The organism is Nocardia pseudobrasiliensis NBRC 108224 (assembly GCF_001613105.1).
Classification (GTDB): domain Bacteria; phylum Actinomycetota; class Actinomycetes; order Mycobacteriales; family Mycobacteriaceae; genus Nocardia; species Nocardia pseudobrasiliensis.
This window is the reverse complement of the sequence record NZ_BDBS01000010.1, coordinates 1-56856: the sequence shown is the minus strand read 5'-3', so window position 1 is coordinate 56856 and position 56856 is coordinate 1. Positions and strand designations below refer to the sequence as shown.

The following is a 56856-nucleotide window of genomic DNA, read 5'->3' as shown; positions in this document are numbered from 1 at the left end:
GACCGCGACGCCATTCGCGCCGGGCAGATCCTGTCGGCGCTGCCCGCGACGGTCCGCTTCCGCGGCATTCGGATCAAGGGGCTCACCAGCGCGGAATGGGAACGGGCCGTGCGCACGCTCGAGCGCGTCCTCGACGGCGCGGGCGGGGTGCCCGACGGTTTCGTGTTCACCGTTCCGAAGATCCGTTCGGCCGAACAGGCCGCGGTCGCCGTGCGACTGTGCGAAGAGATCGAATCCGCGCACGGATTACCCTCGGGCGCACTGCGTTTCGAGCTTCAGATCGAGAGCCCGCAGGCGGTGATCGGGGCCGACGGCAGTGCGACGGTGGCCCGCGCCATCCATCGCTCGGCCGGACGCTGCAGCGGATTGCATTACGGCACCTACGATTACAGCGCGGCCTGCGGCATCTCCCCGCAGTTCCAGTCGCTCGAACATCCGGTCGCCGATCACGCCAAGGCCGTCATGCAGGCCGCCGCCGCGCAGACCGGCGTATGGGTGTGCGACGGATCCACCCAGGTCATGCCGGTCGGCGCCGACGATGCGGTGGCCGCGGCGGTCGCCCGGCACTTCCGTCTGGTCACCCGTTCGCTCGAGCGCGGCTACTACCAGGGCTGGGATATGCATCCGGGCCATCTGGTGACACGCTGGGCGGCCACCTTCGCATTCTTCCGGGGCGCGCTCGCCGCGGCCGCGCCGCGCATCGATCGGTATCTGCGGCGCCAGGGCGGCGCGGTGGTCGACGAACCGGCCACCGCGCAGGCGCTCGCAACGGTCGTACTGCGCGGATTGGACTGCGGCGCATACGGATCCGAGGACGTCACGGCGCTGGCACCGGCCGCCACGGTCGCGGTGCTCAATCAGTTGCGAGAAAGGAAACTGCCCATCCTATGAGCGGCGAAGGCACCGAATTCACCCTGCTGCCCGATCTGGCCGTACGCACCCTCGGCGGTGCGGTCGTATGGGCCGACGACGAATCCTTCGCGGAGAAGGAGAATCTCATCCGGCCCGAGGCCGCGACCTTCACCGCCGCGACCTTCGGCCACAAGGGCCAGGTCTACGACGGCTGGGAGACCCGGCGGCGACGGCGTTCCCACGGCGCGGCCCCCGACTCCGATGATGCCGACCGGGCCATCGTGCGGCTCGGCGTACCCGGCGTGATCCGCGGCGTGGTGGTGGACACCGCGTGGTTCAAGGGCAATTATCCGCCCGAGATCGCGGTGGAAGGTCTACTGGCACAGGGGTATCCATCGGCGGACGAGCTCGCCGCCCGCACCGACTGGATTACCCTGGTGCCGCGCTCGAAGGTGAACGGCGACGCCGAGAACCCATTCGTCGTCGAATCCGAACGGCAGTTCACCCATGTGCGGCTGAGCATGTTCCCCGACGGCGGCGTGGCGCGACTGCGCGTGCACGGGTTGGCGAAACCCGACCCGCGCTGGCTGGATTCGGGCCCGTTCGATCTGGCGGCGCTGGAGAACGGCGGACTGGTGACCGACTGCTCCAACCGCTTCTACTCCCATCCACAGAATCTGCTGATGCCCGGGCGGGCCCGGGTCATGGGCGACGGCTGGGAGACCGCGCGGCGTCGCGACGGCGGCAACGACTGGGTGCGGGTGCGGCTGACCGGCGAGGGTGTACTGCGCACCGCCGAGATCGACACCTCCTACTTCCTGTTCAACTCCCCCGGCGCGGCGCGGCTGACCGGAATTCGTTCCGACGGAACCGAAGTCGAACTGCTGCCGCGGGTCGATCTGCAGCCCGACACCCGGCACCGCTTCGCCATCGAGGTGGCCGAGCCGGTCACCGAGGCGCGGCTGGACGTGTACCCCGACGGCGGATTCGCGCGACTTCGCCTCTACGGCACGCTGACCGAGGCCGCCCGGGAGCGGCTGCGCGCCGAACCCGCCCTCGGCGCACTGGCCGACGCGGCGCTGGAAGGTCTTCGCGGAGAACAGGAGTGAGCGTGACCCAACCCCGCGATATGGTGGGCTACGGGCCCACCCCACCGCATCCGCACTGGCCCGGCGAGGCGAATATCGCCGTGCAGTTCGTCCTCAACTACGAGGAGGGCGGGGAGAACAGCGTCCTGGACGGCGATCCGGGCTCGGAGACCTTCCTGTCGGATATCGTTCCGGCCCAGGCGTTTCCGAATCGGCACATGAGTATGGAGTCGCTGTACGAATACGGATCGCGGGCCGGGCTGTGGCGGGTGTTGCGGGCCTTCGAATCGCGCGGCATCCCGCTGACGGTGTTCGCCGTCGCGCGGGCGCTCGAGCGCAATCCCGAAGCGGTCGCGGCATTTCGGCGCAATGGGTACGAGATCGCCAGCCACGGATTGCGGTGGATCTCGTATCAGATGACCGATGCCGAGACCGAGCGCAAGCATATGGCCGAGGCGGTGCGGATCATCACCGAGCTGTTCGGCGAACCGCCGCGCGGCTGGTACACCGGCCGCGATTCGCCGCAGACCCGCGAACTGGTGGTCGAGCACGGCGGCTTCGCCTACGACGCGGACTCCTACGCCGACGATCTGCCCTACTGGGTGCGCGTACACGACACCGATCATCTGGTGGTGCCGTACACGCTGGAGGCCAACGATATGCGGTTCTCCTCGCCCGCGGGTTTCGCCAACGGCGACGAGTTCTTCGCCTATCTGCGCGACGCCTTCGACACCCTCTACGCCGAGGGCGCGGCGGGCGCGCCGAAGATGTTGTCCGTCGGCCTGCACTGCCGCCTCGCCGGGCGCCCGGCACGGGCGGCGGCGCTCAACCGTTTCCTGGACTACGTGCGGTCCCACGACAAGGTGTGGTTGGCCCGCCGCATCGATATCGCCGAGCACTGGGCGAAGGTACATCCGCCGCGCTAGCTACATCCCGTTGCATTCGAGGATCGGCGCGGGGTAGTCCGCCGCGAGTATCCCCGCGCGCCACGGCCGATGCACACTCGCCCCGTCCAGCTGTCGCAGCTCCGGAATCCAGCGGCGAACGTATTCGCCGTCCGGGTCGAAGCGGTCGGCCTGGCGCAGCGGGTTGAGGACGCGGTTGGGGCGGGTATCGGTGCCGGTGCCCGCGGTCCACTGCCAATTGAGTTGGTTGTTGGCCACATCCGCGTCCACCAGCCAGCGCCGGAAATGCTCCGCGCCGATCCGCCAATCCACGCGCAGCGATTTGGTGAGGAAGCTGGCGGTGATCAGGCGGGCGCGGCCGGGCATCCAGCCCTCCTCGCGCAGTTGCCGCATGCCGGCGTCCACGATCGGGAAGCCGGTGCGGCCGTCCTGCCAGGCGCGGACCGCGTGCGGATCCTCGCGCCAGCGAATCGGCCTGGGCCGGTAATCTTTCCAACCCACCTCCGGTCGCGCGGCGAGGACCTGATGATGGAAGTCACGCCAGGCCAGCTGGCGCGCGAAGGCCTCGCCGCTGGGTGAGTCCAGATCGATCCGATGCAGGACCTCGATCGGCGACAGGCAGCCGAAATGCAGATACGGCGACAGCCGGGAGGTGACGTCGGCGGCCAGATCGTCGGACGCGGTGGCGTATTCGTCGGCGGGTCCGGACAGCCAGCGGCGCAGGGCTTTTCGGGCGGTGATCGCGCCGCCCACGACCAGACCCGGCGAACTGCCGTCCCGGCTGTCGTCGAATCGGGGCAGCGCTTCGCCGCGCACCGGCGGAATGACCAGATCGCGGGGCGCGGCGAGCGGGCGGCGGCGCGGATGTTCCAGCCAGCGGCGGTAATACGGGGTGAATACGGCGAAATGATCGCGCCCGGTGGCCGGGGTCAGCTCGGCGGGATCGGTGGTGGTCACCGAGGCGGCATGGGTGTGGACCAGACAGTCGCGCGGTGCCAGCCGCTTGCGCAGCGCCTCCTCCCGCGCGCGGCTGTACCAGCTCACATCGGCGGCCAGATGCAGGCTGTCGGCATGCACCTCGCGCACGACATCGGCCACGACATCGACGACATCGCCGTAGCGCACCACCAGATGCCCACCGAGGCCGCGTAATTCGTCGTCCAGCTCGGCCAGCGCCGCGGCCAGGAAGCGGGCGCGATTGGGTGAACTGCGCCGCCCGGCGACGATCCGCTCGTCCACCACGAACAGCGGCACCACCGCCGCGCCCTCGCGATGCGCGGCCACCAGCGCCGGATTGTCCCGCACCCGCAGATCCCGCGTGAACAGCACCACGGTGACGGTCATCGGTTCGGCTCCAAGGGGTTTCGGGTACGGGGATGAGGCGACGCCCACGAGGGCCGCGCCGACCGACGCGGCGGCTCAGACCCGCCGGCGGCGCGACCCTCGCGGGCGTCGCGTCGTGGAAAGCCGCTCAGGCGCACAGCGGCGCAGCCGCTCAGACACACAGCGGCCAGCCGCTCAGACACACAGCGGCGCGATGGCGTCGGTTCCGCCCGAGGTGGGTGAGGTCAGATACAGGCAGGGGTTCTCACCGGCCGCGGCGATCGCGTCGCGCACGGCCCGCCATTCGGTCGCGGCCAATTGCGGCGTGCGGGACAGGACGAAGCCGGAGATCCGGCCCGGATCGGTGACCAGGGCCCACGAATAGTCCGGGCCGAGCGCGGTCACGATGTAGTTGGTCGGGCCGCTCAGCGCCTCCTGCGTGGGTACGCCCGGGAAGCTGACGTGCAGTTGCGCGCCGGTGGCCGTGTCGTTGACCGTGGCCGTGCCGCGAATCTCGTTGGGCGTCCCCGCCCACGTGGTGCAGGTGTTGTGCACCGAGACATTGCCCTGGGCGTCGAGCGCGTATTCGGCGCGGGTGTCGCGGGCGCAGACCAGATTGAAATACTGCGGCACGGCCGCCAGCTGATGCCAGACACCGAGATAGCGGGCGAGATCCAGCTGCGGGACCGGTGCGGGTGGCGCGGCCGTCGCGGTGGCCGCCGCCAGCGCGGGCGCGGCCACGAGCAGCGTCGCCGCGGCGAGGATGCGGGAGATACGAGTCGAGCGAAGCGAGAGCACTGGAACTCCTTCGTTGTCGATACTCCCCCATCTTACGCACATCGATGCATAATCGATGCAACTCCCAGGAAACGTCGACTCGCTGGGTGCCGAACCCAGTCGATAACGGCGTGTCGAAACAGGCAGAATGAGCCCATGTCCGCCGGTCCGGTTTCCGATGTCGTCGCGGGATACACCGTGCGCGCGGTCGCGGACCGGCTCGGTATCCCGACGGCCACGCTGCGCAGTTGGAATCAGCGCTATCGAATCGGGCCGTCCCAGCATCGCCGGGGCAAGCATCGGCTCTACACCGAGGCCGATATCGCCACGCTCGAACGCATGCTGGCCCTCATTCGCGCCGGATCCAGCCCCGCGGGTGCGGCCGAGGCCGTGCGCGGACCGCTGGTCGCCTTCGGCGATCGCGCGGCGCTGCTGCGCGCGGCCTTCGCCCTGGACACCTCGACGGTTACGAGCCTGCTGTACAAGCATTTCGGCGAATTCGGGGTGGCCGACACCTGGAACGATCTGTGCCGCCCCGCCTTTGCCGAACTCGTGGCCGAACAGGACAGCGGCGTCGGCTGTGTCGATGTGGAGCACCTGCTGTCCTGGTGCATCACCGCGGTGCTGCAACGCGTCGCGCCGCCGCCGGTGTCGACGGAACCGCCGTCGGCCGTGCTGGCCTGCACCAGCGGCGAACATCACGCACTACCCCTCGAGGTACTGCGCGCGGCCCTGGCCGAACGCGACACACCCGCCCTGATGCTCGGCGCCGACGTGCCCGCGACCGCCCTCACCGACACCCTGTCCCGGCACAATGCGCGGCCCGCGATCCTGCTGTGGTCCAATCACGAATCCACCGCCCTGGCCACGACGGTATCGGCCTGTCTCGCGGCGGGCGCGCGGGTGCTGGTCGGCGGTCCGGGCTGGTCGACGACGCTGCTGCCCGGTGAGGTGCGCCACATCGCCAGTCTCGAAGCCGCGGTCGACGCGTTGAGCTGAACGATGCGCAGTCGATGCGCATCACTATCCGCCGGTCCGGCCGAGTACATGCCGCAGCGCCGACTCCAGATCCGCGTCGCGGAAGTGGTGTCCGGCAGCGGCCAGCCGTGCGGGCGCGACCCGCTGACTCGCGGCGGCGAGTTCGTCGACGCCCTCACCGCCCAGGATGAGCGCGGGACCGAATTTCGGCACCGGCAGCAGTGCGGGCCGATGCAGCACCCGGGCTAGGACCCGGGTGTATTCGCTGTTGCGAACCGGCTGCGGCGCAACGGCATTCACAGGTCCGGACAACTCTGCGTCCCACAGCGCGCGATGGTGGATGTCGATCAGGTCGTCGATCCCGATCCATGACTGCCACTGCCGCCCGTCGCCGATGCGGCCGCCGAGTCCGGCGGCGAACAGCGGCCGCAGCAGCCGCAGGGTGCCGCCGCTCGGCGATTGCACCAGGCCGGTGCGCACCCGCACCACCCGCACCCCACCCGCCTCGGCCGGGGCGCATGCCGCCTCCCAGTCGGTGACCACGTCGGCGAGGAAACCCGTACCGCGCGAGGCGCTTTCATCGAGCACCTCATCCCCACGATCAGCACCGTAATAGCCGATCGCGGAGGCGGAGACGAAGGTGGCGACGCCCGCGGCGGCGGCGCGCTCGGCCAGGGCGCGGGTGGGCCCGATCCGGCTGTCGGCGATGGCGCGCTTGTGCGCATCGGTGAATCGCCCGGCGATCGACGCGCCCGCCAGATGGATCACCGCGTCGACGCCGTCCAGCAGATCCGGTGCCGGATCGTCCGGATTCCATTGCCGCTCATCGGATTTCGCCGGCGCGTGACGGACCAGGCGGATCACCGTATGGCCGCCGGTGCCGAGGAAGGCGGTCAGCGCCGACCCGACGAGGCCCGAGGCCCCGGTGACGGCGATCGTGGCGGGCCCGAATCCACGGGCCGCGGCGCGCGCGTGCGCGGCCAGGTCGTCGGCGAGCTGGCGGTAGCGATAGTCGAACATCGGGCGCAGGGCAGCCGCCGGGATCGGCGTGTCGACCCGATCGATCACCCGGGTGTGCCCGTCGTCGACCGCCTCGAATTCGTGGGTGTGCCGCCATCGCATCAACCGCCCGATCGGCACGGAGGCCAGGCCGTCCACGGCGATCCGGTCGACGAAGCGATGCGGCGGGTCGTAGGCCTCGGCGTCGTGGCGGGCCACCCATTTCAGCCCGCCCGGCAGCCGCAGCACCGCGCGCCCGTCGGCGAGCGATTCGGACTCGGCGGCGATATCGACCGGCTGCCACGGCGGGGCCAATCGTCGAAACGCCCCGGGTCGGGCGAACCAGTCGAACACCTCGGCCCGAGGTGCCGCGACGACGCTCGAACATTCGATGCTCATTGTCCGACTGTAGCCAAGGACGACGGATCGAAACGTCGGCGCGCTAGCTGCGCCGGGCGTCGCGTTCCGCGCGTTCCAGCTCGACCGCGCGACGCATGGTTTCGCGCGCCCGGCCGCGATCGCCCGCGTAGTCGTAGGCCCGGGCGGCGCGATAATTGGTGCGCCAGTTGTCCGGGTCGGCTTCCCATTCCTTTTTGACCTGCTCGAAAAGGGCGTCGGCGGCGGGCTTTTCGAGGCGGCCCGAGGGTCGGCGCGGGAGGTCGGCGGTATCGAGCTCCAGACCCTCGTCGTGAATGCGGCGGGCCAGGCGCTGATGCGACAGGGCCGCGCGAATGCTGGTGGCCACGACCCACAGCCCGACCACGGGCAGGATCAGCACGCCGATGCCCATGGCCAGGGCAGCGGGTTTGCCGGTCCCGATGAGTTCCACCGCGATCCGACCCAACAGCAGGAAGTAGAACGCCAGCGCCAGCACCAGGAAGGCGAGCAGGCCGACGGTTTTGAGGATCTGCCGATCGGGGGCGTTCACAGGTCCAGCAGCGGATCGAGACCGACGGTCAGACCGGGACGGGCGCCGATCTGCCGCACGCCCAGCAGCACACCGGGGGCGAAGGAGCTGCGATCGATCGAGTCGTGGCGGATGGTGAGGGTCTCGCCCTGGGTGCCGAACAGCACCTCCTGATGGGCGACGAGTCCGGCCAGACGTACCGAATGCACCCGCACGCCGTCGACGCTCGCGCCGCGGGCCCCGTCGAGTTCGGTGGTGGTCGCGTCCGGGCTCGGACCGACGCCCGCCTGCTTGCGCGCCTCGGCGATGATTCCGGCCGTGCGGTAGGCGGTACCCGAGGGCGCGTCGGCCTTGTTCGGGTGGTGCAGTTCGATGACCTCGACCGAATCGAACCAGCGCGCGGCCTGTTCGGCGAAGCGCATCGACAGCACCGCGCCGATCGCGAAATTCGGCGCGATCAGCACGCCGACCTCGGGCCGCTCGGCCAGCCAGCCGCGCACCTCGGCCAACCGCGCGGCGTCGAAGCCGGTGGTGCCGACCACGGCGTGGATGCCGTTTTCGACGAGCCAGTGCAGGTTCGGCATCACCACGTCGGGATGGGTGAAATCGACCACGACCTGGGTCTGATGGGCCGTGAAGACGTCCAGCGCGTCGTCCTTGTCGACCGCGGCGACCAGTTCCAGGTCCGCGGCCGCATCGACGGCCGCGCAGACGGCCTGCCCGACCTTGCCGCGCGCACCGAGCACACCCACCCGGATCGGGTTCGTGGTCACCGTCAACTCCTCACCTGCCGAACGAACTGTCGGCTGCGAGCCTATCGCCCGCACTTCAGTCGAAGACGATCACCTGCCGCAGCCCGTGCCCGGCCGCGAGCTCGTCCATGGCGTGATTGATCTCGTCGAGCCCGATCCGCGCCGATACCAGTCGCTCCACCGGCAGCCGCCCGGACCGCCACATCCGCACGTACTCGGGAATGTCGCGCGCGGGGACCGCCGAGCCGAGATAGCTGCCCACGATCGAACGTCCGCCCGCTACCAGCGCCAGCGGCGAAATACTCGCCCGCGCTTCGGGATTCGGCAGTCCGACGGTCACCGTGGTGCCGCCCGCCGCGGTCGCGGCCGCCGCGGTCTCGAAGGCGCGCACATTGCCCGCGGCCTCGACGACGGCCTCGGCCACGATTCCCCGCTCGGCCACCTCCGCGGGCGTGTACACCTGGGTCGCGCCGAGTTCGGTTGCCAGCGTCAGCTTTTCGGGCAGGGTGTCGACGGCGATGACCTCGCTGCCGAGTTCCGCGCGCAGCGACGCGGCCGCCAGCACCGCGGCCATACCCACCCCGCCGAGCCCGACCACCATGATCCGATCCCCCGGCCCCGGCTTCGCCGAATTCAGCAGCGCCCCACCGCCGGTCAGCACCGCGCAGCCGAGCACAGCCGCCACCTCCGGCGGCACATCGTCGTCGACCGGCACCACCGAGCGCCGATCGACCACGGCATGGGTCGCGAAACCCGATACACCGAGGTGGTGATGTACGGCCTGGCCGTCCCGGCTCAGCCGCCGCCCGCCGCCGAGCAGTTCGCCCGCGTTGTTGGCCACGCTGCCCGGCACACAGGGCGTCTTCCCGTCGGTGGCACAGCCCTCGCACGCACCGCAGCGCGGCAGGAAGGTCATCACCACCCGCTGCCCGACCGCCAGATCGCTACCGCCGGGCCCGATCCGCTCCACCCGACCCGCGGCCTCGTGTCCGAGCAGCATCGGCACCGGTCGCACCCGATTGCCGTCCACCACCGACAGATCCGAATGACACAGCCCCGCCGCCTCGATGCGGACCAGCAGCTCCCCCGGTCGCGGCTCGCCGAGTTCCAGCTCATCGATCACGATCGGCTCGGAATCAGCGAACGGCGCCGGATCACCGATCCGCTCCAACACGGCCCCACGAATCCTCATGCCCGCGACGCTACCTCGCGCGATCGGGCCGGTCACCCACTACGAGGAACGCGCGGTCAGCCCGGCCGTGGTGGTGACCTCGGTGGACGCGATGAGGGCGTAGGCGCGGGCCAGCTCGGCCAACGCACCGGCGGCATTGCCGGGCTGTAGGTCCGCGACCGCCCCGGCCTCCTGGGCGATGGCCTCGAACAGGCTCGCTCGGGCCGAGATCGCCGCGGGCTCGTCGCGGACGAGGACGAGCGGTGGTTCTTCGGTCGTCACGCCGGGAAGGCTAGCGCGCCGGGGCGCGACCACGCCGGAAGGCGGATACCTCGGCGAGGCAACACATTCTAATGTCCGATTTGTCCGGAACCCTTGTACTACCGACTGTAGTAAGCAATACTGAAGGCGTGGCCCTGTGTAGTAGCTCCACTACACATCGTCACAAGTTCACTACGGGAGGGTAGATGACGGTCAACGGAGACCGCCGTCCCATCATGGCCGCCGCGGCGGGAATCCTGATTCTCGCGATCGCCGGGCTGGTGGATCGGCTCCTATCGGGTGTATTCCTTTGCACTGGAATGGGATTGGGCTGGCTCAACGCCTGGCTCACCGAGGTCGCGGCGGCGCGGATCGCCGGAAATATCGAATCGGGCAGGCAACTGCTGGCCGCGAGCGCGGGGCTGCGGCTGCTCGGGATCACCGTGCTCGCACTGATCGTCGCCGTAGCGGCGCGCCCCGACGGATTCGCGATCCTGTTCGGACTGGCGGCCTTTCAGCTGCTGGCCGCGCTGCGGGTCGCGATACCGGTCCTGCGCGGTGCGCGATGACGAAAGTCGAAGTGGGACACCATGAGACGGCGCGAATATTCGGCTACAGCGTGCATGTCGACACCGTTCTCGCCACCGCGATCGCGGCCGGTGCGGTGCTCGGGCTCGCGTTCTGGCTGCGCGTCAAGCTCACCACCGGGGTCCCGAACGGCGTCCAACTGTTCTTCGAGACCGTGACGGTGCAGTTGCGCGGTCAGGTGGAAAACGCGGTGGGACTGCGACTCTCGCCGTTCGTGCTGCCCCTGGCGGTGACGCTGTTCGTATTCGTCCTTGTGTCGAACTGGTTGTCGGTGCTGCCGGTGCAATACGGCGACGGTGAACTGTTCGGACCGCCCGCCGCGGACGTCAACTTCACCTATGCGCTCGCCCTGTTCGTATTCCTCTGCTACCAGGCCGCGGGCATCGCGCGGCGCGGCCCGATCGGACATGTGAAACAGGTCCTGAAGGGGCATATGGGCTGGGGACCGATGGTGATCATCAATGTGATCGAGGAACTGGCGAAACCGCTGTCGCTGGCCCTGCGGTTGTTCGGCAACATGTTCGCGGGCGGGGTGATGATCTCGGTGATCGCGATGCTCCCGGCCTGGATCAGCTGGGGTCCCAATGCCGCCTGGAAGATATTCGACCTGTTCGTCGGCCTCATCCAGGCCTTCATCTTCGCGCTGCTGACCATCCTCTACTTCGGTCAGGCCACCGCGCGCGAAAGCCACTGAAAGGAAACAGATCATGACCGACGTAACCCATGCCACGATCGTCCAGGCGGCGGCCCTGCTCGCGGGCGGACTGATGATGGTCGGCGGCGCGATCGGCGCGGGCTATGGCAACGGGATGGCCGGTGCGGCGCTGATCAACGGCGTGTCCCGTCAGCCGGAGGCCGAGGGCAAGCTGCGCGGCAACTATCTGATGGCCGTCAGCCTGGTCGACGCCGTGTACTTCATCAATCTGACATTCATGGCGCTGTTCGCCTTCGCCACACCGGGCAAGTGACGCCATGGAGCAGAACTTCCTGATTCCCGACGCCACCTTTTTCGTCGAATTATCGATCTTCCTGTTCACGCTGGCGGTCATCCGACTGTTCGTGGTGCCGCCGATCCGGGCGGTGCTGACCGAACGCGAAGCGCGCGTGGCGAAGACAGCCGCCGACGCGGACCGGGCCAGGCAGATCTTCGCCGCGGCCGAGGACCGATATCGGTCCTCGGTCACCGAGGCCCGCGCCGAGGCGGCGCGGCTGCGCGATCGGGCCCGGACCGAGGGCCGGGCGATTCTGCTGGCCGCGCGTGAGCAGGCCCGGGAGCGATCCGACAAGATGGTGGCCGAGGCCGGGATCGAACTGCGCACGCACGCCGACCGCACCGCGGCGCGGCTGCGCGACCGGATCGACCCCTTGGCCCGCGCATTGGCGGATCGAGTGATCGGAGGCAGCGGCAGGTGAACGAGCGCGACGGTATCTACGACATCGCCTGGAACTGGCCGGTATTCCTGAGTCAGCTCATCGGCTTCGCCGTCATCGTCGGCGCACTCGTCAAATGGGTGATGCCGCCGCTGCGGGCGACGATGACACGGGCACAGCGCACGATTCACGGGCAGTTGACCGAGAGCGCGCAGGCATCGGATCGACTGGCCGCCGCCGAGCGGGCCTTCGCCGAGGCGGCCGCCACCGCCCGCGCCGAGGTGGCCGATATCCACCGCGAGGCGCGCGCGGATGCCGAACGCATCGTGGCGCAGGTCCGCGAAACCGCGGCCGCCGAGGTCGATCGGGTGCGCAGGCACGGTATGGCCCGGGTCGCGCAATTGCGGCGGCAGGTGCGCGAGGACCTCGGGCACGACCTCACCGCCGCGGTACTCGATCGGGCCGAGGCCGTGGTGCGCGACCGCCTCGACTCGCCGAAGGCCAAGTCCGACAGTATCGATCGCTTCCTGGCGGAATTGGCGGCGGCGACGCGCTAGATCGTCAATCCTGTTCCGCGCCCTCGTCCGCCTCGGCGGGCGGGGGCGCGGCCGGTACGGGGGGCCAGGGATCCGGTTTGACGTTGGCCGGTTTGAGCCGGGGATCCGGATCCCAGAAGAAGCTGGCGCCCACCCACGCCTGCGGCTTGGCGAAGTCGATCTCACCGGCGGTGAATTTGGTGCGGCGGAAGGAGATCTCGCCGAAGAAGTCGGCCCCACCGAAGGTCACCGCCCGCCCACCCAGAACGGCGTCGTCGAAGGAGACCGTGTTGTGGAATTCGGCATCGGTGAAGGCCGTCTGCACGGGCGGACCCTGACGCCAGCGATAACGCGTACCGAAGCGCGCGTTGTCGAAGCGGGTGACCCCCGCCTCGAATCGGGTGCCGATGAATTCATTGGCCGCACCGGCGAATTCGGCGTCGTTGAACAGCACCCGCGGTCCGTCGAAGGTGGTCTTCAGAAATGAGGTCCGCGCGCCGTGGAACCTGGCCGCGGTGAAGGAGGTGAGTTCGGAGAAGGTGGCCGCGTAGAAGTCGTTGGACTCGGTGAGCAGTCGTGCCTCGTCGAAGGAGGCCATGGCCTCGAAACTCGCGCCGCGGAAACTGAGCTGTGGGCCGCGGAAGACGGTTCGGGTGAATGCGACATTCGACCGGAACCGTGCCCCCTCGAATTGCACCCCGCTGCCTCGCCGCTCGGACTGCGCGGCCTCCTTCGCCGCGAATTCGGCCTGTGAGAACAGGGTCCGATCGCCCCGGAACTCCGCATAGCGGAACGAGATGTAGCGCCCGATGAACCGCGCGTACTCGAAGGTGGTCGCGCGCGATCCGGTGAACACCGCCCGCGCGAAATACGTTCGCTCCCCGGCGAATACGGCATATCGGAAGTCGGCGTCCTCCAACATCGCCCCCGCGAAGTCGAAATCCAGATCCGACCACGAGATCTCGGCCGAGGGCCGCACATGCGCCACGATGACGTCGACGATCGCCCGCCGCACCTCCCGGTCGTTCTGCCGGAATTGGTAGCGCAGTTCGACCTTCGCCTCACCCTCGCGCGTCTCGGTTCGGCTGACCAGATGATTCGCACCGGCCTCCGGTTCATAGGGCAGTCGCAGATATCCGCACAGCACGTCGATGCACTGCTGTCGCCGACTCCCGGCCTCGAATTCGTCGGCGACCCCCGCCATGGCGTAGACACCCGCGATCCGCACCGCCACATCCGGATCGCCCAATTGCTTTGCCGCCGCGCCGAACAGCTCGGCGAAGCGGCTGCGCTCGGAATCGCGTTGCCGACGATAGGCCACCACGAGGGCGACCGCGCCGCCGACCCCGGCGGCCACCGACAGCGCGATCTTGGTGAGATCCAGCTGATTCGGCGTCTCGGCCTTGGCGCCGAGCAACCACCACAGCAACCACCAGGCGAGTGCCGCGATCGCCAGACCGACGACCACCGCGAACACCACCGACACCAGCAGCGCCGAGCGCCGCACCCTCCGGCTCAGCCGGGCGCCGAACCTCCCCCGCAACCACATAGCGGCATCGTAGCCAGCATGATAGCCGGTCCGCAGTCCGACCAGCAGTTGCGTTGCCCGCCAAGATCGTTCACGCGCGGCTGCCGCGCACCCCGATACCCGCCGCGGCCAGGCACGCCAGCGCGACCACCACGACGAACCACGGGAACACCGTCCCCATCCCCCAGGTGGTGGCCGCCCAGCCCGCGAGTACGGTCGGCAGCGCCATCGCAGAATAGGCCAGCAGGTAGTAGGCCGACATGGTCTCCCCGCGCTTGTGCTGCGGCACGACATTGGAAAGATGCCGCAGCGAACCGCCGAAGCCCAGACCGAAGGTGCCGCCGAGCAGCAGACCCGCCGCGAGTACGACGATCCAATTGTGGGTCGCCAGTGCGGGAATCGTCAGTAGCAGCGCGATCGCCATACCGGTGTCACCGGCGATGGCGGCCCGGCGCGCCGGAATTCCGGTCGCGAACAGCTGGGCCAACGCCCCCGCGGTGGCGGTCGAGGCGACCACCGCGCCGCCGAACACCAGATTGTGCACCCCGGTCTTCTCCGCCGCCAGCGACGGATACAGCGACAGTAGGACGCCCAGCACCGACCAGGCCGCCATCACACCCAGCGCCGAGAACCAGAAATCGGCCCGAATCTCCTGCGGCACTGACGGTTTCGCGATCCGGATCGGTCCGGCCACCCGCGCGGTGTGCGTCTCCTCCATCGCGATGACGCCCGCGGCGATCGCCAGGCACAGCACCGTGATCACCACATAGGGCGTGCGCAGCGGATGCGGTACGTACTGCGCCAGCAGGGCCGAACCCAGAATCGCCACGGCCATACCGACATTGAAGGCCACCCCGGTCAGCTGCCCGGACCGCGCGCCGCCCTTGGGCCGCAGATCCAACAGCGCCGCCGCGCCCGCGACCACCGTCGCGCCGACCGCGATCCCGTGTAGCGCCCGCGCGAGCAGCAGCATCGCCACATTGTCGGCCAGCAGGAACACCACCAGCCCGAGCACCATGGTGGCGAATGCGCCCAGCAGCACCGGTTTGCGGCCCACCGCGTCGGAGATCCGGCCCGACACCAGGACCGCGGCCAGCGCCGCGATGGCATATACGGCGAAGACGAGCGTGGTGGTCAGCGGCGTGAAATTCCACTGCTTCTGGTAGATGCCGTACAGCGGGGCGGGCACGCCGGATACACCGAGTGCCACTCCGCTGGCGACGAGGATCAGTGCGTAAGCCCAGGGTTTGGTCGCCCGCTCGGCGGGGGCAACCGCCACAGTCGCTGTCATCGATCCCTCTCCATCAGGTAAGTTTGATTCTGATCGAACTCAACACTCCCGATTCCGGTTCGATTCCCATCAAACCGGTAGTGAGGTAGATCATGACGGATACGCACGTGATCGTCGAATCGTTTCCGGTCGGCTCGGTGCAGACGGTCCTGAGCGCACTGCAGGATCCGGTGCGCCTGGAAATGGTGCGCCGGCTCAGCAATGCCGGGGAGCCGATGCGCTGCGGGTTGCTCTACGACACCATCAACAAGTCGACCGCGACCCATCACCTCAAGACCCTGCGCGAGGCGGGCATCACCGAACGCATCGTCGCCGACGGCCACACCTACGCGCGCTTACGCACCGAAGAGGTCGACAGGGAGATTCCCGGACTGCTGGACGCGATCGTGGGCGCGGCGAACCGCGCCCACGACGGCGACTAATCCACCAGTTTGCGCACCGTGGCGGGCAGGTCCCGGGTGCGGCGATACGGTCCGGCGACCGAGACGGCGAACGGGCGCGCCAGCAGCGTGCGCGCCACCGCCGACACCTCGTCGGTGGTGACCGAGTCGATCCGGGTCAGCGTCTCGGAGATGCTGCGATGGTTGCCGTAGCTGAGTTCGCTGCGGCCGATCCGGTTCATTCGCGAACCCGAATCCTCCAGTCCCAGAACCAGTCCACCGCGCAGTGAACCCTTGGCCCGCGCGCATTCGGCGTCGGTGATGCCGTTGGCGGCCACCTCCTCGAGCACGCCGCGGGCCAGACCCACCACCTGCCCGAGGTTTTCGGGCTGGCAGCCCAGATACACCGAGAACGCGCCCGTATCGGCGAAGGTGTCGACGCCGGAGTACACCGAGTACGCCAGGCCGCGCTCCTCGCGAATGCGTTGGAACAGCCGCGAACTCAACCCGCCGCCGAGCACGGTGTTGAGCACCGACAGCGGCCAGCGCCGCTCACCCTCGTGCCGCCCGAACGCGCGCACCCCGAACACCATGTGCGCCTGTTCGCTGTCGCGACGCATCCAGTGCAGCTGCGGTGGCGTACGCATACGGAAGCGACCCTCCCGCCGGGGCGCGGGCTCCAGGGCCGTCTCCAGATGACGGGCGAAGGCGCGATACACCAATTCGACGGTGTGCTCGTGTTCGATATTGCCCGCCACCGCGACCACCATGCGATCGGGTCGATACCGTCGCACGTGGAAGCCGCGCAGTTGCGCCGCGGTCATGGATTCGATGGATTCGATGGTCCCGATCACCGGCCGTCCGACCGGATGATCGCCGAACAGCGCGGTGAGGAACGAATCCCCGACGGTGTCCTCGGGATCGTCGTCGCGCATCGAGATCTCCTCGAGTACAACCTGACGTTCCACCGCCACATCCTCGGCGCGGCACAGACCGTTGAGCACCACATCGGAGACCAGATCCACCGCCAGCGGCAGATCCTCGTCCAGCACATGGGCGTAGTAGCAGGTCTGCTCCTTGGCGGTGAACGCGTTCAGCTCACCGCCGACCGCGTCGACCGACTGCGCGATATCCAGCGCCGAGCGGGTCGGAGTCGCCTTGAACAGCAGGTGTTCCAGGAAGTGCGCGGCACCGGCCACACTCGGATGCTCGTCTCTCGAACCGACTCCCACCCATATGCCGATGGACGCGGATCGCACCCCGGGCACATGTTCGGTGACCACCCGCAGGCCGCCCGGTAGCACCGTGCGGCGCACACCGGCATCGGCCAGCGGGGCATCTGTCGCGCTCATTCGGAGAGAAGAACCCCCCTGCTCGGTGGCGACGAGCAAGGGGGCGGCTGACTTCTTCTTCGTCACACCGAGCTTTTTACTCCGCACCGGCCTCCGCCGCAGCAGTGTTGTCGGCGGATTCGCCTTCCTCTTCGACCGGGACGAGCGAGATCTTGCCGCGGTTGTCGATATCGGCGATCTCGACGCGGATCTTGTCGCCCACGTTCACCACGTCCTCGACCTTGCCGACCCGCTTGCCGTTGCCCAGCTTCGAGATGTGCACCAGGCCATCGCGTCCCGGCAGCAGTGACACAAATGCGCCGAAGGCAGTGGTCTTGACGACCGTGCCGAGGAAGCGCTCCCCGACCTTCGGCAGCTGCGGGTTGGCGATCGCGTTGATCGCATCGATCGCGGCCTGCGCGGACGGGCCGTCGGTCGCGCCCACGAAGACCGTGCCGTCGTCCTCGATGGAGATGTTGGCGCCGGTGTCCTCGGTGATCTGGTTGATGACCTTGCCCTTGGGTCCGATCACCTCGCCGATCTTGTCGACCGGGATCTTGATCGCGGTGACGCGCGGGGCGTAGGGGCTCATCTCGTCCGGGGTGGCGATGGCCTCGGCCATCACGTCCAGGATGGTCAGACGCGCGTCGCGGGCCTGGTTCAGCGCACCGGCCAGCACCTTCGACGGAATGCCGTCGAGTTTGGTGTCCAGCTGCAGCGCGGTGACGAACTCGCGGGTGCCGGCGACCTTGAAGTCCATATCGCCGAAGGCGTCCTCGGCGCCGAGGATGTCGGTCAGCGCGACGTAGCGGGTCTCTTCCTCACCCTGGTCGTTCTTGACCGCATCGGACACCAGACCCATCGCGATACCGGCGACGGGGGCCTTCAGCGGCACACCGGCGTTCAGCAGCGACAGGGTCGAGGCGCAGACCGAACCCATCGAGGTGGAACCGTTGGAGCCCAATGCCTCCGAGACCTGACGGATCGCGTAGGGGAACTCCTCCTGCGAGGGCAGCACCGGCATCAGGGCGCGCTCGGCGAGCGCGCCGTGGCCGATCTCGCGCCGCTTGGGCGAACCCACGCGGCCGGTCTCGCCGGTGGAGAACGGCGGGAAGTTGTAGTGGTGCATGTAGCGCTTGGAGGTCTCCGGGCCGAGCGAGTCGACCTGCTGGGCCATCTTCACCATGTCGAGGGTGGTGACGCCCAGGATCTGGGTCTCACCGCGCTCGAACAGCGCCGAACCGTGCGCCCGCGGCACGACCGCGACCTCGGCCGACAGCGCGCGGATATCCGCCAGGCCGCGACCGTCGATGCGGAAGCCGTCGGACAGGATGCGCTGGCGCACAAGCTTCTTGGTGACCGAGCGGAACGCCGCGCCGATCTCCTTCTCGCGGCCCTCGAAATCCTCGGCGAGGCTGGACAGCACCTCGAGCTTGATCTGGTCGATCCGCTCCTCGCGCGCCTGCTTGTCCGCGATGGACAGCGCCTCGTTCAGCGGGGCCTTCGCGGTGCCCTCGACGGCGACGTAGACGTCGTCCTCGTAGGGCAGGAAGACCGGGAACTCGCCGGTCGGCTTCGCCGCCAGCGCGGCCAGGTCCTGCTGGGCCTTGCACAGCCGCGCGATGAACGGCTTGGCGGCCTCGAGGCCCTCGGCCACAACGGTTTCCGTCGGCGCCTGCGCGCCGCCCTCGATCAGCGCGAGCACCTTGTCGGTGGCCTCGGCCTCGACCATCATGATCGCGACGTCGCCGGAGTCGACCACGCGGCCCGCGACGACCATGTCGAAGACCGCGCCCTCGAGCTGCTCGACGGTCGGGAACGCGACCCACTGGCCCTCGATCAGCGCGACGCGGACTCCGCCGACCGGACCGGAGAACGGCAGGCCCGCGATCTGGGTGGACGCCGAGGCGGCGTTGATCGCGACGACGTCGTAGAGGTCCTTCGGATCCAGGCTCATCACCGTGACGACGACCTGGATCTCGTTGCGCAGGCCGTCGACGAACGACGGGCGCAGCGGACGGTCGATCAGACGGCAGGTCAGGATCGCGTCGGTGGAGGGGCGGCCCTCGCGACGGAAGAACGAGCCGGGGATGCGACCCGCGGCGTACATGCGCTCCTCGACGTCGACCGTAAGCGGGAAGAAGTCGAACTGGTCCTTGGGCTGCTTGCCCGCGGTGGTGGCCGACAGCAGCATGGTCTCGTCGTCGAGGTAGGCCACGACCGAACCGGCGGCCTGCTTGGCCAGGCGTCCGGTCTCGAACCGGACGGTGCGGGTGCCGTAGCTCCCGTTATCGATCAGCGCGACCGATTCGAACACACCCGGCTCGACCTCGATCGCGGAGCTGGTCACTGTGTCTGACATATTTCTGTTCTCAACCTCTCGTCTCGCCGGATCCGAGCGCCATGTGGCGCGATCCGGCATTCGTCAGCCGTACCCGGCTCGGGCGCGCGGCAGCCCTCCTGGCTGTTACGCGCACACCCGACCGTTTCCCCTTGGAATCGGCGACGCGGAGGCGGTCATCGATCGAAGCCCTCCGGCGGAACACCTCTTGGCGCCGAAAGACCACTACCGAAGACCGACGCCACGAATTCGGGTGCGTACGGCCGTGTCGTCTCGTCACATGCGAACCGAAGGGGTCCGGACATGCGACCAGCCGACGGGGAGATTCTAAGCCTCCCCGCCGGCTGTCTTGCGAACTGCCCTCGGCAGCTCGTGAGTCGCGTAGCTCAGCGACGCAGTCCGAGCCGCTCGATCAGGGTGCGGTAACGCTCGATGTCCTTGGCCTGCAGGTACTTCGAGAGCCGGCGGCGACGACCGATCAGGCCCAGCAGACCGTGCCGGGTGTGGTGGTCGTGCTTGTGCACCTTGAGGTGCTCGGTCAGGTCGGCGATGCGCTTGGACAGCAGCGCGATCTGGGCCTCCGGCGAACCGGTGTCCTTCTCGTGCAGGCCGTACTCCTTGAGGATGGCCGACTTCTGTTCGGTGGTCAGAGCCACGAATGCACTCCTGTTGTTTCAGTCCGCGCTCGGAAGGCCGGAAGGTTCCGGGTGGGCGCCACCGCGGACCGCAGCAAACCCGACGAACCAGCTTACCGGAGTCCCGGCAACCCTCCGAATCGACCCCGTGCCCGTGGTCTGGATCACTCGAGGAACGGTCAGCTTTACCTGTCGCGTAATCGTCTCCGTCGCGCCGAGCTGCGAATGTTGTTGTCAGCAAGGCACTTCAGGAAAGCGAGAACGACATGCCGTACTTCCGGACCACCGACGGAACCACCCTGGCCTACGAGGAGTACGGGACCGGCCCGGCACTGGTATTCCTGGCCGGATGGTCGCTGAACACCGAGATGTGGGATCCGCAGGTCCCGTTCTTCGTCGAACAGGGCTACCGCTGCGTCCTGCTGGACCGGCGCGGCCACGGCCGCTCGGATCGCCCGGCGACCGGCTACGACCTGGACACCCGGGCCGACGACGTGGCCGCGCTGCTGGCCCACCTGGGCCTCACCGACGCGACCGTGATCGCGCATTCCGGCGGCGGCTCCGAGGCCGTGCGCTACCTGTCGCGGCACGGCCAGGACCGAGTGAGCCGACTGGTGCTGCTGGCCGCGGCGGTGCCCAAACTGCTGCAGTCCGACGATCATCCGATGGGTGTGCCGCAGTTCGCGGTGGACGCCTCGATCGCGGCGCTGCGGGCCGACCGCTCGAAGTGGATGCACGACCGCGCCCAGGGCTACTTCGCCACCCACCTCGGCAACGACGTCTCCGCGGCCCTGATCGACACCGAGATCCGACGCTGCCTGTCGACCACGCACTACGCCGCGGTGGAGATCCAGAAGAACATCGCCTACACCGATCTGCGCGCCGAACTGCCCGGAATCACCATCCCGGTCCTGCTCATCCACGGCCACCACGATCAGTCCATCCCGATCGAGCCGACCAGCCGCGTCGCGGTGAACCTGTTCCCCAACGCGACGCTGAAGGAACTGCCCACCGCGGGCCACGGGCTGTATGTGACCCACGCGGCGGAGATCAATCAGGACATCCTGGAGTTCACGAAGAACTGAGCACCTTGCGGGTGTACTCGACATCGCGATTCATCGCCTTGATCAGGTCGTCGACGGATGCGAACTTGCGCTGACCGCGCACATGCTCGACGAAGTCGACGGCCACGTACTGCCCGTACAGGTCGATGTCGGCATCGAGGACGTACGCCTCGACGGTGCGTGAGCGACCGGAGAAGGTCGGATTGGTACCCACCGACACCGCGGCCATCGCCCGCTTGCCGGGCATGGTCGTGCCGACGGTCGCGCCCGGGCTGAGCACGGTGAACCAGCAGGCGTACACCCCATCGGCCGGAATCGCCGCATGCATGGGCGGTGCGATGTTCGCGGTGGGAAAGCCCAGTTCACGACCCCGCTTATCGCCGTGCACCACGACACCCTCGACCCGGTGCGGGCGGCCCAGGGCATCGGCGGCCGCGGCCATGTCACCGGCGTCGACGCAGGCCCGAATGTAGGTGGAGGAGAACGTGACCGCGTGCTCGCCGACCAGCTTCACCCCGTCGACCTCGAAACCGAAGCGGGATCCCAGTTCCCGCATGGTCTCCACGGTGCCCGCGGCCTTCTTGCCGAAGGTGAAGTTGTCGCCGATCACGACCTCGGTCACATGCAACTTCTCCACCAGCAGATCGTGGACGTACCGGCCGGGGGTCAGCTTCATGAAGTCATGAGTGAAGGGCATGACGCAGAACACGTCGATGCCGAGCTCCTCCACCAGCTCCGCGCGCCGGGTCAGGGTGCTCAGCTGCGCGGGATGCGAACCGGGCCGGACCACCTCCATCGGGTGCGGATCGAATGTCATCAGAACCGAGGGAACCCCGCGCACCGCAGCGGATTTCACGGCGCGGCTGATGAGCTGGGCGTGTCCGCGGTGCACGCCGTCGAACACCCCGATCGTCAGCACGCACCGGCCCCAGTCCGGGGGCATCTCCTCGAGACTTCGCCATCTCTGCACACCCGGAAGCCTACGCAAAGCGGGTCACGGACAGCATTCGGCGGTGCCGATGTTCACAGCACGGTAGGGACGGGATTCGCGGTTGGTCATATCCACGTCACCCCGGTGGGGGCCGCGCGCGCCGATGTGGGAAAGCGACGCAGGTATGCCTAAGCTCGTGACGTGCCCGGAAAACGAGACATCGCCACCCGACGCGAGTTGGTCGACCCCTCCGCGCCACACGAATCCAACGGCACGACCGTCGCCCCGGTGCTGTCGTCCGTCGCGCAGGACTACCTGAAAGTGATCTGGACCGCGCAGGAGTGGTCGCAGGAGAAGGTGTCCACCAAACTGCTCGCCGAACGCATCGGCGTCTCGGCGTCGACGGTGTCGGAGGCCGTGCGCAAGCTGGCCGACCAGGGTCTGGTCCAGCACGCCCGCTACGGATCGATCACGCTGACCGAGAACGGCCGCCGCGCCGCGATCGCGATGGTCCGCAGGCACCGGCTGATCGAGACGTTCCTGGTCAACGAGCTCGGCTACGGCTGGGACGAGGTGCACGACGAGGCCGAGGTGCTCGAGCACGCGGTCTCGGAAACCCTGATGGATCGCATCGACGCCAAACTCGGCCACCCCGACCGCGATCCGCACGGCGACCCCATCCCGTCGGTCGACGGCGCGGTTCCGGCCCCCTCGGCCCGCCAGCTCAGCGGCTTCGAAGCGGGCGAATCCGGCCGCGTGGCCCGCATCGCCGACTTCGATCCGGCCATGCTGCGCTACTTCGATTCGGTGGGCATCGCGCTCGATACGCCCATCACGGTGGTGGAGCGCCGGGACTTCGCCGGAACCATCGCGATTCGCATCGGTGACCGCACGATCGACCTGGGAAGCCCTGCGGCGGAAGCCATCTGGCTCACGCACTGATCAGCGACGGGGCAGGAAGACTGCGGCGAGAAAGACCGCCAGCGGTATCGCCAGCACGACGACCAATCCAACAGGCCAGTCCAAGACGCTCACGACGCCACTGCATCCGGCTCGTCGCTCAGCCTCTCGGCCAGCTCGGCCCGGGCATACAACTCCAGATACACACCGGGGCCATCATCGGGGTCGTCGCCATAGTCGTAGACCTCCAACACCCCGCCGTCGAACTCGAAAAGCCTTGTCGGCCAACGCCTGTCCATCCCGGGCCCCTACTCGATTGTCGGTGGGCAATCGAACACCCTTGGCTCGCCTCACGCTAGAGACCGCTTCTCGGCCTGCGCTATGAGATTTCTCGAAATTTCTCAAGGTCGTTCGATCCATTGACCAGCGGCGCTGTCGTCCCGCAGCATTGATATGCGAGAAACAAGGCGAAACATATCGAGCTGGGAGGCCGCGATGCGCTTGGAGTTCCTCGGCAAGAACACGAACGAAGGTCAGTCACCCACCTTGTACGCCTCGGACAGGCAGACGTACGTAGTCCAAGGCTGGAAGACGGACCGAGACGGCCAGATCGAAATACCGCACCGGCTGCTTGAATTTTTGGAGCCGGGTACCTGTCTCGGGACCATCCTGCACGATAGTGGGCATGGCACGTTCACCCTGTCGGGTGAACTGGTCACCGACCCGGAAGCACTGGAACAGATGGGACTTCCCGCACACGAGGCGGGCGTGGAAGTTCCAGTAGGACAGGAGATTCGACCGGATGCAGCTCCACTACGGTGAAGATATGGCACGACTGTTTCGTGCCGACTGGCGTGTGGCCGTCCACCTGGAACTTCAGGACACCTACACGACGCCGAAGGAGGACGAACCGTTCCGCAAGTTCCTGGCTGGAGAACCTGACGATTTTGCGTGGTTCTCCAACTGGTCGCATCTGATCCGAGATCTCACCGGCAGTGGCCGAGTGATGCGGCGCGTCCGTGTCGTGACCGTGCCCCACACCGACTACGCCCGGTGGGCATTGACCGTCGCGGCCCGTAATGTAGAGGCCGGAGAGGACGTTCGATATCTGCCACGGCACATGATCGACCCGGGATTGTTGTCCGGGGATGATTGGTGGATCTTCGATGAAGATCTCGTCGCCTTCAGCGTGTTCACCCCGACAGGCGCGGGGGCAGGATTGGCGACCACAACCGACCCGGTCATCGCGGCGCATATCCGCGCGGTCCGGGATCGAGTGTGGTCGGTGGCGATTCCGTACGCCGACTACGTTGCGGTTCCTGCGGACCGGTGACCCACGCCGTACAACAAGCTCGGGAGGCTCTTGGTGGCCGTCTCCGGGACATACGCAAAGATGCCGGACTGACCGCCCGGGCTATTGCCCGCGCGGTCGGCTGGGTACCGTCCAAAGTCTCGAAACTCGAGCGAGGGCAACAAACTCCCACCGACAGCGATATTCGGATCTGGTGCCGGGAGTGCGGTGCTGACGATCAGGTGGTCGATCTGGTCGCGTCGCTGCGGAACATCGAAGCTGCATACCTCGAATGGCGACAAATGAGCCTACCTCATCGACAACGCCAGTCGATTACTTGGGAGGCCGATACCAAGCTGATGCGCTGGTATGAGCCGTTTGTCGTGCCTGGATTGCTTCAAACACCCGAATACGCTGAAGCGATCCTCGGTCGGATGCAAGACTTCTACCGCGGCTCCCGTGACGACCTTGCGGCGGGATTGGCCGCCCGCATCGAACGACAACAGGTTTTGTACCGGGGCGACCACCGGTTTCATTTCGTCCTTGCCGAGCAGGTCCTGCACACCACTGTTGGTGACCACAACGTCATGGTCGGGCAGTTGGACCGGCTCCTCATCGCGATGAGCCTGCCTCGCGTCGTGATCGGCATCATCCCTGCACACACGGAATACACTGTGCCCCTGTCGAACTTCTGCATGTTCGACCAGAAAAGAGTACTGGTGGAGACGATTACCGCTGAATTGACGATTACTCAGCCCCGCGAACTCGTGCTGTACGAGAAGACGTTTCAGGCCCTCGCAAAACAGGCCGCGAAGGGTGATGCGGCGCGAAGGTTGATCCGTGGGGCTCTCGACACAAGGGCGGAACAGCTCAATCGCTGATCAGGTCAGCAGTTGCACACCGCCAAAGAGGAGACGAGACCATGTGTTTGCGACTTCTGGGCAAGGGTGGGTCGGGTACGGATGACTGTCCTGCCGTATACGCCACCGACGACGGCGGATACCTACTCGTCGGCTGGCGGACGGATCGGGTCGATACCATCGAGATCCCCCATCTCCTATTGGGATTCGTGGAGTCTCGAATGTTCGTCGGCGCACCGATGACGGATACCGGCCGAGGTACGTTCACCCTGTCCGGTCGACCGGTCACCGACGCCGAAACCCTCGCCGAGCTGAAGATGGAAGACTATGAGGCAGCGGTCGCGGTTCCGAAGATCGAAAGGACGCATTTCGGTGGAGTTCCGGCAGACTCGAGAAATCTTGCGGCAGTGTCGAACTGATGCCTTTCGCCTCGAGGTTCGAGACTCCTATGGGGTTCCTGCCGAACAGGAACCACTACAGCGGTTTCTGAAAAACGAGCCATTCGATACCCGAGGATGGTTTCAGGATTGGTACGATTTCGTGCGGGAATTGACGTCCCGGGGCGTGGCTATGAGCCGCATCCGCGTGGTCACCGTGCCGCATACCGACTATCAACGCTGGGTGCTTACCGTGACGGCGTTGAACGTCGAGGCCGGTGAAGATATTCGGTACCTACCACGAAATCTCGCTGGCGACATACCGTCAGACGATTGGTGGCTCATCGACAACGAACGAGTTGCATACACGCTCTCCGATCACGAAGGCAGAGCCATCGGCGGTGTAGGGGTTACCACTGATCCGAACATCCTCTCCTACTGTCGAAGTGAACGCGAACGACTCTGGTCTTCGGGAGAACCGTACAGCGAATACGCGTACAGCCGGTGAGTAGTTCGGCTCGAGAAGGGCGGGAGGCTCTCGGCAAGCGTCTGCGCGAAATTCGGCGACGAGCTGGGATAACGGGCCGGGAGCTTTCCCGTCGTGAGGGTTGGCACGAGTCCAAGGTCTCCAAGATCGAGTATGGGAGGCTTCGTGCGTCAGACGCGGAAGTCCGAGCCTACTGCCGACACGCCGGAGCCGAAGATCAGCTCGCGGACTTGCTGGCGACAGTGCACAGTATCGACAGCGCATACATCGAATGGCGCAGGCATCTCAGCCCTGATCGGAGAACAAGCGCTCTACACCACAGTAGGAAACGACGAGATCATGATCGGCCAGCTCGACCGATTGTTGTCGGCCGGAAGCCTGCCTCGGGTGGCTTTTGGGGTGATCCCCGCGACTGCGGCAGCGCGGGTGTTGTTCAACAATTTTGTCATGTACGACAACCGACTGGTCACCGAAGAAGGTAGCACTGCGAAACTGACGATTACGCAACCACGAGAGATCGCGTTGTACGGCCGCGCATTCGATACGCTGGCCGGACAGTCGGTAACCGGCGATTCAGCACGCAGACTTATCCGCAAGGCACTCGCGATACGGACTGGTTAGTCAGCCGCCCATGATGTCGGCAGCCCGCTTGGCGATCGCCGTGCCGACCTCCGTCGTGGCGCTCGTGCCGCCGAGATCCGGGGTGCGGATCACACCTTCGGCGAGTACCTCGCACACCGCCCGATCCACTGCGGCTGCGGCCGTACGCTCCCCCAGATGCTCCAACAACATCGCGCCCGCCAGGATTTGGGCGGCCGGGTTGGCGATGCCCTGCCCCGCGATATCCGGTGCGCTGCCGTGCACCGCCTCGAACATCGAGGGTGCGTCGCGGTTCGGATTGATATTGCCCGAGGGCGCGAGGCCCAGTCCGCCCGTGACCGCCGCCGCCAGATCGGAGAGGATGTCGCCGAACAGATTCGAGCCGACGATCACATCGAGCCGATCGGGATGCAGGACAATCTCTGCGGCCAAAGCGTCGACATGCATCTGGCGTGTGGTCACGTCCGGATACTCGGCGGCAATGCGCTCGAAAACGCTGTCCCAGTACGGCATCGAGTGAATGAGCCCGTTCGATTTCGTCGCCGAGCACAGCCTGCCGTCGCGCTCTCGGGCCCGCTCGAAGGCGTAGCGGATGATGCGCTCGCAGCCGACGCGGGTGAACACCGATTCCTGCAGCACGAATTCCTCGGGGCGGCCGGGATTGTGGATACCGCCGATCTCGGAGTACTCGCCCTCGGAATTCTCCCGCACGATCAGAATGTCCAGATCCTCGGCGGTGCGGTCGCTCAGCGCCGAACGGGTGCCGGGCAGCAGCCGCACCGGCCGCAGATTCACATACTGACCGAAGGCGCGCCGCAGCGGAATCAGCAAGCCCCACAGCGAGATATGGTCCGCAACGCCGGGAAAGCCCACCGCCCCCAGCAGGATCGCGTCGAATCCGGCCAGTCGCCGCGCGCCGTCCGGCGGCATCATCGCGCCGGTACGCAGATACTGCTCACAGGACCAGTCGAATTCGGTCCAGGCGATATCCGGCAGTACCGCGTCGAGCACCTTGACCGCCTCCGCGGTCACATCCACCCCGATACCGTCGCCGGGAATCGTCGCGATCGAATAGGTCACAGTGCTACTCCGATGTACTTTAGCTCCAGGAATTCATCAATACCGACCAATCCGCCCTCACGACCGAGTCCGGACTCCTTCACCCCGCCGAACGGCGCGGCCGGATTGGACACCACGCCCTGATTCAGTCCGACCATGCCGGATTCGAGCGCCTCGCACACCCGCAGGCCGCGCCGCAGCCCCTCGGTGTACACATAACCGACCAGGCCGTAAGGGGTGTCGTTGGCGCGGGTGACGACCTCGTCCTCGGTATCGAACGGCGTCAGCGCCGCCACGGGACCGAAGATCTCGGTGTGGCACATCCGGGCGGAATCGGGCACATCCACCAGAACCGTTGCGGGATAGAAGTTTCCGGGGCCGTCGACGGATTCGCCACCGGTCAGCACCCGCGCCCCGCGCTCCCGCGCGTCGGCCACCAGTTCGGTCACCTTCGCCACCGCGTCGCCGTCGATCAGCGGGCCGACCACCACATCGGCCTCGGTGCCGCGCCCCATCGGCAGCGCCGCCATCCGCTCGGCCAGCCGCCGGGCGAATTCGTCGATCACCGCGCGCTGCACGAAGATTCGATTCGCCGCGGTACACGCCTGCCCGATATTGCGCATCTTCGCCGCCAGCGCCCCCTCGATCGCCGCGTCCAGATCCGCGTCGTCGAACACGATGAACGGGGCGTTGCCGCCGAGTTCCATCGAGGTCCGCATGACGGTGCGCGCGCACTGTTCCAGCAGCTTCTTACCCACCGCCGTGGATCCGGTGAACGACAGCTTGCGCGAACGCTCGTCGAGAATCATCGGCGTCATCAGCGCGCCCGGATCGGAGGTGGTGACGACGTTCACCACACCCGCGGGCACCCCGGATTCGTGCAGGATCCGCGCGAGCGCGAGGGTGCACAGCGGCGTCTGCTCGGCGGGTTTGACCACGCAGGTGCAGCCCGCGGCCAGCGCCGGGCCGATCTTGCGGGTGGCCATGGCCATCGGGAAGTTCCAGGGCGTGATGAGCAGGCTCGGCCCCACCGGCTGCCGGGCCACCAGGAAGCGCGAATTACCGCCGGGCGCGGGCATATAGCCGCCGTCCAGCCGCACCGCCTCCTCGGCGAACCAGCGAAAGAACTCTGCGGCATAGGCGATCTCACCGCGCGCCTCGGCCAGCGGCTTACCCATCTCGAGGGTCGCGATCAGCGCCAGCCGGTCCACATCCTCGAGCAGCGCGCGATGGGCGCGCATGAGGATGTCGCCGCGTTCGCGCGGCGAGGTGCGGGCCCAGTCGCGCTGCGCGTCCGCCGCGGCGGCGAGTGCGGCGAGACCGTCGGCGGGCCCGGCGTCGGCGACCCGGCACAGCACCTGTCCGGTCGCCGGATCCAGGACCGGCATGGTCGTCGCGGTCTCGCGCCACTCGCCGCCGATGTACAACCCGGCCGGCACACTGTCGATGGCGGTCTGTTCGAGCCGATTCAGGCTCGTGTCGGTCTGCGTCACCGCGCGCTCCTCACCATTGCTGCGACCCTGCTCGCCATGTTATGCATATTGTCGACAATCCGACAATAGACAATCCTCGGGTGCCCGGGAGGCGGTACACCATGACGGCACTTTCCCCCGTTCTCAAGCAGGCCACTCCGATCACCGTCGAGTACGGCGAGGGCTGCTATCTCCACGCCACCGACGGTCGTCGATATCTCGACTTCACCGCCGGTATCGGCGTCACCAGCACCGGTCACTGCCATCCGAAGGTGGTCGAGGCGGCGCGCGCCCAGGTAGGCAGCCTGATTCACGGTCAGTACACGACCGTCATGCACAAACCGATGCTCGAACTCGTCGAACGCCTCGGCACGGTCCTGCCCGCGGGGCTGGATTCGCTGTTCTTCGCCAACTCCGGCAGCGAGGCGGTGGAGGCCGCGCTGCGACTGGTGCGCCAGGCCACCGGACGGCCGAATGTCGTGGTGTTCCACGGTGGTTTCCACGGCCGCACGGTCGCGGCGGCGACCATGACGACCTCGGGTACCCGATTCTCGGCCGGGTTCAGCCCGCTGATGGCCGGTGTGCACGTCGCACCCTTCCCGACCGCCTACCGCTACGGCTGGAGCGAGGAGCAGGCCACCGATTTCGCGCTGCGCGAACTGGATTACCTGCTCACCACGCTCACCTCGCCCGCGGAGACCGCGGCGTTCATCGTCGAGCCCGTACTCGGCGAGGGCGGCTACATCCCCGGCAACACCCGCTTCTTCCAGGGTCTGCGCGAACGCGCCGACCGGCACGGCATCCTGCTGGTCTTCGACGAGATCCAGACCGGCTTCGGGCGCACCGGAAAGTTCTTCGGCCATCAGCATTTCGACGTGCGGCCGGATGTCGTCACGATCGCCAAGGGCCTGGCGAGCGGCTTCCCGATCTCGGGCATCGCCGCCCCGCGGGAGCTGATGGCAAAGGCGTGGCCGGGTTCGCAGGGCGGCACCTACGGCGGCAATGCCGTCGCCTGCGCCGCCGCGCTCGCGACGCTCGAGGTCATCGAATCCGAGGGTCTGGTCGACAATGCCGCCGAGCGCGGTCGCCAGCTGCTGGCCGGGGTGCGCGACCGCGCCACCAAGGCGATCGGCGATGTACGCGGCCTGGGCCTGCTCGTCGGGGCCGAATTCACCACGGCCACCGGCGAACCCGATACCGCGACCGCGGCGGCCGCCCAGAGGCTGGCGGTGGACAAGGGCATGCTGCTGCTCACCTGCGGCGCCCATATGAATGTGGTTCGCATGATCCCCCCGCTGATCGTCACCGCCGACCAGATCGAGGAGGCGCTGACCATCTGGTCCGCCGTCCTCGACGAATTGTGACCCGAGACAGGAGCTTCCGATGCCTCGCTACCTCACGATCACCCTCACCAAGGCGGGCGTGAGCTGCCGCGCCCGCCTGCTCGACGACGAGGCGCCGCATACCTGCGATGCGGTCTGGGACGCGCTGCCCCAGGAGAACGACGCCTTCCACGCCAAATACGCCCGCAACGAGGTCTACACCCTCGTCCCGCGCATCACCGCCGCCCCGCATCGCGAAAACCCCACGGTCACACCGATTCCCGGCGATGTCTGCCTGTTCGACTTCGAACCGTGGGAGATCGGCAACCCCGCCTACGGCTACGAGGCCGGTTCCACGGCCCATCAGGCACAGGGCGCGACCGATCTGGCCCTGTTCTACGGCCGCAACAACCTGCTCATCAACGGCGATATGGGCTGGGTCCCCGGCAATGTCTTCGCCACCATCGAGGACGGCCTGCCCGAACTCGCCGCGGCGTGCAACAACCTGTGGCTGCGCGGAGTGGAGGGGGAAACGCTGCGCTTCGCCCGGGCGGAGTGACGGTTCAGGCGATCGAATCCTGTTGATTGCGGCGAACTTTCGGTCGCAGCGTACGACAGGCCAATTCCACCGCCAGCCGATCCTCCGGATCGCGCAGATTGACCCCGAGCAGGCGCTGGGTCCGGGCCACGCGGTCGGCCACGGTATTGCGGTGCAGTCCCAGCGCCGCGGCCGTGGCCACCACCGAGGACTCGTTCTCCAGGTAGGCGTCCAGCGTGGTCATCAGCAGCTCCTGATCGGCGAGCGGGGCGAGCAGGGTGCTGGCCAGCGCGCGGGCGGGCCGGGATCGGGTCCAGGCGCGGACCAGTCGGCCCACCCCGAGCGTATCGATGTGCGCGACCCGGGTTCCGGTATCCGGGGTGACCTCCACGGTGGACGGATCGATCGACAGCGCCGCCTCGCGCGCCTCGTCGACCGTGCGCCCGAGCCCGCCGATACCGGGATGTCCGCGCCCGACGCCCGCGGCGAGCTCGATGCGAGATCCCAGGCGCACCAACGCCCTTCGCACCGCGCCCAGCACCGAGTTCACCTCCTGCGGTGCGGGTTCGTCCTTGGTGGTGTGCCAGGCGACCCAGCCGTCGGACTGTTCCACCAGCGGACCGCTGATCCCGCTGTCCTCGAGCGCGCGCAGGATCTCGTCGCGATCGCCGAGGTTGTCGTACGGCGATTCGTTGAGTCGGCGCATGTAGATCCCCATATGCCAGCCGTCCAGCCGCCAGCCCAGAATCGCGGCCCGATGCCGGGGCACCGGACCCGCCTCCTCGCGCAGCCGCAGCAGATCCGACAGCAGCGTGGTGCGCACGCGCGCATCGCGTTCAGCGTCCAGGCGCTGGGTCGCCAGCCACGCCAGCACCCACGGCTCCGCGGTGGCCAGCACCGCCTGGGCGATTTCGACCAGCGCCGGGGCCGGACGCGGCAGTGCGGCGGCCATCCACAGCGGCGCGGAACCGGTGCTGACGGGATGGATCACGAAGGTGAGCTCACCCTCGACCACGACCTGCGGCAGCGCCAGATCGCGGCGGAACTCCGCGGGCGAGTGATCGCCGTGTACGAGGTCACCGTCCGGGCTGAGCGCGCTGACCGGGGCCTGCAACACCTCGGCGGCGGCCTTGACCACCGAGCCGAGACTGTCGGCCCGGCCGTGGATGCGGCGCAGGAAACCCAGCACGTGTTCGGACCGCACCACCTCCGGCGTCGAAACCAATTGGGCCAGACGCAATGCCACCTCGTGCGGACTGGCGGGTTCGGGCAGCAGCACCAGCGGCAGGCCCAGCCGCTCGGCGAGCAGCACGCTGGTGGCCAGCGGTCCGCGCGACCCGCCCGGCAGCACCAGACCGGCGACACCGGCCAGCGCGCACCGGCGGATACCGGCCTCCACCTGCCAACCGGTCGAATCCACCAGTCCCGCTACCACTATCAGATCGCCCTCGCCCAGACCGGAGGCGTCGACCCCGGCCCGCACATGCACCCGGCGCACCGGGATGGCCACGACCGGACCGCCGACGATGCGGGCGCCGTCGAGTACCGGGTGGGCCACGAGTTGACGCAACGACACCGAACCGGATGTTGCCTTCACCGCGTGAGCCTCCTCCGCTGATCCGCATGGGTCCGCACCGGATCCGCCTCCACACCGTGCGCCCGCGGGCCCAGGCGCGGCAGCACATCCGGTTGCCAGAGCCGGCCCGGAACCGGCAGGGTCAGGATCGCCACCTCGTGTCCACGCCGCACCTGGCCGGTCTGGATCGGCCGCTTGCTGTGCACATCGAGCAGGCAGATCACGTCCGGGGTCGTGGCCACCACCTCGCCGTCGCGCAACACCATCGAATATTCGTTCTGCATCTCCACCCGCAGCACGCGCCGACCGTCCGCGGTGCGCACCGCGACACTGCCGCGGGCGAATCCATTGCCCTCGTAGCGATAGACCTCGAGGACCGTGCCCTGACCGAGATGATCGCCACCGAGCCGGGCGGCCAGCGCGATACCGTCGTCCCCGGCCTCGATTCCGGCCTCGTGACGACGCCCCAGCTCGAGCGCGTCACTCACCGTGCCCGGCAAGGCCACTCGGCGATAGATCGACGCCGCGATCGGCGGATACGCCAGCACCGCCCAGCCGCCCAATCCGGTGAGCGCGCCGCGCATCACGCGTTCGGCCGTGCGGGCGTCCACGCCGTCGACGACCACGGCCGCGCCGCCCGCCTCGGCGGTCACCCAGGTGCCGGTGAGTTCGCCCGCGGCGACCACGGTCTGGTCCAGGCGCGAGAACGCGCGACCCATCAGATCGGCGTCCACCACGGGTTTACCGGTCTGCGCGGCGGCGATGAACGGCATCAGCGCATTACTGCCGCCGACCTCCACCACGCCGATGGCATCGACCTCGACACCGAGCTGACGTTCGGCGGTCCCGACACAGCGCCGCAATTCGTCTCCGGAGGGCAGCTTTTCGATGGCGACCGACGCGGTCGAGCCGAAGGCGCACATCATCAGCACCCACCCCTGCTCGAGGGCGTCGATATCGATCAGCCGAACCTCGCGGCCGTCGGCCAGTTCCTGACTCAGCCACAGCGCGCTCAGATGCGCGTCACCCCCGCCGCCGGATCCGAGCAGACTCGCCCCGCGTTGCAGACAATCCACATCCCGCGCGCCGAGGCTGGCTTCGCTCATGCCAGTTCCTCGACGGGGGTGAAGTCCATCTCGAAACCGAATGCGCGCGGACCGAATACGGCCAGGGCCTCGGGCGTGCGCATGATCGGCGGCGCGGCGATGGCGAATACCGTCACGCGCTGACCGAATCGCAATGCCTCGGTGGTGATCGGTTCGGCGGTCTCCGCACCCAGCACCGTGATCAGGTCCGGCACCATCACCCGCACCCGACCGTCGACGCGGGCGATCAGATGTTCGTTCTGGAAGGACAATTCGAGCACCGACTCGTCGGCGAACGATTTGATCAGCGCCCGCCCGCGCGCGAAGCCGCCGACCGTGCGGCGCTCCACATCGACGATCCGGCCGGTGAAAACCGGTGCGGCATAGCCGTAATTGGTCTCCTTGAACAGCGCGGTCAGCGCCTGCAGCGGATCGCGGTGGCTGTCGCGGCTTTCGCGCAGGCACCGCCCCACCCGCAGCGACAGCGTGAGGGTGTTGCGAATCGCGGTGCGCCGCACATCCGCACCGGTCATGGAGTAGTGCGCGATATTGGCCGTCCCGCCCAGCTGCACGGTCATACTGCGCGCGAGCCGTTCCAGGCGCACATTGTCCGCGCCGGTGTCGAGGATGCCGTGTTCGTCGTGCGCGCCGCTGAATGCCATGGGCGAACCCACGATTCCGTAGATGCCGAAGGTCAGCATCTGCAGTTCCGGGAAGGCCCGGCCCATACCGTCGGCGTCCACGACCGGCAGGCCCAGCTGGGCTCCGACCAGCAGCGGCACCATCGAATTGGAGCCGCCGCATTCGATCGGCATGGTCGCGTCGGCGCGGCGACCGAGATGATGTTCCAGCGTCCGCAGGGCCAGGGCCGCCTCGGTGCCGCGCGGCAGTTTCTCGATCCGCACGGTCGGCGCGCCCATTCCGGCGGTCGGGATCACCAGGGCGTCGGCGGCGATCTCCTCCGGATCTATCAACTCGACGGTGCGCCCGCGAAGATACTCCTGCTGCACCAGCATTCGGCCCAGATAGGGATCGCCCCCGCCACCCGTTCCCAGCAGCGCGGCGCCCCGGGCGAGGTCGGGCAGATCCTCGGCGCGTAGTTCACGACCCACGGCGACTCGTCAGCAGTAGATCGCCGACCGCCTTGACCCTGATGCGGGTGGCGTTGCCGGGCAGATAGGCGATGGGCACCTCGTCGACATCGACGATCTCCACGCGATCGGGATCGGCGCCGCCGGCGACCGCGCGGTCGACGGCCTCCTGTTTGGCGGCGTCGAGCACCGCCTCACGCCGCCCGGGTTCGAGCGGATAGATGCGGTCGACCTCGCCGCCGATCTGCGCGATGGCCGCGCCGATCGCATTCGCGACCGCGAAATGCTCGATGCGATGCACCCCGGCGACGCCGTCGAGGGAATCGGGCACCAAAAACTCACCGCCGCCGACCACGACGACCGGCGGCAGCTCCCGCGAGGTCCGCATGCGATCGATGACCTGGCTGATCTTGCCCTCGATCGTGCCCAGCGCCCGCTTGACGAAATCGCCGGACAGATGCCGAACCCGGCTGGCATCGCCGATATCGAGTACGCCCGCGGCCACCCCGATATCGGTCGCGGTGAGCGTGTCACCGCCGAATACCAGCGCGGTGTCGGTGAGCCGGTAGCCCACGCTGTCGGGTCCGACTTCGATACCCAGGGAAGGGTTTTCGCGCACCAGCGAGCCGCCGCCCAGACCGATGGAGATCACATCGGGCATCCGGAAGTTGGTGCGCACCCCGGCGACGACCACCTCGGTCGCGGCCTCGCGCGGGAAACCGCGTTGCAGCACACCGACATCGGTGGTGGTGCCGCCCACGTCGACCACCACGCAGTCGCCCAGTCCGGACAGGAACGCCGCGCCGCGCATCGAATTGGTCGGACCGGAGGCGAAGGTCGCGACGGGATACTTTCTGGCGTAGTGGATCTCCATCAGGGTGCCGTCGTTCTGGCTCAGATACAGCGGCGCGACCACCCCCGCGCCGCGCACCGCGACCGCGAGCCCGTCCACGATCTGGGCCGCCATCTCCACCAGCGCGGCATTGATGATCGTCGCGTTCTCCCGCTGTAGCAGCCCGAGCCGGCCGATCTGATGCGACAGGCTGATCATCAGCCCCGGCGCCTCGGCGGCGATGATCTGCGCCGCCCGCGTCTCGTGTTCGGCGCTGACCGGCGAGAACACCGAGGAGACGGCCACGCTGCGCACACCGCGCTCGAGCATGTCGCGTGCGGCCGAACGGATTTCGTTCTCGTCCAGATCCGAGATGGTCTGACCGTCGTATTCGAAGCCGCCGTGGCACAGATACGGCCGCCCGGCCACCGCCTGGACCAGCGACTGCGGCCAATCCACCATCGGCGGCAATGCCGCGGTCGCGGGTAAGCCCAGGCGCAGCGCGGCCGTCGGGGCGAGCCGATTCGCCTCCACCAGCGCGTTGATGAAGTGCGTGGTGCCGATCATCACCGCCCGCACCTCGGCCGGGTCCACACCGGATCTGCTCTCGAGTTCACGAAGCGCGGTCATGATTCCGGACGTGACATCCTCGGTGGTCGGCGTCTTGACTGTGGCCACAACCTCCGCATCGTCCATCAGGACCGCGTCGGTGTTGGTCCCGCCGACGTCGATGCCAATGCGCATGCGGTCAGCCTACGGGAGGCGACACCGCGCGGTCGATTTATCGAGGTGTCAAACCCTTTGCTGCGGAGCGGTATTGGTCGCTTCCGGGGCGGTGGCGTGGCTGCCGAAGCCGCGCAGCAAACCGATCCGGTCGGCCACGAGGTAGAGGACGAACGCGGCGATCAGCGCGTTCACGCTGGGCAGACCGAATTTCACGTACTTGCCGAACAGCGCGGCCAGCAACCAGATCACCAGCGTGGCGGGCACCCACATCGGCGAGGTCGCGGGCAGCGCGGTCCCGGCCGCGGTGAGCTGTCCGCGCCAGCGCCGCGCCACGTAGTACTCCGCCACCATGATCGCCGGAATCGGCGGGAACGCCACGGCGAGCAGATTCAGGAAATCGGTATACCGGGACAGGATCCCGGCCGCACCCAGCGCACTGCCCACCACACCGACCACGATCGACACCCACGCGCGGTGCACCTGGACGCCGAAGACCGTCTTCACGAAATTGGCCAGCCCCAGCGAGGATACGTAGAGATTCCAGTCGTTGACCTTGAGCGCGGCGACCACGATGACCAGCACGCCCACCCAGCCGACCGACGAGGTGACAATGGTAGCGATGTCTTTGCTGTGCAGGGCGTGGGCCAGCAGCACACCGACCGAGCCGATCACCCACTCCCCCAAGGTGATTCCGACCACCGTCTGCTTGACCACATCCATCGGCGAGCGATTGAACCGGGTCATGTCGGGGGTGATCACCGCGCCGACCATGAACTGCCCGGCCACCAGCGTGACCGCCTGCACCAGGGTCAGATGCGGTCCGGGCGCGGCGTCGGTCAGCAACCCACCCAGATCGTGGCGGCGCAGTTCGATCACCACCGAGACACCGGCCATGATCAGAAACGCCGGTACGGTGATGTAGGCGGTCCAGGCCATCCAGCGGAAGCCGTAGGTCACGATCAGCGTCACCAGCAGGCCGAACAGCATCGACCAGCCCCATACCGGCAGCCCGCCGAGAATTTTGGCCAGACTCTTGCCCGCCAGCTGCGACTGCACCCCGAACCAGCCGGTGGCGCTGAATCCGATGACCAGCGCCACCACGGCCGCACCGCCCTGACCGAAGCCGGTCCAGCGGCTGAGCACCGAGGTGGACAGCCCCTCACGCTGACCGATGATGCCGACCGCGATGGAAACCAGCTCCAGCACAACGGCTCCCAGCGTGAACGCCAGAAACGCCTGCCAGAACGGCAATCCGAAGCCCAGCGTCGCGCCGAGCAGGAACTGACTCAGGCCCGAGATCTGACCGAAGCGCTGGGTCGCCACCGACCACCATGGGTAGCGCGCGGCCTGTGGGACGCGGGACAATGCGTAGTCGTCGTGCCCGACCGGGGCAGCGGTCATCGGTGATCCCCCTGATTTCCGTTGTAGCGTAGCGGGATTCGCATGTTACTAAGGTTCGGGCTGCCTCGTCGTGTGCGATCGGCACGGATGACGCCGCGCGGGTGTGCAATTCGCACGGGACGGGGGCGGGATGGTTCGTCCGCATTACTCCGTTTGTGCCAGCCGCTCGTTCGACGAGCGTCGGGTGTGCAGTCCGCACGTGGACGAATGGTGCTCGGAAATTTACGGTCTGGACATCTGTGGGTCGCGCTCAGCAAGGAGGAAGGGGGAACTGCCGTGTTTCTGGGGATATTTCGCGGCCGCCGCGCGCGTCACCCGGGGGGAGATCGCGGTGGCGCGAAGACCTATACCGAATGTCAGAGCTGCCCGAACTGCGGCACGCCCATCGGACATCAGGGGCTGGACTGGCTCACCGGACTGCTCGACCGCCGCACCTGGCATCACCACGCCGACCGCGCGTTGGCCGAGGCGACCACCCAACGCGAGCCGATCACGCTGCTCATCGCCGATCTCGACCGGTTCAAGCTGATCAACGACGAACACGGACATCTGGCCGGGGACAATGCCTTACGCCAAGTCGCGGGCATCCTGCGCTCGGTCACCCGGCGCACCGATCTGGTGGCCCGCTACGGCGGCGACGAATTCCTGGTGCTGATGCCCGGAACCGCCACCGACGACGCGCTCGCGGTGGCCCGCAGCCTCAATGTGCAACTCAACGCCGCACGGCTGCGCACGGTCAGCGCCCGCGACGGTGAGACCACCCTGACCGGACTGTCGGTATCGGTGGGCCTGGCCACCCGCGACGCGGATCCGCGGCTCGAGGGTCTGCTGCTGGCGGCCGACGCCGCGCTGCTGGCGGCCAAGCGCAACGGCCGCGCCCAGAGCTGCATCGGCGGCGACGGTCAGCGCTGGACCTACGATCAGGTGGTGCACCCGTTCGCCCTGCACACCACCTGACCGGCGAAGCTCATTCCGCCAGAACGAGTTCCGCGAAGCGCGCCAGGGCGAGCACCAGATCGTCGGAATGACGCGGGCCCACGATCTGCATGCCCACCGGCAGCCCGGCGGCTGTGACACCGACCGGAATGCTGATCGCGGGCTGCTGGGTCAGATTGAACGGATAGGTGAACGGCGTCCACTGCGGCCAGCTGCGCAGCTCGCTGCCCGGCGGCACGTCGTGGCCCGCCTCGAAGGCGGCGATCGGCATGGTCGGGGTGATCAGGACGTCGTAGGCGGTGTGGAAGGCGCCCATCACGATGCCGATCTCGGCCGCGACGGCCCGGGCGTCGAGATAGTCGACCGCGCCGATGGTTTCGCCGCGATCCCAGCACTCGCCCAGTCCCGGATCGACCCGATCCCGGGTGCCCGCGGGGAATTTCGACAGCATGGTCGCCGCGCCCGCCGCCCACAGCTTCTCGAACGCGTCCAGCGGATCGGTGAATCCGGGATCGGCGGCCAGCACCCGCAGGCCCGCCTCGTCGAGTCGACGCACCGCCGCGTCGACGACCCCGGCCACCTCCGGATCCACCTCGGCGAAACCGAGTGTGGCCGAGTACGCGACCGTCGCACCCCGCACATCGCGCTGCAGCTGTCCGCGGAAGGTGGTCAGCGTCGGCGCTAGCGCGGTCGGATCCCGCGGATCGGGCAGCGAGAGGATATCCATCAGCAGCGCGGCGTCCTCGACCGTGCGGGTCATCGGTCCGGCGTGGGCCAGCGGTCCGAACGGGCTGGCCGGATACAGCGGAATGCGCCCGTGGGTCGGCTTGAAGCCGACGATGCCGCAGAACGAGGCCGGAATCCGCACGCTGCCACCGCCATCGGTGCCCACCGACACCGGACCCATCCCCGCCGCGACCGCCGCGGCGCTGCCGCCGGAGGAACCGCCGCAGGTCTTCGACGGATCGACCGGATTGCGGGTGATGCCGGTCAGCGGGCTGTCGGTGACGGCCTTCCAGGCCAGTTCCGGGGTGGTCGTCTTGCCGACGAACACCATGCCGTCCTCGCGCAGCCGCGCGCTCACCGGACTGTCCACCGGCCACGGCACATCGGCCTCGATGGAGGTCGAGCCGCGCCGGGTGGGCCAGCCCTCGGTCAGGAAGATGTCCTTGATCGAGATCGGCACCCCGTCCAGCAGGCCGCGCACATGTCCGGAATGCCAGCGCGCCTCGGACTCCTTGGCCTGCACCAGCGCCCGATCGGGATCGACCAGGCAGAACGCGTTCACCTCACCGTCGCGCTCGGCGATCGCGTCGAGCACCGAGCGGGTCGCCTCCACCGGCGACAGCGCACCCGCGGAGTAGGCGGTGACCAGTTCGACCGCGGTCATCTCCGCCGGGGAGGTGGGGGTCTCGATATCGGGGTGGGCCATAACTGACTCCCTTCAGCCGGGTACGTAACCCAGCCGCTTGTCGACCACATTGTCCAGTGGCCGGCCATCGATCCACTTCCGGAAGTTGTCCGCGAACGCGGTGACGATCTCCTTGCGCCAACCGCGGAAGTCGCCGGAATTGTGTGGGGTGATATGGACATTCGGCAGATCCCAGAGTGCGTGCCCCGCGGGCAGCGGTTCGGGATCGACGACATCGAGCGCCGCGCCGGCCAGCGCACCGGCGCGCAGCGCGGCGACGAGATCGTCTGTCACTACTAGTTCCCCGCGACCGACGTTGATGAAACGGGCATGTGATTTCATCGCCGCGAACGCCCGGGCGTCGAACAGATGCCGGGTCCGCGGCGTCAGCGGCGCGACCGCGATCACGTAGTCCGCGGATGGCAGTTCGGCGAACAGATCGGTGCCGACCACGCCGAAATCGGGATCCTCGGCGCGCGCGGTCCGGCCGAGTCCACGCACCCGCATCCCGGCCGCGCGCAGCAACCGGGCGATGGCCCGGCCGATCGATCCGGTGCCCACGATCAACGCGGAGGCGCCCGCGACCCGTTCGGATTCGCGATGCCGCCAGATGTGTTGCTGCTGCAGGCGCAGCGATTCGGGCAGATCCTTGGCGAAGTTTAGGATCTGCCCCAGGACGTATTCGGCGATGGGCGCGTCGAACAGTCCGCGGGTATTGGTGACGACCACATCGCTTCGGACGAGGTCGTCGAACATCACCACATCGACCCCGGTCGCGCCGACATGCACCCAGCGCACCCGATCGGCGGCATGCCAGGCGCCGGGCACGGCGGTACTCATGAAGTCGTAGACGAACAGCACGTCGGCCCCGCGCAACGCCGCGGTCAGCTCATCGCCCTCGGCATAGCGCACCGTGGCGCACTCGGCCACCGGGCGCATGAGCTCCGCATCGGGCCGGGCGCCATCGTGCAGAACGGTGACGAAAGGGCCCTCAACCACATTGACACATTATGAACGCCTCGTATGATTGTCAACAATCCGATCGTGTGCGGAGGAAAACCCGGCTGAACGCGAGAGGGGCCCTCGTGGAACTGAACTTTCCCGATATCGACGGCCCGGTCGCTCAACGGGGAATCGGCATCATCGCCCCTTTCGACCTGGCGCTCGAGCGGGAATTGTGGCGTTGGGCACCGCTCGAGGTGAGTCTGCACCTGGCGCGCACGCCCTACGAACCGGTGCCGGTTTCCGTGGAGATGGCCGAATTGGTCTCCGACGCAACACATCTCACCGCGGCCACCCGCAATGTGCTGCATGTCGACCCGGAGGTCATCGCCTATCTGTGCACCTCGGGCAGCTTCATCAAGGGGCTCGAATACGAGAAGTCGCTGTGCGACACCATCCGTCAGGCCGGAGCCCTGGACGCGATCACCACCTCCGGCGCGCTGGTCGAGGCGATTCGCGCCCTGGATCTGACCCGGCTGTCGGTGATCACGCCCTATGACGCGATCCTCACCGGCAAGCTGCACGAATTCCTCGCCGAGGTCGGCTGCACGGTGATCCGCTCCGATCACCTCGGCCTGGGCGGCGGCATCTGGAAGGTCAGCTACCGAACCATCGCCGAGCGCATCCTCAACGCCGACGATCCCGATTCGGAGGCGATCTTCGTCAGCTGTACGAATCTGCCGACCTACGACCTGATCGACCCGCTCGAACAGGCCCTCGGCAAGCCGGTTCTCACGGCGAACCAGCTCACCATGTGGGCCTGTCTGGGTCGGATGAAACTGCCCATGATGGGCCCCGGTAAATGGCTCAGGGACGTCTTTTGAAGGAAGCGAGTATGCGGACACCGACGATCGGATTCATCTACCCCGACCACGCGGCCGAGGACGACTACCCGCGCGCGGCGCTGCTGCTGGGCGCGCGGCTGCGGGTCGCCCACATCTACGGCACCGATCTGCACGCCGTACCCGAACTGCTGGATCTGGGCAGTCCGGACAAGCTGCGTCACGGCGCACAGCTGCTGGCGCCCTATGAGCCGAGCGCGGTCGTATGGGCGTGTACCTCGGGCAGTTTCGTCTTCGGTCCCGACGGCGCGCGCGAACAGGTGCGCGGGCTGGCCGAGGCGGCCGGGGTCGCGGCGTCGAGCACCAGCTTCGCGTTCGTCCACGCCGCGCGGGCGCTGGGGGTGAGTTCGGTCGCGGTCTGCGCCAGCTATCCCGACGAGGTCGCCACGCTGTTCGTCGAGTTCCTTGCCCACGAGGGCATCCGGGTTGTATCAATGTCGAGCGCGGGAATCGATACCGCGGCCGAGGTCGGCACGCTCACCCCGGACCGGGTGCGTGAGCTGGCCCTCGCGAACGATCATCGCGATGCCGAGGCGCTGCTGATCCCCGATACCGCCATGCACACCGTGGCGGTGCTCCCGGAACTCGAAGCGGCGCTGGGCAAACCGGTGCTCACCGCGAATCAGGTCACCATCTGGGAAGGAATCCGGCTGGCCGGTTATCCGTCCGGCGGCGAGCCGATCTCGCCCGCCCTCGGCAGGCTGTTCGCGGAAAGGCTGAGCCATGTCGGTCATTGAATTCGAGCCGGTGAACCGGCAATCGACGGCGGAGATGATCGCCGACCGGCTGCGCACGGCGATCACGCGCGGCGCGCTGGCCCCGGGCGCGCAGCTGGTCGAGGCGGATCTGGCCGCGCAGTTCGACGTCTCGCGCGGTCCCGTCCGCGAGGCCATGCAGCGGCTGGTCTCCGAGGGACTGCTGCACAGCATCCGCCATCGCGGCATCTTCGTCATCGAACTGACCCTCGACGACGTCGTCGACGTCTACCGGGCCCGCACCGCCATCGAGGGCGGCGCCCTGGAGCTGATCCTCGACGGCCGCCGCGAAATCGCCTACCTGGCACTGGAACCCAGCGTCACCGCCATGCGCGCCAGCGCCGAATCCGGAGACCCGACCGGCGTCTCCGACGCCGACCAGTCCTTCCACGAGGCCCTGGTGCACAGCGCGGGCAGCCCCCGCCTCATCCGCGCCGCGCGCACCCTGTTCATCGAAACCCGCATGTGCCTCGGCGCATTGGAGACCACCTACGCCGACGTCGGCATCCAGGTCCAGGAACACGCCGAACTGCGCGAGGCAATCGGCTCCGGCACACCAACCCGAGCCCGCAAACTCCTCATCGACCACATGCACGACGCAGTAACCCGCCTGCGCGCCAGACCCTGACCACCCCACACCCCGGCACGCCATCCCCTTCCCTGTCCCGGCACGCCTTTCCCTTGCTCCTCCCGGCACGCCTTTCCCTTGCTCCTCCCGGCACGCCTTTCCCTTGCTCCTCCCGGCACGCCTTTCCCTTGCTCCTCCCGGCACGCCATTTCCGTTCCACACCCCCGGCACGCCATCCCCTTCCTTGTCCCGGCACGCTTTTCGCCGGGACAAGGCGGGATCAGTCGATCAGGCCGCGTGGGCGCACGACGAATACCGGCGACGAGCGCTTGCCCTTTTCCTCCAGCAGCGCAATGGTTTTGCCGTCGGCGGTGATCGCGGCGTGGACGCCCTGAATGCCGACGGGGTCGAGCCAGCGGCCGTCGCGCAGGGAATCTGCCTCGGATTCGGTGATTTCGCGGTGCGGGAAGGCCACGCGGGCGGCGGTATCGATATCCAGGCTCAGGCTCGGGTTTTCGGCCAGCTGATCCAGCGTGCGGGCGTGCTCGAGGCTGAACGGGCCCACCCGGGTGCGGCGCAGGGCGGTCAGATGGCCTCCCACGCCGAGGCTTTCGCCGAGGTCGCGGGCCAGGGCGCGGATGTAGGTGCCGGAGGAGCATTCGACCTCGACATCCAGGTCCACGAATGTGGTTGCGTCGGTGTCGATAGCGCGGCGTGCGAGCACGTCGAAGCGACTCACCGTGACCGGGCGGGCGGCCAGCCGGACATCCTCACCGGCCCGGGCTCGGGCATAGGCGCGCTCCCCATTGACCTTGATGGCGCTCACCGTGGCGGGTACCTGCTGGATGTCGCCGGTCAATGCGGCCACGCCCGAGGCGATCTCGGCCTCGCTCAGATGTCCGGCGGCGTTCGTTGCGAGCACCTCACCCTCGGCGTCGTCGGTGACCGTGGACTGTCCCAGCCGGATCGTGGCCGTGTACGCCTTGGTGGTGAGGCTGAGCAGGCCCAGCATCTTGGTGGCCCGCTCCACCCCCAGCACCAGCACGCCGGTGGCCATCGGATCCAGCGTTCCGGCGTGGCCGATCTTCTTGGTCTGCAACAGTTTCCGACACCGGGCCACCACATCGTGGCTGGTCCAGCCGCCGTCCTTGTCGACGACGAGCAGCCCGCCCAGGGCGTCCACCAGCGGCGTGCGCGCCTGGCTCATCAGCCGGTCACGATCGCGGTCAGGATCAGCCCGTCGCTGATCAACCACCGCCCGTCGAATGAACTCAGCGGCGCGCCACCGTCATTGGTGTGCCCGGGCACCAGCAGCTCGCTGTGGAACGTGCCGCCGGAACCGCTGTCGTCGACGGTGAAGGTGATGTGCGCCTCCTCGAAACCCAGCCAGCGCAACGTCAATGGGAACCACGCCTTGTAGGTGGCCTCCTTCGCACAGAACAGCAGCCGGTCCAGATGCAGTCCGGTCGAGGGAATGGCCGAGGACAGCCAGTCCCGCTCGGGCGCGAGGCTCACCGAATCGAGCACACCCTCGGGCAGCGCGTCGTGCGGTTCGGCGTCGATGCCGATCGAACGCCACCGCAGCCGATGCGCGAGCGCGGCCGCCCGATATCCGGCGCAGTGCGTGAGGCTGCCCACGACGCCGCGCGGGAACAACGGCATGCCCCGCTCCCCCTTGCCGATGGCCACCGGCGGCTCACCCAACTGTTCGAGTGCCAGCCGCGCGCAGTGCCGTGCTCCGATGAAGTCTCGCCGCCGCTTCTCCACGGCCTTCTCGATGAGGTGTTCCTCCCCCGGATGCGCCTTCAACCCGTCCGGATAGTCCAGCAGCTCGGCCGCGGCCACTCCCTCGGGCAGAATCCTGCCGATGATCCGCGCGCCACTCGCCCGCTCGTCGATGACCGCCTCCTGATTCGACGCCTACTTGCCCTGCCGAGCCTATCCGAGCGCCCGAGTGCGGCCGTCGCCCTGCGGCCCCGCAGTCACGTTGCTAGGATGTTGCTGATCTAGTCATTCCGTAGTCCCGACCAATATCCCGCCGTGTGTCGCAACGACATCGGTGAGCAGGAGGGCGAAGTATGACCATCGATCAATCCGCGCAGCGGGCCGGGACCGAACCGGCGCAGTTCCTGGGTCCGTCTCCGACCATGATCACGCTGCGCATCAACGGCCGCGACTACTACACCGTGGTGGAGCCGCGCACCAGCCTGCTCGACGCCCTGCGCGAACGACTCCAGCTGACCGGCACGAAGAAGGGCTGCGATCAGGGCGGCTGCGGTGCGTGCACGGTGTGGATCGACGACCGCCGGGTGCTGTCGTGCCTGACGCTGGCCCTGAGCGCCGAGGGCCGCGAGGTCACCACGATCGAGGGCGTCGCCGACGGCGACGAATTGCATCCGGTGCAGCGCGCCTTCATCGAATGCGACGGTTTCCAGTGCGGCTACTGCACACCCGGCCAGATCATGTCCGCGATCAAATGCATCGAGGAGGGCCACGCCGAGCGCGACGAGGACATCGCCGAGTGGATGAGCGGCAATATCTGCCGCTGCGCGGCGTATCAGAACATCCGCGAGGCGGTCCGCCGCGCCCGCGACGAGATGAACGGATAGTTAGGGGGAATCGCCGTGAAACCCATCTCCTACGCGCGACCGGACACCGCCGACCAGGCCGTCGCGACCGTCACCGCCCGACCCAACACCGTCTTCCTCGCGGGCGGGACGACGCTGGTGGATATGTTGCGCATCGGCGCGATGGCCCCCGACAACGTCGTCGACATCACCTGGCTGCCCTTCCGCGGTATCGAGCACACCGCCGACGGCGGCCTGCGCATCGGCGCGCTGGCCAAGATGAGCGAGATCGCCGCCGAACCCGGTGTGCTGGAACGTTTTCCGTTCCTGACTGTCGCGCTGTGGAAGGGCGCGTCGGCCCAGCTGCGCAATATGGCGACCATGGGCGGCAATCTCATGCAGAAGGTGCGCTGCGCCTACTTCCGCGAACCCGAATTCGCGTGCAACAAACGCGATCCCGGCTCCGGCTGCGCGGCGCTGGAGGGAATCCATCGCGGCCACGCGATACTCGGAACCAGCCCGCACTGTTTCGCCACCCACCCCTCCGACGTCGCGATCCCACTGACCGCCCTGGACGCCGTCATCACCGTCTGGGGCCCACGCGGCGAACGCCGCATCCCCTTCGACGAGTTCTTCCCCGTCCCCGGCGACACTCCCCACGTGGAGCACCCGATCGCCGCCGACGAACTCATCACCCGGGTAGACGTGCCACCCTTACCGTTCGCCCGCAATTCGCACTACCTCAAGGTCCGCGACCGCGAATCCTACGAATTCGCCCTCACCTCCGCCGCGGTAGCCCTCGACGTCGCCGACGGCACGGTGGTCGACGTACGCATAGGTCTGGGCGGCGTAGCCACCAAACCCTGGCGGGCCCGCACAGCCGAATCCACCCTGATCGGAAAGCCCGCCAGCCGAACAAGTTTCGAAGCCGCGGCCACCGCCGAACTGGAATCCGCCGACACCTCCCACCCCATGAATCGCTTCAAGATCGACCTGGCCCGCCGAACCCTGGTCCGCGCACTGGAAACCGTTCGCCCACAGGTGAATCCACTGGGAGACATGCGATGACGACAGCATCTCACGATAGTTCCCACACTGGTCGGGCGCGGTTTCGATGGCGCGCAGTGACGGCAACACATATCAGGCGAGGCTTCGATCGCCCGGGAGGTGCGCTGTGACCGCGACGGTTCCCCCCACACTGGTCGGGCAGGGCTTCGATCGAATCGACGGCCGCGCCAAGGTGACCGGTGCCGCGCGGTACACCGCCGAGGTGGCGTTGCCCGCGCTTGCGCATGCGGTGATCGTGGGCGCGCGGACCGGCGCGGGCTCGGTGCGGTCGATCGATACGCGCGCGGCGTTGGCGGCGGGCGCGGTGGCGGTGTTCACCCACGAGAACATGCCGAAGGTCGCGCGGGTGCCCACCTTTCCCTCGGCCTACGGTCGTGCGGCACCCGGCCAGACGTTCTTTCCGATGCAGGACAATACGATTCACTACTTCGGTCAGCCGATCGCGGTCGTGGTCGCCGACACCTTCGAGGTAGCCCAGCACGCCGCCGAACTCATCGAGGCGGACTACGACCATGCCCCTGCGGTCGTGCGCCTCGACGACGGGCGCGCCGAGAAGTATGTGCCCGACAGCGTGTTCTGCGGTTTGATTCCGGCCACCCAGTCACGCGGAGATTTCGCCGCGGCCGAGCGCACGGCCGCCCATACTTTCGACGCCACCTATCATTTCGCCGCCAACCATCACAATCCGATCGAATGCTCGGCCACCGCGGCGGTCTGGGACGGCGATACCGTCACGGTGTACGACGCCACCCAGGGCATTACCGCCAGCCAGCTGACCATCGCCGCCTACCTCGACATATCACCCGCCAACGTCCGGGTGATCGCGAACTTCGTCGGCGGCGGATTCGGCGGTAAGGCGATGATATGGCCGCATGTCACCCTCGCCCCGATCATCGCCCGCGAACTCGGCCGCGCGGTGAAGGTCGTACTGACACGCGAGCAGATGTTCTACGGCACCGGCCTGCGCGAGGAGCAGGAACAGCGCATCACCCTCGCCTGCGACGACGACGGCACGCTGACCGGGATGCGTCATCACAAGCTGTCGGTCACCTCCCATTTCGACGACTGGGCCGAACTCTCGCTCGACATCGCGGGCAAGGCCTACGGAATCCCCAACTGGGACGGGCAGTATCAGCTGATCCGCGGCAATACGATGACCCCGACCTTCATGCGCGGCCCGGGTGAGGCCTCGGGCATGGTCGCACTCGAATGCGCCGTGGACGAGTTGGCCGAACAGATCGGCATGGACCCGGTGCGACTGCGGCTGCGCAACCACGCCACCGTCGATCCGGAAAGCGGCGATCCGTGGACCTCCGACGGCTACGCGGAATGTCTGCGCACCGCCGCCGAACGATTCGGATGGTCGCGACGCGATCGAGCGGCCGGTCCGGTGCGCGACGGAAACTGGTTGCTCGGTTGGGGTATGGGCACCGCGGGCTATCCGCACTATCTGCCCGGCCAGCCCCAGCGCGCCCACGCCCGGCTGCTCGCCGACGGCATGCTGGTCGTCCAGGCGGGCACTCAGGACTTCGGAACCGGGGTCGCGACCACCATGGCGCAGGTTGCCGGGGATGTGCTGAGCTTGCCGTTCGACCACGTCCGCATCGATATCGGCGACACCCGGTATCCGAATATCGCCGCCGCGGTGGGTTCGACGGGCGCGGGCATTCTCAGCGCGGCCGTCCATACCGCGTGCTCCGATCTACTGGCACAACTGATTTCGCTGGCGATCGGCGACCCCGAATCACCGCTGCATCGCCGCGCGCCCGAGGATATCGAACCGCTCGGGGGCGCGCTGCGCGTACGCACGGACCCCGCGGTGGCCGACGACTTCGCCGAAATCCTGGCCCGCAACGCCCTGACGGACCTCGAGGCCATCGGCAGCTGGCAACCACCAGCCCCGGACATCCCCTACGGAAAGATCAGCTTCGGCGCCCAATTCGCCGAGGTAGCGGTCGATCCGGACCTGGGCCTCATCCGTGTGCGCCGCATGGTCGGGGCCTTCGCCCCCGGCCGAGTCCTGAACGCGAAACTGGCCCGCAGCCAGGTCCTCGGCGGGCTGAACTGGGGCATGTCCCAGGCCCTCATGGAAGCCACCCTCTGCGACCCCCGCGACGGCCGCTGGGCCAATTCCTCGCTCCTGGAATACCCTCTTCCCGTCCAAGCCGACGCCCCCGAGGTCGACATCAGCTTCATCGAGGTGAACGACCCCGTGGTAAACCCCCTCGGCGTAAAGGGTCTGGGCGAACTGGGCATGGTCGGCGCCGCCGCGGCAATCGTCAACGCCGTCCACCACGCCACCGGCCGCAGAATCCGCGAAATCCCGATCCGCATCGAGCATTTGATCTGATCGCTACCGATGGATCGGTCCGCTGCCCTCGGCGAGTGGGCGGGCCGACCCACCAGCGGTGTCGGCGATGATCTGGGCGGCGATCGAGACCGCGGTTTCGTCGGGTGTGCGGGCGTTGAGGTCCAGGCCGACCGGGCTGCGCAGGCGGCGCAATCGGTCTGGGGCGACGCCCATTTCGAGCAGGCGGGTCAGGCGGTCGTCGTGAGTGCGGCGGGAACCCAGTGCGCCGACGAAGGCCAAGTATTCGATGTCGAGCGCCTCGGCGAGGGCGGGGACGTCGAATTTGGCGTCGTGGGTCAGGATCACGACGACGGTGCGGGCGTCGAGGCGTCCGGCGGCGCGCTCGGCGCGCAGGTATCGGTGCGGCCAGTCCACGATCACCTCCTGCGCGGCGGGGAAACGCGCTGGGGTGGTGAAGGTTTCGCGCGCGTCGACGACGGTGACGCGGTAACCGAGTTGGCCGCCGAGGCGGCTCAGCGCGCGAACGAAGTCATTGGCTCCGGCCAGGATCATGCGGGCGGGCGGGCCGAAACTGTGCACGAACGCCCGCGGCGGAAAGGCCGCCTGGTCCTCGTCCGCACCCACCGTGCCGCTTCGGCCGCACCGTACCGAATTCCAGGTGTCGCCTGGGATTCCATCCGGCGGATCCCCGGCCGGATACACCAACTGCCAGCGCGGCGCGGCATCGAGACCGGTCACGAGGGCGACGGATCGACCCGCCGCGATATCGCGTTGCAGCGCAAGCAGATCCGGCAAGCGCCGCGCGGTCACGCGCTCGACGAATACCTCGATCTCACCACCGCAGGTGAGCCCGACGGCCAGACCCTCGGGATCGGCCACGCCGAACCGCTCCACCACCGCCTGCCCGTCCACCAGCACACCGCGGGCCGACTCCACGATCGCCGACTCCACACAACCCGCCGAGATCGAGCCGATCACCTCACCCGACGAGCTCACCAGCATGGCCGTCCCGATCGAGCGCGGACCGGACCCGGTCACGTCGATCACCCGGGCCAGCGCCACCGGGCCGCCCGACACGACCCGAATGAGGACATCCAGCAACTCTCGCACAGTTGCCATCATTCCAGTTCGAGATGATCAGCGCACAATTCGACGCATCACAGCAAGCTGGCGGTTATCAACCCTGCCGTACTGCCGATCAGGCCAACCCGCGTCGCTTGTCGGCCAGCCGACGCATCTCCTCCGCGGCCGAACGCATTTCAGGCGTGATCTTGAAATGGCCACCCCATTCATTGAGCTCGCCGGGCGCGTACTCGGGCACCGGCAGAATCTGACGCAGCAACTTCTCCGGCAGGCCACGGCGCGACCATTCGCGGGGATAGCCGAGCGAGACCTCCTCGAACCGCACCCCGTCGTAGAACGTGGTACGCGGAATATGCAGATGCCCGTATACCGCGCAGACCACGTTGTAGCTGGTATGCCAGTCGGCCGTCAGATCAGTGCCGCACCACAGCGCGAACTCCGGATAGAACAGCATCCTGGTGGCCTCGCGCACCAGCGGGAAATGATTGATCAGCACCAGCGGCGTCTCGGGCTCGAGCGCGTCGAGGCGGCGCTGGGTGTACTGCACCCGCGCGTGACACCAGGCGTCGCGGGTGACGTACGGATCCGGGGTCATCAGGAATTCGTCGGTGGCGACCACATTGCGGTCGCGCGCCAGCGCCAGCGCCTCGGCCTTGGTCGTGGTGCCCTCGGGTCGCCAGGAGTAGTCGTAGAGCACGAACATCGGGGCCAGCGTCACCGCGCCGCCGAACTGCTCCGCGCCCGCGCCCTGCCACACCGGGAACGGATCCTCGGGCGTGAGCACATCCAGATCCCGGCACATCGACACCAGGTAGTCGTAGCGCGCCGCGCCGTGCATCTGGACCGGATCCTTGGCGGTGGTCCACAGCTCATGATTGCCGGGCACCCAGATGATCTTGGCGAACCGCTCCCGCAGCGTCTTCAGCGCCCAGCGGATGTCGTCGGTGCGCTCGCCCACATCGCCCGCGAGGATCAGCCAGTCCTCGGGCGAATCGGGCCGAATACCCTCGACCACCGGCTTGTTGCCCTGGTGACCGACGTGAATATCGCTCACCGCCATCAGCTTCGGAACCACCCGGCCCAACCTCTCTGCATCGGCCACGTCCCTTGCGGCAACCGCGGCGCCACGTTCCAGATTCCCACGCTCGACGATCATGCGGCCAACCGAGGCACCTCCGCCCCGATCCGCGCCCACCGGCCCGACAGCGCCCGCGCGCTCACCGCGACCAATCGCAACACCATGAAGGCGACCAGCCCGCACCAGATTCCGGCGATACCCCAGTCCAGGACCAGCGACAGCCAGATCAGCGGGAGAAATCCGAGCAGCGCCGACCCCATTGTGGTGGTCCGCAGATACGCGGCGTCGCCCGCACCGAGCAGCACCCCGTCCAGCGCGAACACCACACCCCCGACGGGCAGCAACGCGATGAAGATCCACCAGACCACGTGCATGCGATCGAGCACACCGGCATCATCGGTGAACAACTGCGGAATCACCCCGGAGCCCGCCGCGAGCACGACGGCCAGTACAACCGAGAACACCAGCGACCACAGCGTCACCCGGCGCGCCAACTGCTGCGCTCCCGGCGCGTCGCCCGCGCCCAGCGCGGCCCCGGTCAGCGTCTGCGCGGCGATGGCCAGGGCGTCCAGTGCCAGCGCGAGGAAGTACCACAGCTGCATGACCAATTGATTCGCCGCCACCGAGGCCGCACCGAATCGCGCGGCCACCGCGACCGCCGACACCGAACACAGCTGGAACGACAGCGTCCGAACGATCAGATCCCGGCTCAGCACCAACTGCGCACGAATCACCGGCCAGCGCGGCGCCAGCGAAACCCGCTGCCGCACCAGGGCATTCACGAACAGCCCGGCCGAAACCACCTGCCCGACCAGATTGGCCACCGCCGACCCCGCCAGCTCCATCCGCGGAGCGCCCAGCAGACCGTGTACCAGAGTCGGACACAGAATCCCCGAAATCACCAGCCCCACAACGACGTACACCAGCGGCTGGCGCGTCTTCTGCACCCCGCGCAGCCACCCGTTTCCGGCCATTGTGAGCAGGATCAGCGGCACCCCGAACGACGCGATCCGGATCCACAGCAGCGCCTCGTCCGCGATATCGGCCCCACCGGCCAGCGCACGGGCGATCGGGCCCGCGAACACCTGCAGCACAACGACGATCGACAATCCGACCCCGACGGCGACCCAACTCGCCTGCACCCCCTCGGCCACCGCACCGCGCTCGTCCCCCGCGCCGTGCCGCCGCGAGGACCGCGCGGTGGTGCCGTAACTCAGAAAGGTCAACTGCGAACTGACCTGAGTCAGAATCAGCCCACCGACGGCCAGCCCCGCCAGCGCCAGCGCCCCCAACCGCCCCACCACGGCCATATCGAACAGCAGGTAAATCGGTTCCGCGACAAGCACTCCCAGCGTCGGCACCGCGATCCCCAGAATCCGCCGCGGCCCCACCCGGCCCGGCGGGACAACCTCCACCACCCCGCTCACGATCCCTCCCGTCCCTCGTCACAATGTTGCCCCCACCTTCGCACAGGGCACCGACAGACATGGGACGAATGCGGCCGAGCACTCCGCTGGCAACCGCTCGACGTCGGATAGCAGCCGCCCACGCAACCTCAGTGGCACGCTCGGCAGGCCGGGTCCTCGCGGATCACGTCGGGCCGTACGTCGAACGTGAGGCGGCCGTGTCGAATCCGCCCCTCAGCCGCCCAGTTCCGCAACCAGCGCGGCCACCAGGTCTTCCGGTGCGCCGGTGGTCGTATACCCCGCCGCGTACCGGTGCCCGCCACCGCCCAGCCGCGTCGCCACCTGCGCGACATCCACCCCGTCATCGGTGCCGACCCCGCTGTCGCGCGAACGCAGCGAGACCGTCCACAGGTGCGGTGTGGTGCGAGATTCCTTGAAGACAGCGGCGATTCCGGCCTCGGCGGTGGTGCGGATGACGTCGATGACGCTCTCGACCTCCTCCGAGCGCAGGCCGTCGATATCGGCGCGCCGGACGAAGGCGTAGACCAGCCCCGCGCCGCCCGCGGCCGCGGGCTCGAGGCGAGCGGTGCCGAGGACCCGCGAGAGCATGGGCAGCCAGCCGAACGGATGGGAGTCCATCAGGGTTCGGGTGATTCCCGCACCGTCGATACCGGTGGCCAGCAAACGTTCGGCCAGCCGATGCGTGCCGGGGCCCGCCCAGCGGAAACAGCCGGTATCGGTGACCAGACCCGCGAACAGGCAGTGCGCCACCGAACGGTCGATCGGTTCACCCCAGGCGTCGAAGACGCGGGCCAGCAGGCTGGTCGTGGATTCGGCGGTGTCATCGATCAGATTGATTTTGCCGAACCGGGTATTGGACCGGTGATGGTCGAGGACCAGCGTGGTGGCCGCGCCGTCGAGGCGGTCGGCCAGCGCGCCCAGGCGTCCCGCGCTGCCGCAGTCCACCGCGATGAGCACATCGACCTCCCGCGGCACCTGCGCGGGAGGTACGAGGTATTCGATGCCGGGTAGCGACCGCATCGATGCGGGCAGCTCCGCCGGTTCGGCGAAGGAGACCCGCACCGGCACGCCGTGCCGGGACAGGACCTGAGCCAACGCCAGCCCGCTGCCGATGGTGTCGGCATCGGGCTGGACATGGCACAACACGGTCACCGATCGCGCGGCGGCCAGTACATCGACAGCCGCGGCGAGCTCCGCCGCCGGCGTTACTGCAGTCATCGCGGGCCCATCGCAACCGCCGGGGCGGTCAGTCTTCCTCGTCGCGGTCGGACTTGTAGGGATCGGCGTCCCCGGCGTGCGTCGCATTGGCCGCGACCTGCGCGACCCGCTCGTCGACCTCGCGGGCCTTGGCCAGCAGTTCCTCCATCTGCCGCGCCGCGTCCGGGACGGTGTCCAGGATGAACGCGAGCGTGGGGGTGAACTTGATGCCGGTCGCGGTGCCCACCTTGGTGCGCAGCACGCCCTTGGCCTTCTCCAGTCCGGCCGCGGCGCCCTCGAAATCGGGTTCGACGGCGAGCGACTCGCCCATCACCGTGTAGTACACGGTGGCTTCCCGCAGGTCGCCGGTCACCTTGGCATCGGTGATGGTTACGAAACGCAGCCGCGGATCCTTGATCTCGTATTCGATCGCGTTGCCCACGATGGAAACGATCCGCTTCGCGAGTCGGCGTGCTCTGGCCTGGTCCACCATGGCCGACCCCTCCTCACTATCTTCGATTCAGTCTTCGGGTCCGAAGACGCGGCGGCGCACTGCCAGCAACTGTAACTCCGGACGCGCGGCGACGTGGCGTTCACATCTGTCCAGCACCTCTGTGAGATGTCCCATCGCGGAGCTGACCATGGCCACGCCCAACAGAGTGCGGCGATAACGGTCTTGTTCCCCGCCCTCGGCCGCACAAACTCCGAAGCGCTGCAGCTCGGCCAGGACCGGCCGGATCACAGAGCGCTTCTCCTTCAACGAATGCACATCGCCGAGCAGGATGTCGAACTCCAGCGCCCCGACGAACAACGGCTCACCTCTTGATGATTCGTCCATTGAGATCTCGAGCAAGCCGGGATCAGGGGCTCACAACCCCTGATCCCGGGGACTCACATCCCTTGTCCCGAGGACTCAGATCCCTTGTCCCGAGGGCTCAGATCCCTTGTCCCGGAGACTCAGATCCCTTGTCCCGGCATGCTTTTTGCCGGGATCAGTCCCGCGGCTTCTCACGAAGCTCGTAGGCCTCGATGACGTCGCCTTCCTTGATGTCGTTGTAGCCCAACGTCATACCACATTCGAAGCCCTCGCGGACCTCCATGGCGTCGTCCTTCTCGCGGCGCAGCGACTGGATCGTCGTATCGGCGACCACCACGCTGTCGCGGAGCAGGCGAGCCTTGGCGTTGCGCTTGACCGTCCCGGAGGTGATCATGCAGCCCGCGATATTGCCGAACTTCGAGGAGCGGAAGACCGCGCGGATCTCGGCGCGACCCAGCTCGACCTCTTCGTAGATCGGCTTGAGCATGCCCTTGAGGGCCTTCTCGATCTCGTCGATGGCCTGGTAGATCACCGAGTAGTACCGGATGTCCACGCCTTCGCGGTTGGCCAGCTCGGTCGCCTTACCCTCGGCCCGGACGTTGAACCCGATGATGATCGCGTTCGACGCCGAGGCCAGGTTGACGTTGGTCTCGGTGACGCCACCGACACCGCGGTCGATGACCCGCAGCCGCACCTCGTCGCTGATCTCGATGCCGAGCAGCGCCTCCTCGAGGGCCTCGACCGTACCGGAGTTGTCGCCCTTGAGGATCAGGTTCAGCTCCGAGGTCTCCTTCAGAGCGGCATCCAGATCTTCCAGGCTGATCCGCTTGCGGCTGCGCGCGGCCAGGGCATTGCGCTTGCGCGCGTTGCGCCGGTCGGCGATCTGCCGGGCGATGCGGTCCTCCTCGACGACGAGCAGGTTGTCACCGGCGCCTGGCACCGACGTGAAGCCGATGACCTGGACCGGACGCGACGGCAGCGCCTCTTCGACATCCGCGCCGTGCTCGTCGACCATGCGACGCACGCGGCCGTAGGCATCGCCCGCGACCACCGAGTCGCCGACCCGCAGCGTGCCGCGCTGCACCAGCACGGTCGCCACCGGACCACGGCCGCGGTCCAGGTGCGCCTCGATGGCGACACCCTGGGCGTCCATATCCGGGTTGGCCCGCAGGTCCAGCGCCGCGTCCGCGGTCAGCACCACGGCCTCGAGCAACGCACCGATATTGGTGCCCTGCTTGGCGGAGATGTCGACGAACATCGTGTCGCCGCCGTACTCCTCGGCCACCAGGTTGTACTCGGTCAGCTGCTGCCGGATCTTCTCCGGGTTCGCGCCTTCCTTGTCGATCTTGTTGACCGCCACCACGATCGGCACATCCGCGGCCTGCGCGTGGTTGATGGCCTCCACCGTCTGCGGCATGACGCCGTCGTCGGCGGCGACCACCAGGATCGCGATATCGGTGGCCTTCGCGCCACGGGCACGCATGGCGGTGAACGCCTCGTGACCCGGGGTGTCGATGAAGGTGATCAGGCGCTCGTCGGCGCCGACGGTCGTCATGACCTGGTAGGCGCCGATGTGCTGGGTGATACCGCCGGCCTCGCCCTCGCGGACGTTGGCCTTGCGGATGGTGTCCAGCAGTCGGGTCTTACCGTGGTCGACGTGACCCATGACGGTCACCACCGGCGGGCGGACCTGCAGATCGGACTCGTCGCCCTCGTCCTCGCCGTAGGTGAGGTCGAAGCTCTCCAGCAGCTCGCGGTCCTCGTCCTCGGGGGAGACCACGTGCACGACATAGTTCATCTCGCCGCCGAGCAGCTCGAAGATCTCGTCGTTCACCGACTGGGTCGCGGTGACCATCTCGCCGAGGTTGAACAGCACCTGCACCAGCGAGGCCGGATTGGCGTTGATCTTCTCCGCGAAGTCCGACAGCGAGGCGCCACGGGCCAGGCGAATGATCTCGCCATTGCCGCGGGGCAGCCGCACGCCGCCGACCGACGGGGCCTGCATCGAGTCGTACTCTTGCCGCTTCTGCCGCTTCGACTTACGGCCCTTGCGGGGCGCGCCACCGGGACGACCGAAGGCACCCGCGGCGCCGCCGCGACCACCCGGACCACCGGGACGACCACCGCCGCCGCCACCGGGACGACCCCGGAAGCCACCGGCCGCGGGA

General features: G+C 67.9%; 59 protein-coding genes and 1 pseudogene (1 of these 60 only partly in view). 28 read left to right on the top strand and 32 right to left on the bottom strand.

Annotated features, from left to right (window positions below; translation table 11 throughout):
• The 3 genes in view from NP4_RS11280 to puuE are tightly spaced (at most 2 nt apart) and all read left to right on the top strand, a layout consistent with a single transcriptional unit that may run on beyond the window.
• Positions 1-891, top strand: partial view of a DUF6986 family protein gene (locus NP4_RS11280; protein ID WP_067996161.1) — the 3' portion only. The gene continues 324 nt to the left of window position 1, outside the view; only the last 891 of its 1215 coding nucleotides appear in the window; its start codon lies beyond the left edge, outside the window; its stop codon occupies positions 889-891.
• Positions 888-1961, top strand: coding sequence for an allantoicase (gene alc, locus NP4_RS11275; protein ID WP_082875765.1), 1074 nt, complete (start codon positions 888-890; stop codon positions 1959-1961). Before NP4_RS11280 ends, alc begins: the two co-directional genes overlap by 4 nt.
• Before the next feature lie 2 nt (positions 1962-1963).
• On the top strand, positions 1964-2866 hold the full coding sequence (gene puuE, locus NP4_RS11270; RefSeq protein ID WP_067996159.1) for an allantoinase PuuE: 903 nt from the start codon (positions 1964-1966) through the stop codon (positions 2864-2866).
• Here the strand turns inward: puuE and NP4_RS11265 are convergent, their stop codons facing one another.
• Both NP4_RS11265 and NP4_RS11260 read right to left on the bottom strand, forming a co-directional pair.
• Positions 2867-4189, bottom strand: coding sequence for a cryptochrome/photolyase family protein (locus NP4_RS11265; RefSeq protein ID WP_067996156.1), 1323 nt, complete (start codon positions 4187-4189; stop codon positions 2867-2869).
• Positions 4190-4363: 174 nt separating this feature from the next.
• A complete protein-coding gene (locus NP4_RS11260; protein WP_067996153.1) occupies positions 4364-4966 on the bottom strand; it encodes a lipocalin family protein in 603 nt (200 codons plus the stop codon).
• Positions 4967-5101: 135 nt separating this feature from the next.
• Between NP4_RS11260 and NP4_RS11255 the strand changes: the two genes are divergently transcribed.
• The gene (locus tag NP4_RS11255; protein ID WP_067996151.1) at positions 5102-5944 is read left to right on the top strand and encodes a MerR family transcriptional regulator; all 843 of its coding nucleotides are present in this window, start codon (positions 5102-5104) and stop codon (positions 5942-5944) included.
• 24 nt (positions 5945-5968) lie between these two features.
• On the opposite strand, the gene NP4_RS11250 is transcribed toward NP4_RS11255, so the two are convergent.
• The 5 genes from NP4_RS11250 to NP4_RS11230 are packed head-to-tail and all read right to left on the bottom strand — an operon-like array spanning position 5969 to position 10034.
• Entirely contained in the window at positions 5969-7321 is a 1353-nt protein-coding gene (locus NP4_RS11250; RefSeq protein ID WP_067996148.1) for a TIGR01777 family oxidoreductase, read from the bottom strand.
• A gap of 43 nt (positions 7322-7364) precedes the next feature.
• Positions 7365-7850: a hypothetical protein gene (locus NP4_RS11245; RefSeq protein WP_067996145.1), complete on the bottom strand. Its 486-nt coding sequence runs from the start codon at positions 7848-7850 to the stop codon at positions 7365-7367.
• Positions 7847-8602, bottom strand: coding sequence for a 4-hydroxy-tetrahydrodipicolinate reductase (dapB, locus tag NP4_RS11240; RefSeq protein ID WP_245998043.1), 756 nt, complete (start codon positions 8600-8602; stop codon positions 7847-7849). The genes NP4_RS11245 and dapB overlap by 4 nt, the downstream gene beginning before the upstream one ends.
• 55 nt (positions 8603-8657) lie before the next feature.
• Entirely contained in the window at positions 8658-9773 is a 1116-nt protein-coding gene (locus NP4_RS11235) for an alcohol dehydrogenase catalytic domain-containing protein (protein ID WP_067996142.1), read from the bottom strand.
• A 39-nt stretch (positions 9774-9812) separates the two neighbouring features.
• Positions 9813-10034 carry a hypothetical protein gene (locus NP4_RS11230; protein ID WP_067996139.1) on the bottom strand — a complete coding sequence of 74 codons (222 nt, stop codon included), beginning with the start codon at positions 10032-10034 and terminating at the stop codon, positions 9813-9815.
• Between the two features lie 185 nt (positions 10035-10219).
• Between NP4_RS11230 and NP4_RS11225 the strand changes: the two genes are divergently transcribed.
• From NP4_RS11225 to NP4_RS11205, 5 genes are read left to right on the top strand one after another with little or no spacing between them, the layout of a single operon-like run.
• Complete coding sequence (locus NP4_RS11225) at positions 10220-10582, top strand: hypothetical protein (protein ID WP_067996136.1); 363 nt, start codon at positions 10220-10222, stop codon at positions 10580-10582.
• Positions 10579-11295 carry a F0F1 ATP synthase subunit A gene (atpB, locus tag NP4_RS11220; protein WP_067996133.1) on the top strand — a complete coding sequence of 239 codons (717 nt, stop codon included), beginning with the start codon at positions 10579-10581 and terminating at the stop codon, positions 11293-11295. The genes NP4_RS11225 and atpB overlap by 4 nt, the downstream gene beginning before the upstream one ends.
• 13 nt (positions 11296-11308) lie before the next feature.
• Positions 11309-11569 carry an ATP synthase F0 subunit C gene (gene atpE, locus NP4_RS11215; RefSeq protein ID WP_067996131.1) on the top strand — a complete coding sequence of 87 codons (261 nt, stop codon included), beginning with the start codon at positions 11309-11311 and terminating at the stop codon, positions 11567-11569.
• Between the two features lie 4 nt (positions 11570-11573).
• Entirely contained in the window at positions 11574-12014 is a 441-nt protein-coding gene (gene atpF / locus NP4_RS11210) for a F0F1 ATP synthase subunit B (RefSeq protein WP_067996128.1), read from the top strand.
• The gene (locus NP4_RS11205) at positions 12011-12529 is read left to right on the top strand and encodes a F0F1 ATP synthase subunit B family protein (RefSeq protein ID WP_067996126.1); all 519 of its coding nucleotides are present in this window, start codon (positions 12011-12013) and stop codon (positions 12527-12529) included. Before atpF ends, NP4_RS11205 begins: the two co-directional genes overlap by 4 nt.
• Before the next feature lie 4 nt (positions 12530-12533).
• Here the strand turns inward: NP4_RS11205 and NP4_RS11200 are convergent, their stop codons facing one another.
• Both NP4_RS11200 and NP4_RS11195 read right to left on the bottom strand, forming a co-directional pair.
• Positions 12534-14057 (bottom strand): pentapeptide repeat-containing protein, encoded by a 1524-nt coding sequence (locus NP4_RS11200; protein ID WP_067996122.1) that lies wholly within the window; start codon positions 14055-14057, stop codon positions 12534-12536.
• 70 nt (positions 14058-14127) lie between these two features.
• A complete protein-coding gene (locus NP4_RS11195; RefSeq protein WP_067996119.1) occupies positions 14128-15327 on the bottom strand; it encodes an MFS transporter in 1200 nt (399 codons plus the stop codon).
• Positions 15328-15419: 92 nt separating this feature from the next.
• Here NP4_RS11195 and NP4_RS11190 point away from each other — a divergent pair, with 92 nt between their 5' ends.
• On the top strand, positions 15420-15749 hold the full coding sequence (locus NP4_RS11190; protein ID WP_067996116.1) for an ArsR/SmtB family transcription factor: 330 nt from the start codon (positions 15420-15422) through the stop codon (positions 15747-15749).
• Here the strand turns inward: NP4_RS11190 and NP4_RS11185 are convergent.
• The 3 genes from NP4_RS11185 to rpsO all read right to left on the bottom strand — a co-directional run bounded on the left by NP4_RS11185 (position 15746) and on the right by rpsO (position 20035).
• Positions 15746-17059 (bottom strand): M16 family metallopeptidase, encoded by a 1314-nt coding sequence (locus NP4_RS11185; RefSeq protein WP_067996112.1) that lies wholly within the window; start codon positions 17057-17059, stop codon positions 15746-15748. The two genes, NP4_RS11190 and NP4_RS11185, sit on opposite strands and share 4 nt — an antisense overlap.
• 76 nt (positions 17060-17135) lie before the next feature.
• Positions 17136-19400 carry a polyribonucleotide nucleotidyltransferase gene (locus NP4_RS11180; RefSeq protein ID WP_067996109.1) on the bottom strand — a complete coding sequence of 755 codons (2265 nt, stop codon included), beginning with the start codon at positions 19398-19400 and terminating at the stop codon, positions 17136-17138.
• A gap of 365 nt (positions 19401-19765) precedes the next feature.
• Positions 19766-20035: a 30S ribosomal protein S15 gene (gene rpsO, locus NP4_RS11175; protein WP_062505505.1), complete on the bottom strand. Its 270-nt coding sequence runs from the start codon at positions 20033-20035 to the stop codon at positions 19766-19768.
• A gap of 245 nt (positions 20036-20280) precedes the next feature.
• Between rpsO and NP4_RS11170 the strand changes: the two genes are divergently transcribed.
• On the top strand, positions 20281-21099 hold the full coding sequence (locus NP4_RS11170; RefSeq protein WP_067996106.1) for an alpha/beta fold hydrolase: 819 nt from the start codon (positions 20281-20283) through the stop codon (positions 21097-21099).
• Here NP4_RS11170 and NP4_RS11165 read toward each other — a convergent pair.
• Positions 21086-22048, bottom strand: a complete 963-nt coding sequence (locus NP4_RS11165; RefSeq protein ID WP_062505509.1) for a bifunctional riboflavin kinase/FAD synthetase — start codon at positions 22046-22048, stop codon at positions 21086-21088. The genes NP4_RS11170 and NP4_RS11165 overlap by 14 nt on opposite strands.
• A 198-nt stretch (positions 22049-22246) precedes the next feature.
• Between NP4_RS11165 and NP4_RS11160 the strand changes: the two genes are divergently transcribed.
• Positions 22247-22951 (top strand): metal-dependent transcriptional regulator, encoded by a 705-nt coding sequence (locus tag NP4_RS11160; RefSeq protein WP_067996768.1) that lies wholly within the window; start codon positions 22247-22249, stop codon positions 22949-22951.
• An 89-nt stretch (positions 22952-23040) separates the two neighbouring features.
• On the opposite strand, the gene NP4_RS40845 is transcribed toward NP4_RS11160, so the two are convergent.
• Positions 23041-23208, bottom strand: coding sequence for a hypothetical protein (locus tag NP4_RS40845; protein ID WP_156524904.1), 168 nt, complete (start codon positions 23206-23208; stop codon positions 23041-23043).
• Between the two features lie 196 nt (positions 23209-23404).
• On the opposite strand from NP4_RS40845, the gene NP4_RS11155 reads away from it, so the two are divergent.
• The 7 genes and pseudogenes from NP4_RS11155 (at position 23405) to NP4_RS11135 (ending at position 26545) form a co-directional block, all read left to right on the top strand.
• Positions 23405-23731: a hypothetical protein gene (locus NP4_RS11155; RefSeq protein WP_067996103.1), complete on the top strand. Its 327-nt coding sequence runs from the start codon at positions 23405-23407 to the stop codon at positions 23729-23731.
• The gene (locus NP4_RS11150; protein WP_067996101.1) at positions 23712-24242 is read left to right on the top strand and encodes a DUF6879 family protein; all 531 of its coding nucleotides are present in this window, start codon (positions 23712-23714) and stop codon (positions 24240-24242) included. The genes NP4_RS11155 and NP4_RS11150 overlap by 20 nt, the downstream gene beginning before the upstream one ends.
• Positions 24239-25081: a helix-turn-helix domain-containing protein gene (locus NP4_RS11145; protein WP_082875761.1), complete on the top strand. Its 843-nt coding sequence runs from the start codon at positions 24239-24241 to the stop codon at positions 25079-25081. Before NP4_RS11150 ends, NP4_RS11145 begins: the two co-directional genes overlap by 4 nt.
• 200 nt (positions 25082-25281) lie before the next feature.
• Entirely contained in the window at positions 25282-25479 is a 198-nt protein-coding gene (locus tag NP4_RS42535; protein WP_245998046.1) for a hypothetical protein, read from the top strand.
• A complete protein-coding gene (locus tag NP4_RS39840) occupies positions 25433-25945 on the top strand; it encodes a DUF6879 family protein (protein WP_245998049.1) in 513 nt (170 codons plus the stop codon). Before NP4_RS42535 ends, NP4_RS39840 begins: the two co-directional genes overlap by 47 nt.
• A pseudogene (locus NP4_RS42530) lies at positions 25942-26100 on the top strand (helix-turn-helix domain-containing protein); the annotation flags it as partial. The gene NP4_RS39840 and the pseudogene NP4_RS42530, both read left to right, overlap by 4 nt.
• Entirely contained in the window at positions 26078-26545 is a 468-nt protein-coding gene (locus tag NP4_RS11135; protein ID WP_067996094.1) for a Scr1 family TA system antitoxin-like transcriptional regulator, read from the top strand. The pseudogene NP4_RS42530 and the gene NP4_RS11135, both read left to right, overlap by 23 nt.
• On the opposite strand, the gene NP4_RS11130 is transcribed toward NP4_RS11135, so the two are convergent.
• On the bottom strand, positions 26546-27604 hold the full coding sequence (locus NP4_RS11130; RefSeq protein WP_067996090.1) for a tartrate dehydrogenase: 1059 nt from the start codon (positions 27602-27604) through the stop codon (positions 26546-26548).
• Complete coding sequence (locus NP4_RS11125; protein ID WP_245998132.1) at positions 27601-28971, bottom strand: NAD-dependent succinate-semialdehyde dehydrogenase; 1371 nt, start codon at positions 28969-28971, stop codon at positions 27601-27603. The genes NP4_RS11130 and NP4_RS11125 overlap by 4 nt, the downstream gene beginning before the upstream one ends.
• Before the next feature lie 206 nt (positions 28972-29177).
• Here NP4_RS11125 and NP4_RS11120 point away from each other — a divergent pair, with 206 nt between their 5' ends.
• Together NP4_RS11120 and NP4_RS11115 are read left to right on the top strand one after the other, a co-directional pair.
• Positions 29178-30419 (top strand): aspartate aminotransferase family protein, encoded by a 1242-nt coding sequence (locus NP4_RS11120; protein ID WP_067996087.1) that lies wholly within the window; start codon positions 29178-29180, stop codon positions 30417-30419.
• Positions 30420-30438: 19 nt separating this feature from the next.
• Complete coding sequence (locus NP4_RS11115) at positions 30439-30936, top strand: DUF3830 family protein (protein WP_067996084.1); 498 nt, start codon at positions 30439-30441, stop codon at positions 30934-30936.
• A gap of 4 nt (positions 30937-30940) precedes the next feature.
• Here the strand turns inward: NP4_RS11115 and NP4_RS11110 are convergent, their stop codons facing one another.
• The 5 genes from NP4_RS11110 to NP4_RS11090 are packed head-to-tail and all read right to left on the bottom strand — an operon-like array spanning position 30941 to position 37626.
• Complete coding sequence (locus tag NP4_RS11110) at positions 30941-32512, bottom strand: helix-turn-helix domain-containing protein (protein ID WP_147287991.1); 1572 nt, start codon at positions 32510-32512, stop codon at positions 30941-30943.
• A complete protein-coding gene (locus tag NP4_RS11105; protein ID WP_082875760.1) occupies positions 32509-33597 on the bottom strand; it encodes an S-methyl thiohydantoin desulfurase family protein in 1089 nt (362 codons plus the stop codon). The genes NP4_RS11110 and NP4_RS11105 overlap by 4 nt, the downstream gene beginning before the upstream one ends.
• Positions 33594-34688: an S-methyl thiohydantoin desulfurase family protein gene (locus NP4_RS11100; RefSeq protein WP_067996078.1), complete on the bottom strand. Its 1095-nt coding sequence runs from the start codon at positions 34686-34688 to the stop codon at positions 33594-33596. The genes NP4_RS11105 and NP4_RS11100 overlap by 4 nt, the downstream gene beginning before the upstream one ends.
• A complete protein-coding gene (locus NP4_RS11095) occupies positions 34678-36243 on the bottom strand; it encodes a hydantoinase/oxoprolinase N-terminal domain-containing protein (protein ID WP_067996076.1) in 1566 nt (521 codons plus the stop codon). The genes NP4_RS11100 and NP4_RS11095 overlap by 11 nt, the downstream gene beginning before the upstream one ends.
• 48 nt (positions 36244-36291) lie before the next feature.
• Positions 36292-37626: a purine-cytosine permease family protein gene (locus NP4_RS11090; RefSeq protein ID WP_067996073.1), complete on the bottom strand. Its 1335-nt coding sequence runs from the start codon at positions 37624-37626 to the stop codon at positions 36292-36294.
• Between the two features lie 276 nt (positions 37627-37902).
• Between NP4_RS11090 and NP4_RS11085 the strand changes: the two genes are divergently transcribed.
• The gene (locus NP4_RS11085; RefSeq protein ID WP_169813712.1) at positions 37903-38583 is read left to right on the top strand and encodes a GGDEF domain-containing protein; all 681 of its coding nucleotides are present in this window, start codon (positions 37903-37905) and stop codon (positions 38581-38583) included.
• 10 nt (positions 38584-38593) lie between these two features.
• Here the strand turns inward: NP4_RS11085 and NP4_RS11080 are convergent, their stop codons facing one another.
• Positions 38594-39979 (bottom strand): amidase, encoded by a 1386-nt coding sequence (locus NP4_RS11080; RefSeq protein ID WP_211335898.1) that lies wholly within the window; start codon positions 39977-39979, stop codon positions 38594-38596.
• 27 nt (positions 39980-40006) lie between these two features.
• Positions 40007-40912 carry a D-2-hydroxyacid dehydrogenase gene (locus tag NP4_RS11075; RefSeq protein ID WP_082875797.1) on the bottom strand — a complete coding sequence of 302 codons (906 nt, stop codon included), beginning with the start codon at positions 40910-40912 and terminating at the stop codon, positions 40007-40009.
• 146 nt (positions 40913-41058) lie between these two features.
• Here NP4_RS11075 and NP4_RS11070 point away from each other — a divergent pair, with 146 nt between their 5' ends.
• The 3 genes from NP4_RS11070 to NP4_RS11060 are packed head-to-tail and all read left to right on the top strand — an operon-like array spanning position 41059 to position 43200.
• Positions 41059-41799, top strand: coding sequence for a maleate cis-trans isomerase family protein (locus NP4_RS11070; RefSeq protein WP_067996064.1), 741 nt, complete (start codon positions 41059-41061; stop codon positions 41797-41799).
• An 11-nt stretch (positions 41800-41810) separates the two neighbouring features.
• Entirely contained in the window at positions 41811-42554 is a 744-nt protein-coding gene (locus tag NP4_RS11065; protein ID WP_067996062.1) for a maleate cis-trans isomerase family protein, read from the top strand.
• Positions 42541-43200, top strand: a complete 660-nt coding sequence (locus NP4_RS11060) for a GntR family transcriptional regulator (RefSeq protein ID WP_067996060.1) — start codon at positions 42541-42543, stop codon at positions 43198-43200. The genes NP4_RS11065 and NP4_RS11060 overlap by 14 nt, the downstream gene beginning before the upstream one ends.
• 220 nt (positions 43201-43420) lie before the next feature.
• On the opposite strand, the gene truB is transcribed toward NP4_RS11060, so the two are convergent.
• Entirely contained in the window at positions 43421-44347 is a 927-nt protein-coding gene (gene truB / locus NP4_RS11055) for a tRNA pseudouridine(55) synthase TruB (protein ID WP_067996057.1), read from the bottom strand.
• The gene (gene npt / locus NP4_RS11050; protein ID WP_067996055.1) at positions 44347-45012 is read right to left on the bottom strand and encodes a 4'-phosphopantetheinyl transferase Npt; all 666 of its coding nucleotides are present in this window, start codon (positions 45010-45012) and stop codon (positions 44347-44349) included. Before npt ends, truB begins: the two co-directional genes overlap by 1 nt.
• Positions 45013-45218: 206 nt before the next feature.
• Between npt and NP4_RS11045 the strand changes: the two genes are divergently transcribed.
• The 3 genes from NP4_RS11045 to NP4_RS11035 all read left to right on the top strand — a co-directional run bounded on the left by NP4_RS11045 (position 45219) and on the right by NP4_RS11035 (position 49125).
• Entirely contained in the window at positions 45219-45749 is a 531-nt protein-coding gene (locus NP4_RS11045; protein ID WP_082875757.1) for a (2Fe-2S)-binding protein, read from the top strand.
• A 15-nt stretch (positions 45750-45764) separates the two neighbouring features.
• Positions 45765-46775: an FAD binding domain-containing protein gene (locus tag NP4_RS11040; RefSeq protein ID WP_067996052.1), complete on the top strand. Its 1011-nt coding sequence runs from the start codon at positions 45765-45767 to the stop codon at positions 46773-46775.
• A gap of 106 nt (positions 46776-46881) precedes the next feature.
• On the top strand, positions 46882-49125 hold the full coding sequence (locus NP4_RS11035; RefSeq protein WP_067996050.1) for a xanthine dehydrogenase family protein molybdopterin-binding subunit: 2244 nt from the start codon (positions 46882-46884) through the stop codon (positions 49123-49125).
• Positions 49126-49128: 3 nt separating this feature from the next.
• Here the strand turns inward: NP4_RS11035 and NP4_RS11030 are convergent, their stop codons facing one another.
• The 7 genes from NP4_RS11030 to infB form a co-directional block, all read right to left on the bottom strand.
• A complete protein-coding gene (locus NP4_RS11030; protein WP_067996047.1) occupies positions 49129-50196 on the bottom strand; it encodes an XdhC family protein in 1068 nt (355 codons plus the stop codon).
• 88 nt (positions 50197-50284) lie between these two features.
• Positions 50285-51244 carry a metallophosphoesterase family protein gene (locus NP4_RS11025; protein ID WP_114755730.1) on the bottom strand — a complete coding sequence of 320 codons (960 nt, stop codon included), beginning with the start codon at positions 51242-51244 and terminating at the stop codon, positions 50285-50287.
• Between the two features lie 77 nt (positions 51245-51321).
• Positions 51322-52674, bottom strand: coding sequence for an MATE family efflux transporter (locus NP4_RS11020; protein WP_067996044.1), 1353 nt, complete (start codon positions 52672-52674; stop codon positions 51322-51324).
• 213 nt (positions 52675-52887) lie between these two features.
• Positions 52888-53892, bottom strand: a complete 1005-nt coding sequence (locus NP4_RS11015; RefSeq protein WP_067996041.1) for a DHH family phosphoesterase — start codon at positions 53890-53892, stop codon at positions 52888-52890.
• 28 nt (positions 53893-53920) lie between these two features.
• On the bottom strand, positions 53921-54364 hold the full coding sequence (gene rbfA / locus NP4_RS11010; RefSeq protein WP_062512289.1) for a 30S ribosome-binding factor RbfA: 444 nt from the start codon (positions 54362-54364) through the stop codon (positions 53921-53923).
• Positions 54365-54391: 27 nt separating this feature from the next.
• Positions 54392-54682 carry a DUF503 domain-containing protein gene (locus NP4_RS11005; RefSeq protein ID WP_062512290.1) on the bottom strand — a complete coding sequence of 97 codons (291 nt, stop codon included), beginning with the start codon at positions 54680-54682 and terminating at the stop codon, positions 54392-54394.
• Positions 54683-54863: 181 nt separating this feature from the next.
• Positions 54864-56856: translation initiation factor IF-2 (infB, locus tag NP4_RS11000; RefSeq protein WP_156524903.1), on the bottom strand; the 1993-nt coding region annotated here is incomplete at its 5' end.

What these genes read in the sequence shown, in the direction of transcription:
- alc (WP_082875765.1), top strand. Translation starts at nt 888, where the DNA reads ATGAGCGGCGAAGGCACCGAATTCACCCTGCTGCCCGATCTGGCCGTA.
- NP4_RS11265 (WP_067996156.1), bottom strand. Translation starts at nt 4,189, where the DNA reads ATGACCGTCACCGTGGTGCTGTTCACGCGGGATCTGCGGGTGCGGGAC.
- NP4_RS11255 (WP_067996151.1), top strand. Translation starts at nt 5,102, where the DNA reads ATGTCCGCCGGTCCGGTTTCCGATGTCGTCGCGGGATACACCGTGCGC.
- NP4_RS11250 (WP_067996148.1), bottom strand. Translation starts at nt 7,321, where the DNA reads ATGAGCATCGAATGTTCGAGCGTCGTCGCGGCACCTCGGGCCGAGGTG.
- NP4_RS11235 (WP_067996142.1), bottom strand. Translation starts at nt 9,773, where the DNA reads ATGAGGATTCGTGGGGCCGTGTTGGAGCGGATCGGTGATCCGGCGCCG.
- NP4_RS11225 (WP_067996136.1), top strand. Translation starts at nt 10,220, where the DNA reads ATGACGGTCAACGGAGACCGCCGTCCCATCATGGCCGCCGCGGCGGGA.
- atpB (WP_067996133.1), top strand. Translation starts at nt 10,579, where the DNA reads ATGACGAAAGTCGAAGTGGGACACCATGAGACGGCGCGAATATTCGGC.
- atpE (WP_067996131.1), top strand. Translation starts at nt 11,309, where the DNA reads ATGACCGACGTAACCCATGCCACGATCGTCCAGGCGGCGGCCCTGCTC.
- atpF (WP_067996128.1), top strand. Translation starts at nt 11,574, where the DNA reads ATGGAGCAGAACTTCCTGATTCCCGACGCCACCTTTTTCGTCGAATTA.
- NP4_RS11200 (WP_067996122.1), bottom strand. Translation starts at nt 14,057, where the DNA reads ATGTGGTTGCGGGGGAGGTTCGGCGCCCGGCTGAGCCGGAGGGTGCGG.
- NP4_RS11195 (WP_067996119.1), bottom strand. Translation starts at nt 15,327, where the DNA reads ATGACAGCGACTGTGGCGGTTGCCCCCGCCGAGCGGGCGACCAAACCC.
- NP4_RS11190 (WP_067996116.1), top strand. Translation starts at nt 15,420, where the DNA reads ATGACGGATACGCACGTGATCGTCGAATCGTTTCCGGTCGGCTCGGTG.
- NP4_RS11185 (WP_067996112.1), bottom strand. Translation starts at nt 17,059, where the DNA reads ATGAGCGCGACAGATGCCCCGCTGGCCGATGCCGGTGTGCGCCGCACG.
- NP4_RS11180 (WP_067996109.1), bottom strand. Translation starts at nt 19,400, where the DNA reads ATGTCAGACACAGTGACCAGCTCCGCGATCGAGGTCGAGCCGGGTGTG.
- NP4_RS11170 (WP_067996106.1), top strand. Translation starts at nt 20,281, where the DNA reads ATGCCGTACTTCCGGACCACCGACGGAACCACCCTGGCCTACGAGGAG.
- NP4_RS40845 (WP_156524904.1), bottom strand. Translation starts at nt 23,208, where the DNA reads ATGGACAGGCGTTGGCCGACAAGGCTTTTCGAGTTCGACGGCGGGGTG.
- NP4_RS11155 (WP_067996103.1), top strand. Translation starts at nt 23,405, where the DNA reads ATGCGCTTGGAGTTCCTCGGCAAGAACACGAACGAAGGTCAGTCACCC.
- NP4_RS11150 (WP_067996101.1), top strand. Translation starts at nt 23,712, where the DNA reads ATGCAGCTCCACTACGGTGAAGATATGGCACGACTGTTTCGTGCCGAC.
- NP4_RS42535 (WP_245998046.1), top strand. Translation starts at nt 25,282, where the DNA reads ATGTTCGTCGGCGCACCGATGACGGATACCGGCCGAGGTACGTTCACC.
- NP4_RS11135 (WP_067996094.1), top strand. Translation starts at nt 26,078, where the DNA reads ATGGGAGGCTTCGTGCGTCAGACGCGGAAGTCCGAGCCTACTGCCGAC.
- NP4_RS11125 (WP_245998132.1), bottom strand. Translation starts at nt 28,971, where the DNA reads ATGCCGGTCCTGGATCCGGCGACCGGACAGGTGCTGTGCCGGGTCGCC.
- NP4_RS11120 (WP_067996087.1), top strand. Translation starts at nt 29,178, where the DNA reads ATGACGGCACTTTCCCCCGTTCTCAAGCAGGCCACTCCGATCACCGTC.
- NP4_RS11115 (WP_067996084.1), top strand. Translation starts at nt 30,439, where the DNA reads ATGCCTCGCTACCTCACGATCACCCTCACCAAGGCGGGCGTGAGCTGC.
- NP4_RS11105 (WP_082875760.1), bottom strand. Translation starts at nt 33,597, where the DNA reads ATGAGCGAAGCCAGCCTCGGCGCGCGGGATGTGGATTGTCTGCAACGC.
- NP4_RS11095 (WP_067996076.1), bottom strand. Translation starts at nt 36,243, where the DNA reads ATGCGCATTGGCATCGACGTCGGCGGGACCAACACCGACGCGGTCCTG.
- NP4_RS11090 (WP_067996073.1), bottom strand. Translation starts at nt 37,626, where the DNA reads ATGACCGCTGCCCCGGTCGGGCACGACGACTACGCATTGTCCCGCGTC.
- NP4_RS11075 (WP_082875797.1), bottom strand. Translation starts at nt 40,912, where the DNA reads ATGCGCCCGGTGGCCGAGTGCGCCACGGTGCGCTATGCCGAGGGCGAT.
- NP4_RS11065 (WP_067996062.1), top strand. Translation starts at nt 41,811, where the DNA reads ATGCGGACACCGACGATCGGATTCATCTACCCCGACCACGCGGCCGAG.
- NP4_RS11060 (WP_067996060.1), top strand. Translation starts at nt 42,541, where the DNA reads ATGTCGGTCATTGAATTCGAGCCGGTGAACCGGCAATCGACGGCGGAG.
- truB (WP_067996057.1), bottom strand. Translation starts at nt 44,347, where the DNA reads ATGAGCCAGGCGCGCACGCCGCTGGTGGACGCCCTGGGCGGGCTGCTC.
- NP4_RS11045 (WP_082875757.1), top strand. Translation starts at nt 45,219, where the DNA reads ATGACCATCGATCAATCCGCGCAGCGGGCCGGGACCGAACCGGCGCAG.
- NP4_RS11015 (WP_067996041.1), bottom strand. Translation starts at nt 53,892, where the DNA reads ATGACTGCAGTAACGCCGGCGGCGGAGCTCGCCGCGGCTGTCGATGTA.
- rbfA (WP_062512289.1), bottom strand. Translation starts at nt 54,364, where the DNA reads ATGGTGGACCAGGCCAGAGCACGCCGACTCGCGAAGCGGATCGTTTCC.